Origin of the sequence: Bradyrhizobium sp. Tv2a-2, assembly GCF_000472425.1 — a bacterium.
Classification (GTDB): Bacteria; Pseudomonadota; Alphaproteobacteria; order Rhizobiales; family Xanthobacteraceae; genus Bradyrhizobium.
This window is the reverse complement of record NZ_AXAI01000015.1, coordinates 113,546-168,816: the sequence shown is the minus strand read 5'-3', so window position 1 is coordinate 168,816 and position 55,271 is coordinate 113,546. Positions and strand designations below refer to the sequence as shown.

Genomic DNA, 55,271 nt, shown 5'->3' with positions numbered 1-55,271 from the left:
CAACAAGCTTCAGCACAAGGCGCTGTTGTCGGAGATCGTGGCGACCACCCAGACCTCGTCCGGCGATGACGGGTCCGACAGCGGCCGCCACGCGCGCCGCAACAGCGGCGGCGGTGGTGGTGGCGGAGGCGGCGGCTATCGGCGTAGCGGCGGCGACCCCGGTGCTTTCATGGGCGGCATGATCGGCGGTATGATGGGCGGCATGTTCCGCCACTAGAGCAATTCCGGTTCTGATTGAATCAGAACCGAAGCTCTAGATTCTTGTTTTGACGCGTTTTCTTCACGCGAACCGGTCCCCACTTCGCTCGAAAACACTCTAATAGCTGCGCAATCGCCCCAAGATGCTATTTCCCCGTCGCCTTGCGCAGCGCGTCATTGATGCGGTCCTGCCAGCCAGGTCCGCTCGACCGGAAATGATCCAGCACGTCCTGGTCGATGCGTAACGTCACCTGCTCCTTCACGCCGGGAATGGCGTTTCTCTTTGGCGGCGCTTCCGCCACCTTCGTCGTCACCTTCTTGAACGCCGCCTCCGCTTCGCTGCGCGCGTCGTTCAGCGTCCTTGGCCGTCTCGGCTGATCGGGCATGGCTCAATTCCTTCACACAGGGCAGTTGAGAGATAGCGCGCCGCAGACGACAGCACGATGGGCAGGATGGTTTTGCCCACAGCCTCGCGTGTTGCTCGATATCGGCGCGGTCTCAACATTGATCGTTCCGGCGCCAGGTCGTGACAACGCGCGCCCGCAGAACATGAGGATGCAAATCAATTATGCGCTGCATTGCAAAAACTTAACGCGGCTAAATAACGCAAAACCTACGCATTTGTGTTGCTACACTGTCAATGAATGTGGTGTATAGGACTTACCACACTAGGAACGCAGAGGGGTCACGATGCCAGCTTTTGCTGAAATCCTGTCGACCGTGATGCCGCACCCCGATCCCCGGGGAAGTGATTTGCCGACCTGTCCTGTGTGTGCAGACTCCATGGTTGCTGCCGAAGCGTCCGCCTATCTGTCGGAACACCTCATCAGCTATCTCTGGACCTGCGACACCTGCGGATACGGTTTCGTAACCAAGCACGCGGCCAAGCGGATCCTGTGCAATTAGGTGTCGGGCGGGGCGCTCGTCCGCGCCCCCCGCGACCATTGTTGCAGCGTCAGTTGGTAAAATTCCAGAAAAGCTTCGGCTTACTCTTGCAGTCCTGATGCCCCTGCGTCAGCTGCGCGTCGCGATGCGTCTGCCGATCAGCTCGTGATCGGTGCGATGTCGCCGCGCGCCCAGCCCTGTCGCGTCGCGTCGTAGAGTTCCCCAAACCGGCCTTGCGCGATCGCCTCCCTGATGTCGCTCATCAGGCGCTGGTAGTAGGCGATGTTGATCTCGGACAGCAGCATCGCGCCCAGTGTCTCGCCGGAGCGGACGAGGTGATGCAGATAGGCGCGCGAGATGTCGCGCGTCGACGGCCAGATGCTTTCCTCGTCAAGCGGGCGCGGATCATCGGCGTGGCGCGCATTGCGCAAGTTGATAGCGCCGTATCGTGTGAAGACCATGCCGTGGCGGCCATTGCGCGTCGGCAGCACGCAGTCGAACATATCGATGCCGCGCTTGACCGCCTCCAGGAGGTCGTCGGGCGTGCCGACGCCCATGAGATAACGTGGCCGGTCCGACGGCAATAGCGGCGCGGTCTCCTCGATCATATGAAGCATCACGGCTTGCGGCTCGCCGACCGCAAGCCCGCCGATGGCATAGCCATGGAAGCCGATCTCGGAGAGCCCGCGCGCACTCGCCTGGCGCAGCTCCCCCACATCGCCACCCTGCACGATGCCGAACAGCATGTAGCCGTCGGGCGCCGTCTCGAAGGCGCGCTTGCTGCGCTCCGCCCAGCGCAGCGAGAGCTGCATCGCGCGCTCGATATCCGCGCGCTCGGCCGGCAGCCGCACACATTCGTCCAGTTGCATGGCGATGTCGGAGCCAAGCAGGCGCTGCACCTCGATCGAGCGCTCCGGCGACAGCTCGACCTTCACCCCGTCGATATGGGAGCGGAAGGTCACCGCCTGCTCGGTCAGCTTGCGCAGCTCGGAGAGCGACATCACCTGGAAGCCGCCGGAGTCGGTCAGCATCGGCCCGCCCCAGCCGGTGAAGCGCTGCAGGCCGCCGAGCGCTGCGATCCGCTCGGCGCCGGGCCGCAGCATCAGATGATAGGTGTTGCCGAGCACGATGTCGGCGCCGGCGTCGCGCACTTCCCGCCAGTACAGTCCCTTCATGGCACCGGCCGTGCCGACCGGCATGAAGGCCGGCGTGCGCACCACCCCGTGCGGCGTGGTCAGCTTTCCGGTGCGGGCGGCGCCGTCGGTGGCGATGAGTTCGAAATGGTTGGGAAGCGTCATGCGGGGCTTATCGCGTAACAGGCATGCCGGTTTCAACCTCCTCGGGGCCGGTATTCCTCGTCAAAAGCCGTTGACGGGCCTTCGAGCGCCCCCTATGTTCCCGCGCCATGATCGCCGCCACCAAAAGCACGACCAAAACGACCAAAGCCCGACCGGGCCTCGGAGGCGTGCGCGCGTAGCTGATCAAGACATCGCGACATCTCGAACCGAAGCCCCGCCCTCTCAGGTCTGGGGCTTTTTTGTTGCCTGAAGCATGATCCCAGGAAGATGGAGACAAAAGTGAAGAACGATCCCGTTGTAGCCATTGTCGGCGTGACCGGTGCCGTCGGCGCCGAGTTCATCGCCACCATGGACAAGCGCAATTTCCGCGTCAGCCGACTGAAGGCGCTCGCCAGCGCCCGCTCGGCCGGCAAGACGGTCGATTTCCGCGGCGAGCGGATCGTGATCGAGGAGCTCGATGAGCGCTCCTTCGAAGGCGTCGACATCGCGCTGTTCTCGGCCGGCGGCTCCATCTCCCGGAAGTTCGCACCCGTCGCCGTGCGCTCCGGTGCCGTCGTGGTCGACAACTCCTCGGCTTTCCGCATGGACCCGAACGTGCCGCTGGTGATCCCCGAGATCAACGCCAACCGCATCCGCGACCACAAGGGCATCATCGCCAACCCGAACTGCGCGGCGATCACCGCACTGGTGCCGCTGTGGCCGATCCACCAGCAGAACCGCATCAAGCGCGTCATCATCGCGACCTATCAGGCCGCGAGCGGCGCCGGTGCCGCCGCAATGGACGAGCTCGTGCAGTCGACCCGCGCGCATCTCAACGGCCAGGTCTTCCCGCCCAAAGTGATGCCGCACTCCTACGCCTTCAACCTCTTCAGCCACAACACCGCGATCGACCCTGACACCGGCTACAATGACGAGGAAACCAAGGTCATCAAGGAAACCCGCAAGATCTTCGAGGACGACAAGATTGGCGTCGGCGTGACCTGCGTGCGCGTGCCGGTGCTGCGCGCCCATTCCGAGGCCATCACCATCGAATGCGAGCGGCCGATCACGGAAGCCGAGGTGCGCAACATCCTCAGCGTCGCACCGGGCGTGCGGGTCGTCGACGACCGAGCCAACAACTATTTCCCGATGCCGCTCGATGCATCCGGGCAGGACGACGTGCTGGTTGGCCGCATCAGGCGAGACTTGAGCGACACGTCAGGCCACTCAATCTCGATGTTCGTCGCGGCCGATCAGCTGCTCAAGGGCGCGGCGCTCAACGCGGTGCAGATCGCGGAGCTGTTGCCGGAGCGCGTGATGGCGTAACAGCGGTCGCCGCAGCGAAGATCACCTCTCCCGCCGGGGAGAGGTGAGACGGAGCCCCGCGTCCGCTCACTCGCCTCGAAACAGCAGACACGCATCCCCATACGAATAAAACCGGTATCCGCTCGCAATTGCATGCGCATAGGCATTCTTCATCATCTCCAGGCCGGCAAAGGCCGAGACCAGCATGAACAGGGTCGAGCGTGGCAGATGGAAATTGGTGAGCAGGATATCGACCGCGCGGAAGCGGTAGCCGGGCGTGATGAAGATCGAGGTCTCCTCGGCAAAGGGCCGGATGGTGCCGCCCTCGGCGGCCGCACTTTCGAGCAGGCGCAGCGAGGTCGTGCCGATCGCGACAATGCGGCCACCCTTCGCACGCGCCGCATTCAGTGCTGATGCCGTCTCAGCGGTGATCTGGCCCCATTCCGCATGCATCTTGTGGCCGGCCGTGTCGTCGGCCTTCACCGGCAGGAAGGTCCCTGCCCCGACATGCAGCGTGATGCGGTGGATGGAAACGCCGCGCGCGCGCAAGCTCGCTTCCAGCGCGGGCGTGAAATGCAGGCCGGCGGTCGGCGCCGCCACGGCGCCCTCGGCCTGCGCGAACATGGTCTGGTAGTCCGCCATGTCGCGCTCATCGACCTCACGCTTGGAGGCGATATAGGGCGGCAGCGGCACCTGGCCGACATCGGCGATGGCCTGGTCGAGCACGGGGCCATGGAAAGCAAAGGACAGCGTCACCTCGCCCTCGTCGCCCTTGCGCTCGACCTGTGCATCGAGATTGCCGAGCAGGCAGACCCTGCCCTCGTTGCCGAAGCGGATGGTGTCGCCCTCGGCCAGCTTCTTCGCCGGCCTCACCAGCGCCTGCCAGCGCGAGCCGTCGAGACGCTTGATCAGCGTCGCCTCGATCCTCGGCTCGGTCGCGCGCCCGATCCGCCGGCCGGAGAGCTGCGCCGGGATCACCTTGGTGTCGTTGACGACGATCTGGTCACCGGGGCGAAGCCAGTCCGGCAGGTCGGCAACGACCTGATCGCGCAGTCCGCCACCGGACTGCACCACCAGGAGACGCGCGGAATCCCGCGGGCTCGCGGGACGCAGCGCGATGTTCTCAGGCGGCAGGTCGAAATCGAAAAGGTCGGTGCGCATGGTTCAATGCGCCTGCAGGCGCGCTGTCATTCCGGGGCGCCTCGAAGAGGCGAACCCGGAATCTCGAGATTCCGGGCTCGGTGCTTCGCACCGCCCCGGAATGACGGAGTCGACGTCAGGCGTTACTTCGCGTCGGCGGCCATGCGAGCTTTCACGATCTTGTCGGGATCCTTCACCGGCTCGCCGCGCTTGATCTTGTCGACATTCTCCATGCCCGCGGTGACCTTGCCCCAGACGGTGTACTGGCCATTGAGGAAGGAGGCATCGTCGAAGCAGATGAAGAACTGGCTGTCGGCGGAGTCAGGGCTGGCCGCACGTGCCATCGAGGCGGTGCCGCGCACATGCGGCTCCTTGTTGAACTCGGCCTTCAGCTTCTTGCCGCTTCCGCCGGTGCCGGTGCCGTGCGGGCAGCCGGTCTGCGCCATGAAGCCGTCGATCACGCGGTGAAACACGATGCCGTCGTAAAAGCCTTCGCGCACCAGCTCCTTGATGCGGGCGACGTGGCCGGGCGCAAGATCGGGACGCATCTCGATGGTCACGGGGCCCTGGGTGGTCTCAAGGATCAAAGTATTTTCTGTAGCAGCCATGCTCGCTTCTCTGTCGGTTGGGGTTTGGGACCAGTAGTGTGGAACCGGATCCAGAACGGGTGCCCGGCCGCAGCGCCCGCCATGCTCTCGGTAAATGGCATCGGCGTGCAGCGTTGCAACGCCTCCATGACGGCAACGCGGTACTCCACCCGGTCGTTGTCGGTCGCCTCGGCCGTCTCAAAGGTGATCCGAGGCTTGCCGAGAATCTGCCCCGCACGGTTGAAGCTTACGATCACTGTGATGTCCATCGGGTTCGCACGCGACAGCGGCGGCGCGCGCCAGCAGCTATAGATTCGTTCGATGGTCTCCTTGATCGTGTTGACCTGTCCGACCTCGGATCTGGCCGGCGCCGGCAACAAGACAAGCGGCAGCGCCGTAGCAATCACGACACGAAGTGTGCCGCCGCCGGCGCTCACTTGATATCGGACGCGACTTGCACCTTCACCATCTTGTCGGGATCGGTGACGGTGCCGGAGCCCGAGCCGGGCGGGGCCTTCTTCAGCTTGTCGACGACGTCCATGCCCTGCACGACCTCACCGATCACGGTGTACTGGCCGTCGAGGCTAGGTGCGTCGCCGAACATGATGAAGAATTGCGAATTCGCAGTGTCGACGCTGTCGCCGCGACGCGCCATGCCGACAATGCCGCGCTTGAAGTGGACGTTGGAGAACTCCTGCTTGAGGTTCGGGTATTTCGAGCCGCCGGTGCCGTTAAAGTTCTGCCCATCGCCGGTCTGCGCCATGAAGCCGTCCATGACGCGGTGGAACGGCACGTTGTTGTAGAAGCCCTCGCGTGCAAGCTGTTTCAGCCGCTCGGCATGCTGCGGCGCGAGGTCCTGACGCAGCTTGATCACGATGCGGCCCTTGGTGGTGTCGATGACAATCGCATTGGCCTTGTCGAGGCCTGCAGGCAGCGATTGCGCAAAAGCAGGCGCGGCCAGCATCAGCGCGAAAACTACGGCGAGGGCTCGGATCATCGAAAACTCCGGATCGGTTGGATGGAGGGTCGGCTCGCGCTCACCCTGCGCAGTCAGCCGGCGAATTTGGCTTTGAGTGCCGCGGCAATCTCTGCCGGCACAAAGGCCGAGACGTCGCCACCCATGCCGGCGATCTGCCGGACCAGGGTGGCCGTGATGGGGCGGACAGGTGCGGAGGCCGGGATGAAGACCGTATGCACGTCGGGCGCCATGGTTTCGTTCATTCCGGCGAGCTGCATTTCATAGTCGAGGTCGGTGCCGTCGCGCAGGCCGCGGATCATGATGGTGGCACCAGTCTGTTGCGCCGCGGTGACCGTGAGGTTGTCATAGGTCGTGCAGTCGAAGGCGCAGCCGGCCCTGGCTGCGACCGGGCCGAAGATGTCCCGGGTCATCTTGAGCCGCTCCTCGGTCGAAAACAGCGGCTTCTTGCCTGAATGCACGCCGACGGCTGCGATCAGCTTGTCGCAGAGGGTCACGGCATGCCGCACCACGTCCAAATGGCCGTTGGTGACGGGATCGAAGGAACCTGGGTAAATGGCAATGCGCGGCATGCGCCCCTCCTACCCCGGCCACGGCGACCGGGCAAGCGCTGCGGGTTCCCGGCTGCCCCGGAAATCGACGCCCAGGCGCCCTTGTCGGCCAATGAACCGGTCTGGCCGGCGTCCCGACCACCGGGAGAGCCCGTCTTTGTTTCGTGAGGGCCGTCAGAACGAAACAAAGCCGGCAACGGATGAAACCAATTTACGGCTTTGGCGAAGGCATCCCGAAACGACTCATGGTTAATGAACTGCCCAACGAAATGACAGGCCCACCCAGGGCTTGTGACAGGGGACCATCATGATCAAAGCTGTTTCTGCAGTCGCAGTGGCTGCCTGCATTGCTGCTGCCCTCACCGTTCTGCCCGGTTTTGCTCCACAGGTTGAAGCCAGTGTCCCGCAGGCGCTGGCCAAGAGCGACCGGCTCGATGTCCGCGCGATCGGCCGCAATTGCTCCGAGCAGGCCTGGCCGAACTTCGAGGCCTCTTGCCTGCGCACCGCCACCACCCGGAAGGAAGTCCGCCAGGCGCGGCTCGTGACCGCCGATCGGACGCCGTAGGCTAAAGCGTTTTCCAGCGAAGTGGACACCGGTTCGCGCGAAGAAAACGCGTCGAAACCAGAAATTAGAGCTTCGGTTCTGATTCGATCAAAACTGAAGAAGTTCCAGTCTGCCTCGCGTCACTCCCGGAGCGGGACTGCCCAGCCGCCCTCTGCTCCGGAGGCAAGAGCACCAGCGATCTCGCCATGCTCTTGCGGCCTCAACGTCTCGCCGATCACGCGGACCAGGTCGGCCTGCCGCTTGGCCCCGGTCTTGGCGAAGATCACCTTGAGATACTGACGCGCGCTGCCCTCGGTGATACCGAGCTGCGCGGCCGCCTGCTTGAGGCGCTGGCCCTGGAAGAGCAGCGATGCGAGCCGTGCCTGCGCGGGCGACAAGGTAAAGGTCGACTGCAACCGGCTCCGCTCCCAGCTCTCGGATCGCGCTGCGGCCGATTGCTGTGGCCGGCGATCCCGCGAGGCCCTGGCTTCGGCGACTGCGCGGCTGATCTGCAGCGCGCGCTCAAGATGCGGGACGAGTTCGTTCATGAGGACGCAATCGTCGCCCACGAACGAATGTCGCTGGGCGTTGCGGGTCAATCCGAGGCTATGCGTGACGCCGTCGCGCACGGGCAGCCCAGTCACCATGGTATATTCGATCCCGAGCGGCTGAAGGTACTCGCGATAGGTTCGCGATCCACACAGGCGCGTCCGCGACAAACCCATTCCGCAATGCGTCGGCTGCCGTAGCCCGCCGTCGAAGATCGCCCGGCGCGGGTCGTCAGCGAGCAGTTTGGCGTAGTGATTGACCGGGAGGGTGTCGCGCATGTGGAGTGGCAGGCCGATGTAATCAAGGACGCCATGCTGCCGGTCGATCTGTGAAACGAAGGCATGGTCTGCGCCAAACAAGGCTGCGGCGGCGACGAGAAAATCATCCCACGCCGATGGATCGAGTGCAGCGGCGTAAAGCCTGTCGATCAAGACCAACAATGAACGGCAGTCGTCAGGCTGCATTGGGTGCTGATCTCAGGCTTCAGGGGGGACCGCGGTTCGGGCGACATCGCTTGCTTGCGAAGCGGTGTCCTGCACCGCCTGCTTCTCATGACAGGCGAGTCGAAGTCCTGATGCGGGCACGGCCGGTTTCTGAAATTTCTCTGAAATCCGCCTTCAGTCGGCAGAAAACGGGGCGAAATCCCAGATTTTCGAGTGGCGTCTCGAATGGCCCGGTCGGCCCCCCTTTTACGGAAACGGGAAAACCACCTGCCCTGGCAATGACATCTTGGAGTTTTGCTGGTATCGGTCCGGGCAACTGCGCAGGCCAAAATGACGGGGAATAGTGCTTCGATTTGCCGGCTTTGAACTCGATCCGCAGCGTGCCGAACTGCGGAGCGGCGGCGAAGCCATCAGGCTGCGGCCCAAATCGTTCGATATGCTGCAGCTGTTTGCGACCAATGCCGGCCGCGTGCTCAGCAAGCAGGAGCTGATCGAGCAGGTTTGGCCAAACGTCTTTGTCAGCGACGACAGCCTGTTCCAGTGCATCCGCGAGATTCGGACCGCGCTCGGGGACGAACGCCGCGAATTGATCCGCCTGGTCTCCGGACGCGGGTACCTGCTCGATGTCGAGGTCATCCGAGAGCCGGACCTCGACCCGGCCGGCGGCCCGCCCGACGTCGCAGCCGCTCCGTTACCAACGCCAGCCGTGTCGGTCGGGCGTCGCCTTCCATTCGGGCCGCCTCGCCTTGCGGCTTTTGCAATCATCGTTGGGCTCGCCATGCTTGTCGGAGTTGCCGTCGTTGCGCCGATCATGGGGCCCGGCCGGCTATTCGCGCGAAAACCTCCCGCCATTGTCGTAATGCCCATCACTGTTGCGGGCGGCGATACCCGCCTCGCCGGCATGGCGGCAGGCGTCACCGAGCGTCTGACCAACGGTCTCGCTGGTATCGATGGACTCCGCGTGGTGGCGCCGCGCACGACGGCTGCTTCTTTCGCTCCGCAACGCCGCCCCACCGAGCCTGCCGATTTCTTGGTAAGCGGTGAGTTGCAGACGAGCGGAGGCTCATGGCAGGTGCAAGCGCGCATGGTCGATGCGGCCACCGGCGAAGTGCGATGGACGACATCGGTCGCCGTCAGCATCGAGGATGGTGATACAGCCCTGCAGCAGTCCCGGCTCGCCGCGGGCCTCGGCCACCCGCTCGCAGTTCGCCTCAATGCGCTGCTCAACGGCGGCGAAGCGGACGGCGGCACCAAGGTCGTCATCGAGCAGGCCAGCGCTATCATCAACCAGAACACGCGGGAGCGCTTTCGCGCCGCGCAGGCGATGCTGGAAAAGGCGCTTGCTACCGACACCGACAATGTAGACATCGAAGTCGCACTCGCCTCGCATCTCATGCGCGGCATTCAGACGGTGTGGTACGACCCGGCCGATGTCCCGGCCACTGAAAGCCGAGCACGCGAGATGCTCGAGCGCGCCCTTAAGCTAAAGCCGACCTACCTTCCCGCTCACGAAGCCTATTGCCGCTTTCTCAGCGCGACCAACGCCCTGTCCGAAAGCCTCGTGGCCTGCGCGCGGGCCTTGAGCTTCGATCCCTGGGACGGAACAGCACTGTTCAATCTCGGGATGACGCAGATCATGCAGGGGCGTTTCGAAGACGCGCTGGCAACATTCAAGCAGGCGGATGGCTGTGACACGCCCCAGGTCTCGCGCTGGACCTGGCTGCTCGGCGCGGGGGTCGCCTACGTGCTGATGGAACGCTGGGAGGAGGCCCTGCCCTGGCTGGAGCGCTCGCTTGCGATTACGCCAGGAACCGGCCGCACGCAGATGGTGCTGGCCGCCGTCTATCACAAGTTGGGCCGCGAAGCTGACTCGAAGGCCGCGATGGCGCAAGCGCTCGCGCTGAGGCCCGGCTCGAACGCCGCCAACTTCTCCTTGCCGACCAAGAACACCAGCCAGACGTTTCGTGCGGCGAACGACCGGATCATCGCCCTGGAGATCCAGCTCGGACTGCCGGAGCGTTAAGTCGCGTCAGGATCGCATGTGCGATGCGATCCTTCCATGCGACGGAGCAACAGGGTCCGGGTCGCGCCTCGCCCTACCCGCCGTTGCCGTTGCCGTTTCCATTGCCATTGCCGCCATCGGCCTCCTCGCCGATGTGCTCGACGGAAACGACATGCTCGTCCTCGGCGGTGTCGAACACGATCACCCCCTGCGTCGAGCGGCCGGCGATGCGGATGTCCTCGACCGGGCAGCGGATCAATTGGCCCTTGTCGGTGACCAGCATGATCTGGTCGGAATCCTCCACCGGGAACGAGGCGACGAGCTTGCCGTTGCGCTCATTGACCGACATGGCGACGATGCCTTTACCGCCGCGGCCGGTGGTGCGGTACTCGAAGGACGAGGAGCGCTTGCCGTAGCCGTTCTCGCTGATGGTCAGCACGAACTGCTCGGCCGCCGACATCTCGACATAGCGCTGCTCACCCAGCTCCATCGTACCGCTGGCATCCTCGGCATCGCTGCTGGCCTCCTCCTCGGCGCCGCCGCGGCGCACCGCATTGGCGCGGCGCAAGTAGGCAGCGCGCTCCTCGGAATCGACCTCCATATGACGGAGGATGGCGAGCGAAATCACCTTGTCGCTATCGGCGAGCGCAATGCCGCGCACGCCCATCGAGGTGCGGCCGGTGAACACGCGCACATCGGTGACGGCGAAGCGGATGCACTGGCCGGCGTCAGCGGTCAGCAGCACGTCGTCGCGCTCGGTGCAGATCTGCACGTCGACGATCTCCTCGCCTTCGTCGAGCTTCATGGCGATGATGCCGGAGCGGCGCACATCGACGAAATCGGACAGCTTGTTGCGGCGGACATTGCCGCCTGTCGTCGCAAACATCACGTCGAGCTGCGCCCATGAGGATTCATCCTCGGGCAGCGGCATGATGGTGGTGATGCGCTCGCCCTGCTCCAGCGGCAGGATGTTGATCAGCGCCTTGCCGCGCGCGTTGGGAGCTGCGACCGGCAGCCGCCAGACCTTCTCTTTGTAGACCTGGCCGCGCGAGGAGAAGAACAGAACCGGTGTGTGGGTGGACGCCACGAACAGGCGGCTGACGAAATCCTCTTCCCGCGTCTGCATGCCGGCGCGGCCCTTGCCGCCGCGGCGCTGCGCCCGATAGGCCGACAGCGGCACGCGCTTGGCATAGCCCGCATGCGAGACGGTGACGACCATGTCCTCGCGCTGGATCAGGTCCTCGTCCTCGACCTCGCCTTCCTGCTCGATGATCATGGTGCGCCGCGGCGTCGCGAACTCCGCCTTGACCTCGGCGAGTTCGGTCTTGACGATCGTCTGCACGCGTGCGCGCGAACGCAGGATGTCGAGATAATCGTTGATCTCGACCTTCAGCTTGTCCAGCTCGTCGGAGATTTCCTCGCGGCCGAGCGCGGTGAGCCGCTGCAGCCGCAGATCCAGGATGGCCTTGGCCTGCTCCATCGACAGGCGGATGGTGCCGTCGGCTGCAAGCTGGTGGCGCGGATCGGCGATCAGCGTGATCATGGCCTCGACATCGCGCGCCGGCCAGTCGCGCGACATCAAGGCGTCGCGCGCGGTGGTGGGATCCGGCGAGGTGCGGATCACCCGGATGATCTCATCGATGTTGGCGACCGCTACCGCAAGACCGACCAGGATATGGGCGCGGTCGCGAGCCTTGTTAAGGAGATACTTGGTTCGCCGCGTCACCACCTGTTCGCGGAAAGCGATGAAGACCGTCAGCAGGTCCTTCAGGTTCATCGTCTGCGGCCGGCCGCTATCGAGCGCCAGCATGTTGGCGGGGAAACTCGTCTGCAACGGCGTAAATCTGTAGAGCTGGTTCAGCACCACCTCGGGCACCGCATCGCGCTTCAGTTCAACGACGACGCGAAAACCGTCGCGGTCGGATTCGTCCCGCAGGTCGGCGATGCCCTCGATCTTCTTTTCGCGGACCAGCTCGGCGATCCGCTCGACCATGGTCGCCTTGTTGACCTGATAGGGGATCTCCGTGACGATGATCGCTTCGCGCTCCTTGCGGATGGTGTCGATCGTCACCTTGCCCCGCATCACGATCGAGCCGCGGCCGAGATGATAGGCTGATCGGATGCCCTGGCGGCCGAGAATGACGCCGCCGGTCGGAAAATCCGGCCCGGGAATGATGTTTATCACCTCGTCGATGGTGAGCGCCGGATTGTCGATCAGCGCGACGCAGGCATCGATCACTTCGCCCAGATTGTGCGGCGGGATGTTGGTGGCCATGCCGACCGCGATGCCGCCGGCGCCGTTGACAAGCAGGTTGGGGTATTTCGCCGGAAGGACCGACGGCTCCTTCTCCGAATTGTCGTAATTCGGCACGAAGTCGACCGTATCCTTCTCGATGTCGTCAAGAAGTGGAATCGCGGGCTTGGCGAGCCTTGCTTCGGTGTATCGATAGGCTGCCGGCGGATCACCATCGACCGAGCCGAAATTGCCCTGGCCGTCGATCAGCGGCACGCGCATGGAAAAATCCTGCGCCATGCGGACCATCGCGTCGTAGATCGATTGGTCGCCATGCGGGTGATATTTACCGATGACGTCACCGACCACGCGCGCGGACTTCACGTATTTCTTGTCCGGCGTATGACCCTGCTCATACATCGAGTACAGGATGCGCCGATGCACCGGCTTCAACCCGTCGCGCGCGTCAGGCAGCGCACGCGCCACGATCACACTCATGGCGTAATCGAGGTACGATTTCTTCATCTCATCGAGAATCGAGACGGGGCGAATGTCGGAAGGTCCCGACGGCTCGCCGGGCTTCTGGTCGTCGTTGTCAGACAAGGGGAAATCCGGTCAGTTTTCTTGAAGAATCATATAGCGCATGGGGGCGGTTTTCACCACCCCCATGGCATCCGGAAGAAGCCTTTTTCCCTTCGTTTTTCCAGAGACTTACGCCCGCTTCTGGAGACCTGAAAATGGGCCGGCGCGCGCCTGAAGCGCGGCGCGCAGGCGCTAGAACGGAATGTCGTCGTCCATGTCGTTGTTGCGGGCGCCGGTCGGCACTGCACGGCGCGGCGCAGGTCCCGATGATGGACCGATCGCACCGAAATCGCCGCCGCCATTGTCGTCACCGGCAAAGCTACCGCCACCACCGCGCCCGTCCAGCATGGTGAGGTTGGAGTTGAAGCCCTGCAGCACCACTTCAGTAGTGTATTTCTCGGCGCCGCTCTGGTCGGTCCATTTGCGCGTCTGCAGCTGGCCCTCGACATAGACCTTGGCGCCTTTCTTCAGATATTGCTCGGCGACCTTCGCGAGACCTTCGTTGAAGATCACCACGCGATGCCACTCGGTCTTTTCCTTGCGCTCACCGGTGGCGCGATCGCGCCAGGTCTCCGACGTGGCCACGCTCAGATTGGCGATCGGCCGGCCGTCCTGGGTCCGCCGGATCTCCGGATCCTTGCCAAGATTTCCGACCAGAATTACCTTGTTTACGCTTCCCGCCATCGCCACTCTCCACGCTGAAAATTGAGGCCCCAGCCGGTCATCGGCGGCCTGTCTTTGGCGCTGACCCTATACGCTCGCCACGCGCGAGCGCCGCGCCATTCCGCAATTATCCCCATATATAGCAACTCCGGGGCATGCGTTCCAGTTTTGTTCCAGGCATTGCCGCAATAAGACGAGCCTGCTCGCCTGATATCCGGACCTGGTGCATGTCTGCCGGGAAAGACATGAAAAAACATTCATTTAGCGGAGACGCAGTTCGCCGCCGGGTGTGGCATTTCAGAGACTCCGTTGGCGCCTGAATCGGCTATAGTCCGGCGCATAATTAGAACGCATGGGCGATCGCGGCTGACTTGAAGGCGCTGCTGGGGACCAACGGTAGCGCAAGAAAAGCCTGGGGACTGAGGAATGAAGAAGTTCTTGCTGGGAATGGTAGGGCTGGCCGGGCTAGGTGCTGCCGCGCCGGCGTTCGGTGCGGATCTGCCCGCGCAGACCTACACCAAGGCCCCTGCGATGATTGCTGCGGTCTATGATTGGACCGGGTTCTATGTCGGCCTCAACGGCGGCGGCGGCTTCAGCCACAATTGCTGGACCAACACCGCGACAGCCGCCGGCGCCGCCCCGAGTGTGTCCGAAGGTTGTCACGATGCGAGCGGCGGCCTGGTCGGTGGTCAGATCGGCTACCGCTGGCAGATGGCCAACTGGGTGTTCGGCGTCGAGGGTCAGGGCGACTGGGCCGATTTCAAGGGCTCCAACACCAGCACGGCTGTGCTCGCTGCCCCGCTGCTCGGCATCACCAACCAGACCAAGGTCGATGCGATCGGCTTGATCACCGGCCAGGTCGGCTACGCCTGGAACAACGTGCTCTGGTACTTGAAGGGCGGCGTCGCCGTCGCGCATAACCGGTACACCGGCATTGCAGCGGGCCTGGTTCTCGACTCCGCGGACGAGACGCGCTGGGGCGGTGCGATCGGCACTGGCGTGGAGGTCGGCTTTGCTCCGAACTGGACGGTCGGCGTCGAGTACGATCATCTGTTCATGGGGACGCGTTCGATCAACCTCATCGCGCCTGACGGCGTGCTCACCCGCACCGACAGCGTCAAGCAGGATCTCGACATCGCAACCGTCCGCGTGAACTACCGCTGGGGCGGTCCTGTGGTCGGGAAGTACTGATCCGCGCCAACAGCGAAAAATAGCTGACGAAGGCCGGCCTCGTGCCGGCCTTTTTCGTTGCATGCCGCGCGGCCGACGGCTGAGCGATTTGGGCCTGGTTGTGGCTTCCCGGCAACGCCGTCTTTACGCCTGATTCAGTTGTCCCTGCGATGAATTGCTCCGATCAGCTGCCCAGAAGCGGTGGCGACGGGGAATAATTGGCTTAGGGGAACAAGAAATGAAGAAGGCCTTGTTTTTGGGGATTAGCCTGATGGCGATGGGGACGGCCCCTGCCCTGGCGGCGGATCTGCCGGCGCGCACCTACACCAAAGCACCTGCCTATATGCCGCCTCCGATCTACAACTGGGCGGGCTTCTATATCGGTCTCAATGGCGGCGGCGGGTCCAGCCATAATTGCTGGGACCTCACCAGCGTTGCTGGCGTTCCGGTTGCGGTCGGCTCCGTGCGCGAAGGTTGCCATGACGCGACCGGTGGCATGGTGGGTGGCCAGATCGGCTATCGCTGGCAGGCTTCCAGCTGGGTGTTCGGCCTTGAAGCCCAGGGCGACTGGGCGAACTTCAAGGGCTCCAATCTGAGCTCGCCGGTTGCGTTCGGTTCGGCCTTGACCAACCAGACCAAGATCGACGCGATCGGCCTTTTCACCGGCCAGGTCGGTTACGCCTGGAACAATGTGCTGTGGTACGCAAAGGGCGGCGCCGCACTTACACACGACAAGTATAATGGGATTGCGACTGCGACCGGAACGACGCTGGACCAGGCGAGCGAAACCCGCTGGGGCGGCGCGGTCGGGACCGGTGTGGAAGTCGGGTTCGCGCCTGGCTGGTCGGTTGCCGTCGAATACGATCACCTGTTCATGGGTAGCGGCAACAACACCTTCACCTCGCTGGCCGCTCCCGTGGGTGTCGTGACCCGCGTCGACAGCATCAAGCAGGACGTGGACATGGGCACGGTGCGGATCAACTACACGTTCGGCGGGCCGGTGGTCGCGCGGTACTGATCTCTCTTACGAGAACCACATTGAGCAACAAAGGCCGGCCCCGCGCCGGCCATGTCGCTGCCTCGCATTCATCCAGATGTCACGCGCAAGTTGCACGCTTTGGACTCAGTTGTGGCATTTGGGTGACGGCATTTCGCAACTCTTTTCGCTATAGATTTCAAACGTAATGATTCAGCTGCTGGTTGCCATCAGCAGCGCTTGAAACAATAGGTTGGATAGAAATGAAAAAGGCCTTGTTGGTCGGGGTTAGCCTCGCCGCGCTGGGAAGCGCGCCCGCTCTTGCCGCCGATCTTGCTGCACGTCCTGTCTACACCAAGGCGCCGGTTGTCGCGCCGATCTACAATTGGGCAGGTTTCTATATCGGCTTCAACGCCGGTGGCGGCTGGAGCCACAATTGCTGGGACATCAACGCCGCCGGCGGCGTCGCGGTGCCCACCACGGCGGAAGGTTGCCATGATGCGACCGGCGCCCTGGTTGGCGGCCAGATCGGCTACCGCTGGCAGGTGACCAATTGGGTGTTCGGCCTCGAAGCGCAGGGTGACTGGGCGAACCTGAAGGGATCGAATACCAGCTCGCCCGCAGCCCTTTTCCCCCTGGTCAATCAGACCAAGATCGATGCGATTGGCCTGTTCACCGGTCAGGTCGGCTATGCCTGGAATAATGTGCTCTGGTACGCGAAGGGCGGCGCTGCTGTCACCCATAGCAAGTACGACGGCATTCTGACCGGCTTCACGTTCGATCAGGCTAGCGAAACCCGCTGGGGCGGCGCGGTCGGAACCGGCGTCGAGATTGGCTTTGCACCGGGCTGGTCGGTTGGCGTCGAATACGACCACCTTTTCATGGGCAGCCGCAACGTGAACTTTACGACCACGCCCCTGTTTCTCAGCTTTCAAGACCGCACCGACCACATCAAGCAGGACGTCGACATGGCGACGGTGCGCGTGAACTACACCTTTGGCGGCCCGGTGGTTGCGAGGTACTGATCTCGCGAGCAATCGCTTTCGATGAAAAGGCCGGCCTTGTGCCGGCCTTTTTGTTTGTGCGGCCTCATTTCTCGCGGCTTGCTGCTGCCCGCTGCCGCCAAAGCGAAGGAAACCCGGTGGAAACCGTTGATCACTTGCGCGCGGCACTGGAAATTGCTTAGCGTTCTTCCTACGTTCCGGAGCATGATCCGGAAAAGTGTGCAGCGGTTTTCTGAAAGGATCATGCTGAATCAAAGATCTAGGGCGCGATGACGGTTCAAACAAATCTCATCGCGCTTTGGCATCACCCGAATTGGCGTCCGATCTCGGCTCAAGCAGCGCGAGGCGCGCCCTGTTAGATGCGCGCGTCCCGTGCGCCTGGAATTGCCGATGGATGAAATTCTGAAAGCGCGACGCCAATCGTCCCCGAGCTCGCTCCGCGCCATTACCATTCGCGGCGCGCGCGAGCACAATCTGAAGAACATCGACGTCGAGATCCCGCGCGACAAGCTCGTCGTGTTCACCGGTCTCTCCGGCTCCGGCAAATCCTCGCTCGCCTTCGACACCATCTACGCCGAGGGCCAGCGCCGCTACGTCGAGTCGCTCTCGGCCTATGCGCGGCAATTCCTGGAGATGATGCAGAAGCCCGACGTCGACCAGATCGACGGCCTGTCGCCTGCGATCTCGATCGAGCAGAAGACCACCTCGAAGAACCCGCGCTCCACCGTCGGCACCGTCACCGAGATCTACGACTACATGCGCCTGCTGTGGGCGCGCGTCGGCGTGCCCTATTCGCCTGCAACGGGGCTTCCGATCGAGAGCCAGACCGTATCGCAGATGGTTGACCGCGTGCTGGCATTGCCGGAGGGCACCCGCCTCTATCTGCTCGCTCCCGTCGTGCGCGGACGCAAGGGCGAATACAAGAAGGAGCTCGCCGACTATCTCAAGAAGGGCTTCCAGCGCGTCAAGATCGACGGCACCTTCCATGAGCTTAGCGAGGCACCGTCCCTCGACAAGAAATTCCCGCACGACATCGACGTCGTGGTCGACCGTATCGTGGTGCGCCCCGACATTGGCCAGCGGCTTGCGGAAAGTTTCGAGACCGCGCTGAAACTCGCCGAGGGCCTGGCCGTGATCGAATATGCCGACGCACCCGCCGCGGCGGCACTCGAAGAAAAGAAGAAGACCGCCAAAATCCACGACAAGAGCGGACCCGAGCGCATCCTGTTCTCGGAGAAGTTCGCCTGCCCCGTCTCCGGCTTCACCATCCCCGAGATCGAGCCGCGGCTGTTCTCCTTCAACAATCCCTATGGCGCCTGCCCGGCCTGCGGCGGCCTTGGCGTCGAGCAGCATGTCGATGAGGATCTCGTCATCCCCGACAAGGAGGCCACTTTGCGCAAGGGCGCGATCGCGCCCTGGGCCAAGTCGTCCTCACCCTATTACGTGCAGACGCTGACCGCGCTCGGCAAGCACTACAAGTTCACCTTGGACACCAAGTGGAAGGACCTGGCGAAGAAAACGCAGAACGCGCTGCTGCACGGCTCCGGCGAAGACGAGATCAAGTTCTCCTATGAAGACGGCGTGCGCTCCTACGACACCAAGAAGCCGTTCGAGGGCGTCATCACCAACATCAACCGCCGCTATCGCGAGACCGAGAGCGAGTGGGCGCGCGAGGAGCTGGCAAAATATTTCGCCGACGTGCCCTGCGAGGCCTGCCACGGCTATCGCCTCAAGCCGGAGGCGCTGTGCGTCAAGGTCGGCACCAAGCATATCGGCGAGATCTCGGAGCTGTCGGTCAAGCGCGCCTCCGAATGGTTCGAGACCGTGCCGGCGTCGCTGAACGCGCAGCAGAACGAGATCGCCGTCCGCATCCTCAAAGAGATCCGCGAGCGGCTGACCTTCCTGATCGATGTCGGACTCAATTACCTGACGCTGGCGCGCTCCTCGGGCACGCTGTCGGGCGGCGAGAGCCAGCGCATTCGGCTGGCGTCGCAGATCGGCTCGGGGCTCACCGGCGTGCTGTATGTATTGGACGAGCCCTCGATCGGCCTGCACCAGCGCGACAATGCCCGCCTGCTCGAGACCTTGAAGCGGCTGCGCGACCTCGGCAACACCGTGATCGTGGTCGAGCATGACGAGGACGCCATCCGCCTCGCCGACTACGTGCTCGACATCGGCCCCGGCGCCGGCATGCATGGCGGACATATCGTGGCGCAAGGCACGCCCGCCGAGATCATGCGCAATCCGAAATCGCTGACCGGCAAATATCTCACCGGCGAGAATTTCGTCGCCGTCCCCGAGCGCCGGCCGCCGAACCATCGCCGCACCATCAAGGTGGTGAACGCGCGCGGCAATAATCTGAAGAACGTCACGGCGGAAATTCCGCTGGGACTGTTTACCTGCGTCACCGGCGTCTCCGGTGGCGGCAAGTCGACGCTTCTGATCGACACGCTCTACCGCGCCATCGCCCGCAAGCTCAACAACGCCAGCGAAGGCGCCGCGCCGCATGACCGTATCGAGGGCCTCGAGCATATCGACAAGATCATCGACATCGACCAGTCGCCGATCGGCCGCACCCCGCGCTCCAACCCCGCGACCTATACCGGCGCCTTCACGCCGATCCGCGAGTGGTTCGCTGGCTTGCCCGAAGCGAAGGCGCGCGGCTACGAGCCGGGCCGCTTCTCCTTCAACGTCAAGGGCGGCCGCTGCGAGGCCTGCCAGGGCGACGGCGTCATCAAGATCGAGATGCACTTTTTGCCCGACGTCTACGTCACCTGCGATGTCTGCAAAGGAAAACGCTACAACCGCGAGACGCTGGAGGTCCTGTTCAAGGGCAAGTCGATTGCGGATGTGCTCGACATGACGGTCGAGGAAGCCGCCGAGTTCTTCAAGGCGGTGCCACGCGTGCACGACACTTTCCAGACCTTGCACCGCGTCGGCCTCGACTACATCCATGTGGGACAGCAGGCCACCACGCTCTCCGGCGGCGAAGCCCAGCGCGTCAAGTTGGCAAAAGAGCTGTCAAAACGCGCCACCGGCCGTACCCTGTATATCCTGGACGAGCCGACCACCGGCCTGCACTTCCATGACGTCAAAAAGCTGCTGGAAGTGCTGCACGAGCTGGTCGCCCAGGGCAACACCGTGGTGGTGATCGAGCACAATCTCGAGGTCATCAAAACCGCCGACTGGGTCATCGACCTCGGCCCCGAAGGCGGCGACGGCGGCGGCGAAATCGTCGCCTGGGGCCCACCGGAGGACATCGCCAAAGCGCCGCGGAGCTACACTGGGAAATTCCTGGCCCCGGTGCTGGCGAAGTCGAACAAGCCGCGGAAGAGCGGCGGGGCGAGCGAGGCGGCGGAGTGAGACACGATCCGCCGCCTTAACCGCTAAAAGGGGCGAGCGATGGCTGACAAGTCGCTTCTGTTACCTCGGCGAGCCCGACCAAGCAGAAATCAATCTCGCTGTAGATTATCCATTCTCCAACCCATAGCTCGAAATCTCCGCAAATTCCGAGCAAGACCTGCCACGTTGTCTGAATCTCCCCGTCGAAGTGGAGATTGCTGAAATCGAGCTTCATGCCGCTATTGGTGCGTGAGGCGGATTGGCCGGTAGGATGGGTAGAGCGCAGCGAAGCCCATCGCATCGCCGCACGAAGATGGTGGGTTTCGCTGCGCTCTACCCACCTACGATTCCGTCACGCCGCCCTTCCTATCCCCACCACCGCCCCCTTCCCCCGCACCTCCGCCTCCTCGAACTCCGCTGCCGCAATCGCCCGATCGAGCGCGGCGCGCAGCTCCTTCGCTGTCTCCAGCGTCAGCTCGACACCCGCGCGTGCCCCCGGCTCAAGCCCCGTGTTGATGAAATCCAGCGTGATAACGTCGCCCTCGAGCGCGTGGCGGGCGTGGTCGTAGGCGACCACGCTGTGGGTGAGCGGAAACCAGTCGTCGCCGCGCTTGGCCATGCCGGAGGCAGGGGCGATCTCGATGATGGATGTGCACATGAATTGCCTCCTTACTTCGAGAGATGTTTGCCGAAGAAGGCGAAAACCTTGCCCCAGGCATCCATGCACTGCTCGACCCGGTAGATCGGGCGGTGCCAGTAGAAGAAGCCGTGGCCGGCGCCGTCGTAGCGATGGAATTCGTGAACCTTGCCGTGCTTCTTCAGCTCGGCCTCGTGCTGGTTGACCTGCTCGGGGCTCGGGGCGCGGTCGTCATTGCCGAAGATGCCGATCAGGGGACATGAGAGGTTCTTGGTCATGTCGATCGGCGCAGTCGGCGTCTTCTCGTTGAGCTCCTCCTTGCCCATCACCACGCGGCCGCCCCAGAGCTCGGCGCAGGCATCGACGTCCTTCCTCTGGCAGGCATAGATGAAGGCGTGGCGGCCGCCGGAGCAGGAGCCGAACAGGCCGACCTTGCCGTTGTGGTTCGGCTGCGCACGCATCCATTTCACGGCCGCCTCGGTGTCGCCGACCATCTGGGAGTCGGCAATGCCGCCCTCGGCGCGCACTTTCGCCGCGACGTCGTCCGGATTGCCCTGTCCCGCGCGCTCATAGAGATTGGCGCAGATCGCCATGTAGCCGTGATGGGCGAAACGCCGCGTGGTCTCGATATAGAACTCGCTCCAGCCCGGCAGATGATGGATGAGGACGACGCCCGGAAACGGACCTGCGCCCTCGGGCTTGGCCGTGTAAGCCGTGATGGGCGTTCCCTTGTCACCCCTGATGGTGACGTTCTCACAGGTCATGCCTCGGTAAAATGACATCCTCTTGCTCCTTCACTGACGCTTTCGGTAGTCCCAAATAGTCATCGGCGCGCGGCGCCTTGCCATCCTGACAAACGCGGACAACAGGGAGCATAGTGCATTCCGCGCCCCTTCGCACAAAAGGCGCAATGTGCTTTTGCCATATGTGCCCTGCGTTCGCCCGCCGTACATGCCCGCTTCCTTGCCCTATTCCCTCCTCATCTTCGATCTCGACGGCACGCTGGCCGACAGCTTTCCGTGGTTCCGACGCCACGTGAACGCCGTCGCCGACCGCTTTGCCTTTCGCCGCATCGCCGATGAGGATCTCGAGAGCCTGCGCCATGCGAACTCCCGTGAAATCCTGGCACGGCTGGAGGTGCCGACCTGGAAGCTTCCGGCGATCGCGCGGCACATGCGGCGGCTCAAGGGACAGCACATCCAGGATATCCCCCTTTTTCCCGGCGCCGACGCAATGTTGCGCGCGCTTTCGGATGCGGGTTATCGCCTTGCACTGGTGAGCTCCGACAGCGAGGCCAACGCCCGCCGTCAGCTCGGCGAGCTGGCCGCGCTGTTCTCCCACTTCGATTGCGGCGCCTCGATCTTCGGCAAGGCGGCAAAATTCCGCCGCGTCCTCAGGCGCGCCGGCCTCAAACCCGAAGCGGTGATCTCGATCGGCGACGAGGTCCGCGACATCGAGGCCGCCCGCGCTGCCGGCATCTCCTGCGGCGCCGTGCGCTGGGGCTTTGCCTCAGGCGAAGCGCTTCGCGCGCTGACGCCGGACCTGATGTTTGAACGGATGGAGGATATTGCGCGGGAGCTCGGAGTATCCGAGCCGGCGAAGGCGCAAGCGTAGGCGACCGTTCCTTGCCGGTAATGGACTTTTCGCTGCACGACGGGCAAATCGGCTCGATACAGCGATCTTCATCGCGCCTGAATTGTCCAGGACCGGCAGGAAAAATATTCATGTTTCTCTTTTTCGGAATCCATGCTAGCTGTTGATGGTCCCGGCCCGAAGAGAGGGGCGTATCGCGAACGTCACATACGTTGGGCCGGCGATGCGGTGGACGCGGATGTGCCGAAGACGAACGGCACGGAGGCGGACGGCGAAATCGTGTGGTCCTGACGCCCCGACGCTGGCGTCAAGTTGGCGACGATGCTTACGCATCACGCTGACGACGGTGGCAAACGAGCATTGGTTCACCGAGGAGATCACGTATAAGCCGTAAAACCACTGCGCGGGGAAGGCCGGTTGTCACCGCCTGTACCTGTGGTTTTCGCGCTCGCGCAAATTTTTCTTTGCGCGGGAGCCCCGGGTGCATGCGGCCACCCGGCCTTCCCTGCGCCCTCGATTTTCCGAGGGGTGAGACGAAACCAAGGCCCGGGCGCGAATTGCACCGCGGGGTTGCGGAGTCATGCCTCTCATCCGTCATTGCGAGGAGCAACGCGACAAAGCAATCCAGAGCCGCGCGCGTGGCTCTGGATTGCTTCGCTCACGCTCGCAATGGCAGGTAAAGATGTTTGAAATTTGAATCAGCCCCCTCAACGCCGCCGTTCCGGAACGCCGGGACGACGATGGGACTCGGCGCTCGCACTCACCTCGCCAGCGCCGCCTCGACAAACGCGTCGGGGTCCTCGAAGAACTCGCGCATCGCCCTGTAGTGATCGGTCTGCTTCAGCGTGGTCGGCTCGAAGCCATGCTTCGTCAGGCGCAGCAGGATCGCACCCGGATAGGCCATCAGCATCGGCGAGTGCGTCGCCATGATGACCTGGCAATGGCCGATATCGTCCATCCGCCGCAGCAGCTTGAGGAACTCGATCTGCCGCGACGGCGACAGTGCCGACTCCGGCTCGTCGAAGATGAAGATCCCTTGCCGCTGGCAGCGTTCGTTGAAGAAGCGGAGAAACCCTTCGCCGTGGGAGTGCGAGAGAAAATCCGGCGGTGGTCCTCCGAATGGATCGTCGAGCGCGGCCTTATCAAGGTAGCGCGCGACCGAGAAGAAACTCTCCGCGCGGAAGAACCAGCCATTGGTGATCTTCGGCAACCAGCTCGCGCGTAACGCCTTCGATAATCCGCCGCCCATGACCTCGATCGCTTGGGTATGGTCGACCGGCATATAGCCCTTGCCGCCGCCGGCTTCATCATAGCCGGCAAGTGCTGCGATCCCTTCGAGCAGCGTCGACTTCCCCGTCCCGTTCTCACCGACGATGATCGTGATGGCACGCTCGAAGTGCAGCTCGAAATCACCGGCGAGAAAGGGAAGACAGAACGGATAGGCATCCGGGTCAGGAATGCGCGCGGGATCGAGCCAGATCCGCTTGAGATACGGCGCCGGCATCCTGATCTCGCGCCTTTTCGGCATCCAGGCCATGGGCTTGCAATCCTGATCAGCGAGGCAGCTTGTTCACTCGGCGAGCGTCGCTTCGACAAAGCCGGTTGGGTCCTGGCAAAACTCACGCATCGACTTGAAGTGGTCGGTGTCCTGCACGCGCACCGGCTCAAGTCCGTATTTCGACAGCCGCAGCAATGTCGCGTTTGGATAGGCCATCAGGATCGGCGAATGCGTGGCCATGATCAACTGGCAATAGCCGGACTCTTCCATGCGCCGCATCAGCTTGAGGAATTCCATCTGCCGGGACGGCGACAAGGCGGATTCCGGCTCGTCGAAAATGTAGATGCCCTGGCGCTGGCAGCGCTCATTGAAGAAACGCAAGAAGCCCTCGCCGTGGGAATGCGAGAGAAAATCGGCGCTGTTCGATCCGACCGCATCGAGATATCTCGCGACCGAGAAAAACGTTTCGGCGCGGAAGAACCATCCCTTGGTGATCTTCGGCAGCCAGCTTGCGCGAAGCGCCTGCGCCAGGTCACCGCCCGTCACCTCAATCGCATCGGAATGGTCGACCGGCCTGTACCCCTTTCCGCCGCCCGCGCCGTCGTAGCCGGCGAGCGCCCCGATGCCCTCCAGCAGCGTCGATTTCCCCGTGCCGTTCTCGCCGACAATGATGGTGATGGCACGCTCGAAGCGAAGCTCGAAATCATCGTGAAGAAAGGGAAGGCAGAACGGATAGGCATCGGGATCCGGGACCGAGGCGGGATCGAGCCAGAGCCGCTTCAGATAGGGCGCGGGCAAATCAATGTCGCGCTTCTTCCTCGAACGCATGAACCTTCGGCCCCACTACCTGAGTGCAGACATGCTCCGCTTAGGTTGTGGCACATCTTATGGAACGCAACAAGAACATTCGTGCTGAGGCGAGACTCGCGTATGGAGCTGGATTCAGGCCAGAACCTCCAGCACCAGCTCCATCGTCATCAGCACCGGATTGTCGCCACGGACGAGGCTGCCCTCGGCAAGGCCGCCGGTGTAATCGACCAGCGCAATATCCAGCTCCGCTTGCGGCGCGCCTCCGGCGCCGGGCCCAACGTGGCCTGCGGTGATCGTCAGCTCGGTCGCAAAGGGGTCGACGATGCGGCCATCCGTGAAGCGCGCACCGATGGTCGAGCCCACCCCGCCGCGAATTTTCGCGTGCGTGATCCCGCGGTCGCGGCAGAAGGCCTCCAGGCCGTGCGCAAAATCCTGGTTGGGGCGCAGGCGCAGCGCGAAGGCACGGGAGGTCGTCTCGGCGCCCCTCGCCTCGCTCTTGACCGGCCCGAACAGCTTGAAATTGGTCTCGGGGTCGGGCTCGGCCTTGAACGTGGCGCCATCGATGCCGAACGCCGCCACCTCGAACGGCTCGGCGACCATGGTCTCCTCGGGCAGGATATGGCCGCCATTGACCCGGCAATGGGCTTCGAGCCACAGCCCGTGACAATGGAAGAACGGCGCGCCGTCGCGCTCGCCGAGCGTCATGGTCGCCTGCTTGAGCCAGGCGCTGCCTTCAGGCCGAAACGTCTCGCTGTAGAACGCCGCGTTCTCGCCAGTGTTCGACAGCGCCGGCATCACATAGGCGAACGGGCCCAGCGCGCCGCCCTTGATGTTGAGCACCCCGCCGTCAAAACCTTGAGCCGCAAAGCCGCGGCGCGCGGCTTCCAGAAGCGGGATGCCGGCTTCGAGCGTGAAGGAGAAGCCGCGACCGCGCGCTTCCACCCATTGGATGCGTTCGGATGTCGGCGGCCCCGGCTGTTTGATCTCGCGCATGCATTGCCTGCGTCAGCTCGCCTTGGTGATGTCGAGCAGTCCGCGCGCCTCGAGCTCGTCACGCACCATGCGCTTGGGAATCTTGCCATAGCCGGATTTCGGCAGCGCCTCCCAGAAGAAGAAGCGCTTTGGCATCTTGTAGCGCGGCACCTTCGGGCCCAGGAACGCCGCCATCTCCGCCTCGCTCAATGCTGCGGAGCCCTCGCGCGCCACGCAGACGGCGACGCCAACCTCGCCCCAGACCGGATCGGGGATACCGAGCACGGCGACCTCGCAGACTGCAGGGTGCGTGAGAATCTTCTCCTCGATTTCGCGCGGATAGATGTTGGAGCCGCCGGAGATGTACATGTCCGAGGCACGGCCGGTGATATAGACGAACCCCTCCTCGTCCATATGGCCGAGATCGCCGGTGCGGAACCAGCCGTCTCGAAACGCCTTCGCATTGGCTTCAGGGTTATTGTAGTAGCCGGCAAACACCGCCGGGCCGATGACACATATCTCGCCGGTCTCGAACGGTTTCAACTCGCGGCCCTGATCGTCCTGGATCGAGACCTGCATGCCGGTGCGCTCATAGCCGCAGCTGCCGATGCGGGCATCCGGGCCATCCTCCTCGACGTGCAGCGCGGTCGGCAGCACCGTGATGTTGCCGGTGACCTCGCCGAGGCCAAAATACTGCACCAGCACCTTGCCGAGCTTTTTCAGCGCGGCCTTCTGGTCCTCGCGATACATCGGCGCGCCGGCATAGATCACATAGCGCAGCGAGGAATGGTCGAACTGGCCGACGGCGGGATGCTCGACCATCATCTTCAAAATGGTCGGCACGGTAAAGAGGTTGCTGACGCGATGCCTCTCGATCAGGCGGAAGGCTTCGGCGATGTCGAAGCGCTCGGTCGGCAGCAGAATGGTCGGCACGCCGCGCGCGGTTTGCATCAGCTGATGCACGCCGGCGCCATGCGACAGCGGCGCGACCACGAGCGACGCGTCGTGCTCGGTGGTGCCGGGGGTGAGATCGGCAAGATGGTTGGTGACCACAAAGCTCATCTGGCCGTGGGTCAAAACCGCGGCCTTGGAGCGGCCGGTGGTGCCGGAGGTGAAGAAGAACCAGCAGGGATCGTCATGCTCGACCGCCGCGTTCGACACCGAGCCGCCTGCGTGCGCCGCGATCGCTTCGCGCAGGCTGCGCTCACCGAACGTGCCGTCGCCGCCGATCCGCCAGACGAATTCGGGACCGGAAACGGCCGCCGCATGCTCCGGGAATTCACCGTGGCACAGAAACGCCTTCGCCCCCGATGCGCTGGCGAGATAGGCGACTTCATCCGGCATCAAGCGGAAGTTGGTCGGCACCCAGACCGCTCCAAGGCGGAAGGCGGCAAACATCGACCAGAACATCTCCTCGCAATTCTTGGAATGCACGAGGATGCGGTCGCCCTTGGCAACGCCGCGCGCGGCAAGCGCTGCTGCAAGCGCAGAGACCTCGGAATCGATTTCGCGCCAGGTCCAGGATTTATCGGCCCAGATGAAGCCGGGCCGGGCCGGCAGCCGTCGCGCATTCTGGGTCAGCATATGCGCGAGGTTCATCACCCGGCGCGACATCCGCAATTGTCGGCCCGCAGGAGGCGTCGTTGAGAGGCTCCCGCTCATTTGCGCCCCATCCACGCGCCGGCCGCGATCAGCACAAGGCCCAGCACGCCGGAGACGACGCCATGCTTGAGATGCACCCGCGCTACGCCCGCCTCATGGCCCGGGAAGAAGCCCGGCAGCTGGTCCGCTGGAACCATGACATAGACGGCAGCGACGATCAGGAGCACGACACCAAGCAGGGTCAGCACAAGCTTCATGGAGGTTTCCTCTTGCACTGAGCGCTTGGATGCACCCGCGTTGAAAAACGACGGCGGTCCGGCCCTGTTTATCGCGAGTTGGCGAGCCCGAGCAAGGGAGGTGCTCAGGCTAAACATCCTTGGTGCAACCGCAGCAAAGCAAGGCTCGACACCGGGGCACTCGGATACGAAAAATATCGCTGCAGAGCGCGCGATGTTTCTCGACTATGAGCAGGCCGCAACCATTTCGAGAATCATAATGCCGTCACGCCGCACGCTTGTTTTCACCGCCCGACAGATAAATGGACAATCGACGACTCCGCGGCACGGTCGACGGCAAGCCGTGGTCGGTCCACGAGTTGCTGACGCAGGTCCTGAAGGATGCGCAAGATGCCAAAAATACCAAGAAGAAGGGCGAGCCCTGATCGCGACAAGACCTGCCGGTCCGGATAGAACCGGCAGGACGCTCAACAGCCAGCTTGCGTCATTGCCCGCGCTTCAGCATGTCCTGCTCGCTCAGCTCCCAGTCCTGCCACAGCTGCAGGGTTGAAAGCAGAACAACCAGTGCGCCGAAGCCGGAGTGATAGAAGCGGAGCAGCCCGTGGCTGTGGTAGCCAAAGAGATAGGGCGACAGGATCAGCCAGAGCCCCACAATGACGCTCGCGACCTGCTCCCAGCGCTGCAGCGAGACATATTCGAGCTGGGCGAGGCCGAACACGATAATGCCGATCGTCACGGTGTTGAGGACAATCAGGCTTCGTCCGGCATCGGACAGCTCTCCTTGCTGGATGGGAAACCAGGGCGACAAGGCGATCAGGACGCCGAGCAGCATGCCGCACCAGTCTTCCCACTTGCGATGAATTTTAAGGAAACCAAGGTCCGACACAGTAAACCTCCCTTCAAAAGAGGCATACGTCAGCGGCCGGACAGCATGACATGTCGATTATCGGGCGACCGATCCGGCCGCATCTTTCAAGGCGTGTGCCTTTGTACTTGGACTTGGGAACCGCCGCGGCACTTGCAAGCCCTGCCGCAGCCATTTTGTGTTGCGCACCGCAACAGGTCACTGGAGATCGGGACGATATGAGCGACACGGTCGTTAACGATGCAGCGCGACACCGCTTCGGGCTCGAGGTCAGCAGGCATCTAGCCGCGACTTATTACAAGCTCGAGCGCGCACGACCGCAATTGCCGGAGAACGGTAGACCTATGCATCTGCCTGATATCTCCCAGCGCCATTCCCGCTTGGTCGCGACGTTGCAAGGCCGGGTTCATCGGCCTAGATCGCTTATAGCATTGCTCGTGAAGAAGCCCGGAGATCATGGCCACCGTCCGCGACAACAAGGCCCAAAGCCGTTTCGAGCTCGATGTCGAGGGCGGAATTGCCTTCGCCAAATACCGCATGACTCCGTCGGCGGTGATCATCACGCACACCGAGACGCCGCGCGCCCTGCGCGGGCGCGGCATCGCCTCGGAACTCGTGAAGGGAGCGCTGGAGCTGATCCGCGCCGATCGCCACAAGGTCATCGCCGGATGCGGCTTCGTGGTGGACTATTTGCAGAAGCACCCGGAATACGGGGATCTGATCGCATAAACCGATCCGGATACGAAAAGACCCGCGCCTCAGGTGCGCGGGCCTCGCCGTTTCGCAAACTGATCCTAGTGCTTGATCTCCGGCGGCAACTTGCCGCCATGGGCCGCAAGCTGGGCCATCATCTGCTTGTGCAGCCAGACATTCATGCTGGCGGAGTCATTGGTGTCGCCGGTGTAGCCAAGCTCCTTGGCCAGTTCCTTGCGCGCGGCGAGGCTGGAGTCGATATCGAGCGCCTTCATCATGTCGACGATAGAGGTGCGCCATTCGAGTTTCTCATGATGAGCGGCGACAGCCTTGTCCATGATTGCGGCAACATCGACGCTTTGCGGCGGGGCAATCGGCGCTGCAGCAGGGGCAGCCGTCCGCGCAGCCGGGGCAGAACTCGCAGGTGCGCCGCCGCCGCTGGTGCCACCACCCGTCGGCGCGGCCGGCGTAGCGGCAGATGCGTGACTGCCGAAGACCGCGCCCATGATCCTTCCAAAAATGCTCATCGTGTGCTCCCTGTGGGAAAAGACTACTTGAACGGCTCATTGACGGTTCGCAACCAGCTCTCGACTCGCTCCACCATGACGCGTCCAGACGGCTTCGCGAACTTCGCTTGGGGGAATCTATCTCCCCTGATCTCTTCTGCCAATTGTGCACTCAATCGGCGGATTCGAGCTTACCCGAGGCAAAATGACGGCGGAATGACGCGGCGACATTGCGTTGCGGCAAAGAAAAAATTTTCACCGAGCCTTGAGCTACAACTTGCGCGTTTGGGAGTATTGTTTTCGTTCGAGTTCGCGACTGGCCGGCTCCGGTTCGCGTCTGGCCAGAATCGCGATCGTTCCAACGGCGGCCGCGAACGTCGTTCGCTGCGACCCGCATTGAGACCGCCGTGGCAAGGGAGCTGACGATCATGGCCACGTTATACCAGGGCAATGTCTCTTCACCGGCCGGCGCTGCACAGGACAGGGCGACCGGCCCCATCGTTAAGTCCATGAGCCTGTCCGACCTGCACCAGGCGTTGCGGGAAGGCTGGGAGGATTTCAAGGCGGTGCCGAGCCACGCCATTTTCCTCTGCATGATCTATCCGGTGCTGGGCCTGGTGTTGGCACGCGCGGTGCTCGGCTACTCGGTGCTGCCGCTGATGTTCCCGCTGGCAGCAGGTTTCGCCCTGCTCGGTCCGTTCGCTGCTGTGCCGCTGTACGAATTGAGCCGGCGCCGCGAGCTCGGCGAAGAAGCTTCCGCCTGGGACGCCTTCGATGTGGTGCGCTCGCCCTCCTTCGGGGCGATGCTTGGGCTCGGGACGCTGCTGCTCGCCTGGTTCGTGACCTGGGTTGCGACCGCGCAGGCAATCTATATTGCAACCTTCGGCTACGAGGGCGTCACCGGGGTGTCCGATTTCGTCAGGCGCGTGCTGACCACACCACAAGGCTGGTCGCTGATCGTCATCGGCTGCGGCGTCGGGTTCCTGTTCGCGCTGGTGGCGCTCTGCATCAGCGTCGTGGCGTTCCCCCTCATGCTGGACCGTCATGCCAGTGCGGGCGAAGGCATGGTCACCTCGCTGCGCGTCACCGCCAAGAACCCGGTCGCGGTCGCGGGCTGGGGCCTGATGGTCGCGCTGCTCTTGCTGGCCGGCTCGATCCCCTGCTTCCTCGGCCTTGCGGTCGTGATCCCGCTGCTTGGACATGCGACCTGGCATCTCTATCGCAAGGCGGTCGAGATCGATCCGAATGCGCGTCCGCTGCCGCCGCCGACACATCAGCGCAAGCCCGCTGCGGATTTCCCGGCCAACCTGTTCCCGTGGAAGCGCCGCGACAATCAGTGATGAATCCGGAGCGGCCGCCGGTCCCTGCACGACCGGCGGCTGCTCCGGCAGCCCGTTCATATTCATCGCTGTTGCTCATCCTTCGAGCAGCGTAAGCATGCATAAAAGCCTTGTTTTGGCCGCGGTTCACTCCAACATTCCACCGCACCGGTAATATTTGTGCGAATCTGAATCGGGAGCGGATTTCCTGATGACCCCTCGTCGGTCCCTGACAATCCTGACCATGGCCGCAGCGCTGGTCCTGCCCGGAAGTGCGGCGCTGGCGGCTACTTGTGGCAACGGCAGCTTCGACGCCTGGTTGTCCGACTTCAAGACCGACGCCGCGAGCAAGGGAATTTCCCAGGCCGCCATCAATACCGGCCTCAGCGGCGTCACGCTCGATCAGTCGGTGGTGTCGCGCGACCGCTCCCAGAAAGTGTTCAGCCAGAGTTTTGAGGAGTTTTCCGGCCGCATGGTTCCGCCGCGGCTCACCCGCGGCTCCAACATGATGAAACAATACGGCTCGGTGCTGTCGCGGATCGAGGAGCAGTATGGCGTGCCCGGCGAAGTGCTGGTGGCGATCTGGGGACTCGAGACCGATTTCGGCGTCAACACCGGCAAGTTCCCAACTATCCGCTCGCTGGCGACGCTGGCCTATGATTGCCGGCGCGGGGATGAGTTTCGCTCCGAATTGATGGACGCGCTGCGAATCGTCGAGCGCGGGGATCTTGCGCCGAACGAGATGCGTGGCGCCTGGGCCGGGGAAATCGGCCAGACGCAGTTCATGCCCTCATCGTGGATCAAATTCGCTGTCGATTTCGATCGCAATGGAAAACGCGATCTTCTGCACAACGCGCCTGATGTGTTGGCTTCAACCGCGAATTATCTCGTCGGACATGGCTGGCAGCGCGGCAAGGATTGGGAGCCCGGGAGCCCGAATTTCGCGGCACTGCAACAGTGGAACAAGAGCGACGTCTATGCGCGGACGATCGCCTATTTCGCCACCCAGCTTGCGCATGCGCCATAGCGACAACCCTGAGGGCCGTTGGGCCGATCGCTACGCAACCGGCCCCGTTTCGGCAAAGCTTACTTTGCCATCGTATCGTGCATGGCCTTGCTGAGATGTTCGCTACAGGCACCCCACTTGTTGTTGAGCATGGAGTCCTGAGCGGCGGCCATTTCCTTCACGGCGGCCCACTTGCCGTCGCCGTCGGCCATGGTTTCGATCGCGGACTCGGTCTTCCCAAGGTTCGCCCCGCTGCACCCCATACCCATCTTCGCAGCCTGGGCTGGAACCATTGCAAGGGCGATTGCAGCCATGGCGGCTGCCCCCAGTAACTTTTTGACCATTGTTTCTTTCCTATTTTTTTAAAACAGAGCCGGCGGCATTGCCGGAATCTGCAAAATGATTTTGCAGGGCTGTGAAAAACTCAGGGAATGAATTTCCCGCGATAAAAATGTGATCAGCGTGCGCCGCAGAGCCTTATGCAAACAACAATTGCTTTGCATCAGATCTCAGTCGAGAACGCCCCGCACCGTCAACGCGAAGGCCAATTGCTCGGCCCGTCGCCCTGGTGCACCCGCAAAAGCGGCTGCACTTCGCCGGAGCACGCACTTGGGTACAGCTTGCCCCGATCCCTGTGCGAGCGCCGGTCGACCAAGCGAATGGTACTGCGCTGTCGGGGGCCCCCTGCGTTTAGCTGCCCTTTGCCTGATCCGGCCGGTTCTCTGCGATCTTCTTAAGCAATGATCTAGACCGCTAAACCTTTGGGTCAAACAATAGTGATCCAATGTTCACTTCTATATTATCGAGTTATGCGATTCGCACAGGCCCTGTCTGAGGATAGCCCAAAGGGAGGCCGAATTGGTTACTCGCGCATCCTGGACGAGTATCCAAATACAGGCGATCGCGAGATATTGTGCAGGTGCGGTAATTTGGTGAATTTACGTGGTTTTTTCACTAGTTCCGCTTTAGTAGGAATGGCGATTGTGCACCGCGCCAAAAACTTAACCGAGATTTACCAGCGGCATGCGTTTTTGGATTAGCTGCACCGCAACATAAGCGCTACTACACAAGGAACTCTCATCTATATTCATTTCAACGATGAAGCCTTCCTCCAAGGGCTGAATCGAACTGCAAGGAGACTACCATGTTGCTCTCGCTCATCCGTATGATCCAGGCGTTCCGGGAGTATCAGCGTAACGTTGCCGAACTCTCGTCGCTCAGCGACCGTGAGCTCGCCGATATCGGTTTGGACCGCTCGGACATTCCGCGCGTCGCCGCCGGCAACTACAACGGCTGACAGGTTCTCGCCGTCTAAATAGGACACGGATAACGCCCGCTTCGTGCGGGCGTTGTCGTATCTGGGTATCTCGCTTCCGATCCGCTTTTCCGTTGATGCGTTCGGAATGAAAACGCGCTAACGCTGCGCGCCATGACTGGGACCCTCCCCAACTTCCAAACCGTCCATATCATTGGCGCGGGCCTCGCCGGCTCCGAGGCCGCTTGGCAGGTCGCCGAGCGCGGTGTTCGCGTGATTCTGCATGAAATGCGCCCGACCCGCACGACCGAGGCGCACCGCACCGACGGTCTTGCCGAACTCGTCTGCTCCAACTCGTTCCGCTCCGATGACGCCGCCAACAATGCCGTAGGTCTGCTCCACGCCGAGATGCGCAAGCTCGGTTCGCTGATCATGCGCGCAGCCGACGCCAACCAGGTTCCGGCGGGCGGGGCGCTCGCCGTCGACCGCGAGGGCTTTTCCGCCGCCGTGACCAAGGCGCTACAGGAGCATCCGCGAATCGAGATTTCCCGTGGCGAGGTCGCCGACCTGCCGCCTGCCGACTGGGCCAATGTCATTGTCGCGACCGGCCCCCTCACCTCGGCTGCACTCTCAGATGCCGTTCGCAAGTTGACGGACGAGGATGCGCTGGCTTTCTTCGATGCCATTGCCCCGATCGTGCACAAGGACACGATCGACATGTCGGTGGCCTGGTTCCAGTCGCGCTATGACAAGGCCGGCCCCGGCGGCAGCGGCGCCGACTACATCAACTGCCCGATGACGGAAGAGCAATATGGTGTCTTCGTCGATGCGCTGCTTGCGGGTGAAAAGACCGAATTCCACGAGTGGGAGGCCAATACGCCCTATTTCGACGGCTGCCTGCCGATCGAGGTGATGGCGAGCCGCGGCCGCGAAACGCTGCGCTACGGGCCGATGAAGCCGATCGGTCTCACCAACCCACACAATCCGACCGTAAAGCCCTACGCGATCGTACAGCTGCGCCAGGACAACAAGCTCGGCACCCTCTACAACATGGTCGGATTCCAGACCAAGCTGAAATATGGCGCCCAACAGCGCATCTTCCGCACCATCCCCGGGCTCGAAAACGCCGAGTTCGCCCGCCTTGGCGGACTGCATCGCAACACCTTCCTGAACTCGCCAAAGCTGCTCGACGGCCAGTTGCGGTTGCGTGCCCAGAAGCGGCTGCGCTTCGCCGGCCAGATGACGGGCTGTGAAGGCTATGTCGAATCTGCAAGCATCGGCCTGATCGCTGGCCTTTATGCCGCGGCCGATGCGCGCGGACAAACGCTGGCTGCGCCGCCGGCGACCACGGCGCTGGGCGCGCTGCTCGGCCATATCACGGGCGGCCATATCGAGACCATAGAGCCGGGCTCGCGCTCGTTCCAGCCGATGAACATCAATTTTGGACTCTTCCCGCCACTCGCGACGGCGCCGACCAAGAAGCCGGACGGCACGCGGCTGCGCGGCAACGAGAAGACTGTTGCGAAAAAGCAGGCGATCAGCGCCCGGGCGCTGGCCGATCTCGATCGCTGGATCGCCGGCCATCTGCAAATCCCTGTGGCCGCCTAAGCCATGAGCCTGCCAAAGGACGACGCTGCAGTGCTGTCGACGCGCTGGATCGAGGGCGTGCTGCTCAAGCGCGATGTGTTTTCGACGGTCGAACGCGGCCGCTTCCGCAGCGACGCGGGCGAATGCGATGCCGTGCTGCGCCGGCTCGACCAGGTGCCCTGGTGGTCCTTCCTGCTTGCGCGGCACTTGTTCGCGCGCGAGCGCAAGGCGCTGACCCGCGCCAGGGGTCTTGATGTCGGGCCGGAACTGCTATGGGCTGGCCGTCGTGCGCTGGTGCGCGGCTTCATCGACGGCGTCGCGCTGCATCTTGCAAAACCCTATGGCGATATCGATTACTTCAAATCCGCCAAGGCCGCCCTGCATCGGCTGCACCGTGCCGGCATCTGCCACAACGATCTGGCGAAGGAGCAGAACTGGCTGAGGGGGCGCGACGGACGCGCCTATGTCACCGACTTCCAGCTTGCCGCCTGCTTCCGTACTCGCGGCCAGCTGTTTCGCATCGCGGCCTATGAGGACCTGCGCCATCTGCTCAAGCACAAGCGCAGCTACGCGCCTCATGCACTGACGCCGCGGGAGAAGCAGATCCTCGCCCGCAAATCGGTGTTCGCCAATCTCTGGCTTGCGACCGGCAAGAAGCTCTATCGCGCGATCACCCGCGGGCTCTTCAATTTCACTGACCGCGAAGGGGGCGGCCGCCGGCTGGTCAATGACGCGCCTGTTCTCGCCGAGCTGATCCGCAAGAATCCTGAAGTGCGCGATACCGCAATTGTCGCTTTCGCGGACCGGCGCACGGGCGTTGGCCTGTATGCCTTCGTCGAAGCAGACCGCACCACGCTGGAAGCAAAGCTGCGCAACGAGCTTGCCGCTGCGAAGGGCCCCAAACCGCCCGAACATATTCAGGTCGTACATGCCTTGCCGCGCGACGCCAGCGGCAGGCCTCGCACCGAGATCCTGCAGCTCGTCGCGATGAACCAGCTCGACCTAATCGAGCCGATGATGGCAAGCGACACCGACCGCGCCTTCCTGAAGGACATTCTGGAGCAGCGCAAAAACCTGCGCGACCGCTTCAATTTCGAGACACGCGATCTCAAGCTGCCATTCAGCTGAACGCTGAATCTGCTCGCGTTCAGGCCGTGCCGCCGAGATAAAGCCGCTTCACGATGTCGTTGGCCTTCAGCTCGTCAACCGAGCCGGCAGCAACGGCAATCTCGCCATGGACGATGATGTAGCCACGGTCAGCAATGCGGATCGCCTGGTTGAAATTCTGCTCCGCCATCAGGACCGTCAGCCCGAAACTTTGCTTGAGCTCGCCGATCTTGGCAATCGTCTGCGACACCAGGAGCGGCGACAGCCCGACCGAGGGCTCGTCGACCAGGAGAAGTCGCGGCGAGGACATCAGCGCACGCGCGATGGCCAGCATCTGCTGCTGGCCGCCCGACATGGTGCCGGCAAGCTGGGTCCTGCGCTCCTTCAGCACCGGAAAGGTGTCGAAGGCCTGCGTCAGATTGCGATGGATGGCACGGCGCGCGACCTTACGGAAGGCGCCGAGCATCAGGTTTTCCTCGACCGTGAGCTTGGGAAACAGCCGCCGTCCCTCCGGCACCAGTGCCACGCCGAGATCGACGATGTCCTCGGGCGAGAGTTTCGTCAGGTCGTGCGCCTTGCCCTCGATGGTCAGCGACAGGCGGCCGCGCGACGGGCGCACCAGCCCCATGATGCACTTCATCAGGGTGCTCTTGCCGTTGCCATTGGTGCCGAGCAACGCAACGGTCTGGCCGCCCTCGACATGCACGTTGACCCCGCGCAGCGCCTTCACGGCGCCGTAGCCCGCGTCCAGCCCTTCGATCGAGAGGCTAAGTGCCAAGATAAGCCTCCTGGACACGTGCATTCGCCATCACCTCCGACGGCGCGCCGATCGCAATAATGCGGCCGGCATCGAGGCACATCACGCGCTGCGAGAACCGCATCACCGCCTGCATGATATGCTCGATCATGATGATGGCGATGTCCTCGCCGCCGAGGCTCATGAGGAGATCCAGCACCTCGTCGACCTCGGACGTCGAGAGCCCGGCCATCGCCTCATCCGAAATCAAAAGCTTCGGGCCTGTCGCGAGCGCGCGTGCCAGCTCCATTTTGCGCAATTCAACCTGGGTCAGGACCGCGGTCGGGACGGTTGCCCTTGTGGTAAGCCCGATCCGGCTCAGGATCGACATCGCAGCATCCCGGCGATGCGCCTCCGTCTCCAGGAGCTCGCGATTGCCTGCGAAATCGAGCGCCACCATCAGGTTTTCCAGCACAGTCATGCTGCGGAACGGCCGTGGAATCTGGAAGCTGCGAGCGATGCCACGGTGCGACCTCCGGTTCGGCGGCAACAACGTGATGTCGGCGCCTGCAAACACCACGTTGCCCTTGTTCGGCCGCAGCGCGCCGGAAATGCAATTGACCAGGGTGGTCTTGCCTGAACCATTCGGCCCGATCAGGCCAAAGCGCTCACCCTTGGCGATGTCGACATTGATGTTGTCGAGCGCGATAAAGCCACCAAAGTTCTTGGTCAGCGCTTCGATGCGCAGCAGTGGTTCCCGGGGAGCGGCCGGCGTCGTCATGCGCGACCTCCTGATCGGAACGACTTGCCGAAGAGGCCGATGATCCCTTTCGGCGCGGCCACCACGAACACCACCAGCATGACCCCGAGCACGAGCACATTGATTTCGGAGGAGATCGTCACCGTCAGAAATTGCTGCGTCGTACCGAGCAGGACCGCGCCCAAAATCGGTCCGATCCAATGCGAGGTGCCGCCAATCAGCGACATCGCCAGCACCGAAACCGAGTAGTTCAGATTGAACGCCGAGTCCGGATTGGCATACTGCACATACATCGCAGCCGGCGCTCCACCCGCGGAAATCAGCGCGCCCGAGATCACGCAGGCGAGAAGCTTCAGCCGCAGGGTCGGCACACCGGTACATTCGGCAGCGAGTTCATCGTCGCGCAGCGCATGCAGCCCGCGGCCGATGCGGGAGTTCTGGATGAAGCGCGTGATTGCAACGGCCAGCACGACCAGGAGCGCCTGCACGAAGAACAGCATCTTTACATAGCTGTCGAACGGCGCCGTCACCGGCGGCCGCTGCAGCTGAATGCCGGCCGCGCCGCCGACAAAGCGCCAGTTGGTGACGGTGGTCTCGATGACGATCGCGAGCGCGATTGTCGCTATGGAAAAGAAGATGCCGCGCATCCGCAGGGTCAACAGGCCGACGCCGAGACCAAGCAGGCTCCCGACCACCGCGGCGGCAGCAATCTGCACGCCCAGCGGGGCCTTGTACGCCTGGACCAGGAGCACGGCCGTATAGACTCCGACACCGAAGAAGGCGTTGGTGCCGAAATTGACGTATCCGGCATAGCCGCCGAGGATGGTCCAGGCGACCGAAAGCACCACGAATTGCAGGATCACATAGCCGGCAAAGAACGGATACTCGTTGCGCAAAAGTTGCGTCATCGCGAAGACGACGGCCAGGAACAGGAGCGCCCCCGTCCAAAATACGATGGAGCTACGTTGCATGGATCACCTGCCAAGCAGGCCTTGCGGCCGCACGGCCAGAACGCCGAGCAACAGCGCAAATGAAATCGCCGGCGCCCAGGACGCCCCGAACATGGTCAGCACGATGGACTCGGCAACGCCGAGAATGATGGAGGCGATCAGCGTGCCGGAGATACTGCCGAGCCCGGCCATGACGACCACGCAGAAGGTGCGCCCGATATAAACGCGATCGAGCGTCGGCTCGACGGGAGCGACGATGATCAGGAGCGCACCGGCGATACCCAGCACCGCCGTCGCAATACCGAACGCGACTTGCTTGATCCTGACCGGGTTGGCCCCCATCAGCCGCAGCCCCTCCTCGTCCTGTGCTACGGCACGGATGGCGCGGCCCATGAACGTCTTCGACAGGTACGCCGCCAGCAGCACGGTCAGGCCGATTGCGACTGCAAACGCGACGAGCTGCCGGATCGGTATGCGAAGATCGCCGAAGCGCCAGGCCTTGCCGATATAGGATGCGGTAACCGAGCGCTGATCGACCCCGAATTGCAGGATGATCAGCACCTCGATGATGAAGGCGACGCCGAAAAAAAACGCGATGCCGCGCACTGCGGCGTCGCTGCCGCGCTTCTCGAAGGTCTCGTGATAGAGGCGGTAGGTGACAAGCCCGAGCAGGAAGAACAGGGGCGTGAGCAGGAGTCCCGCGAGCAGTGGATCGATGTCGTAGCTGTCGTTGAGCAGATAGACGCCATACGATGCCAGCACCAGGAAGGCCGGATGAGCCACATGCGGCACGTCGAGCAGGCCGAACGAAATCGACAGCCCGATGCTGACGGCTGCATAGAAGCAGCCCAGCAGCACGCCGAGCACGACCGCGTCGCGCAGCAAATCGATCGAGAACACTTAGACCACCCTCCTCGGCCTCTCGCGAAGCCCGTCCGCTCGGGCTCGATAGCTACTTATTTATTGCGAGCGTCCTCGAAGGGGGTGATCAGGTCACCGGTTTTCAGCCGATCCGGGAACAGGATCACCTGTTTGCCGGCAGATCGGAACTGATCCATGTTCTTGTCCTTGACGCCCCGGAACTGGGCTTCCAGCGTTGCGCTCTCCTTCCATTCGCCGTCTTCGGCAAAGGTAATTGGCCCGACGATGGTCTTGTGCGTGTTCTCGCGCAGATATTTGGCGAGCGTCTTCTGGTCGAGCGACTTGGTGGCGTTGACGGCCTCCTCGATCATCTGGCCCATGGCATAGCCATAAGGGGCAAGATAGTAGCCGAGCGGGTCGACCTTCGCTTGAACCGCGCGCTTGCTGTACTTCTCGAAGAAGGCCTTGGTCCCATCGAAATACATGCTCGGTTCGGGCAGCCAGGTGTTGAAGTTGACCACGCCATTGAGCAGCGAACCCATGTTCTCCATGACGGCGCCAAACTGCAGCCCGACCATCGCACCGCCGAGAATCTTGACGTTGTCGCCGACCCCGATCTCGTTGACGGCGCGCAGGATACCGGCCGAGTCAGGCGGATAGGACGCGACGAAGACGATATCGGGCTTGGCCGCGTTGACCGCCCGAATGATGCTGGAAAACTCGGCCGTGCTCGGCGGATAGGCCTGGTCGAAGACGACCTGCAGATTGAGCTTCTTGGCCACGTCGCGCGCGGTCGTGGCAATGTTCTGCGCGAATTCCTGGTCGGCCGAGAGGATCGCAACCGTCTTGCCGCCGGCCTTCTGACCAAGCGTCAGGAAGCCCGTCGCCCAGCTGTCGGCCGGACCCCACGGCGCATTGTTGAACCACATGTCGTGGTGAACCTTGCTGTTCACCTGAAAAGAGAAATTCCCCATCAGCAGCATGCCGCGCTGCTTGACGAGCGGCATGATGGGCGCGGTCGGAACCGTTGCGTAGGGCGCAAACAGCAGATCGACCTTGTCGACGTCGAGGAGCTTTGCGTACAGCGCCGGCGTTTCGGAGGCGCTCGACTTGTCGTCATAGACGACGAGCTCAACCTTGCGGCCCAACAGACCGCCCTTGGCATTGATATCGTCGCGCCAGATCTCGATGCCGAGCAGCGAGGCCTTGCCGCCGCCGGCAAGTCCGCCGGTCTGCGGCATCGACATACCGATCTTGATCGGCGGCTCCTCTGCGCTCGCAACCGACATCAACCCAAGCGCAATTCCGGCCACAGCCCAGCCGATCACCCTTCTGCGATTCATTATTCCCCCAACTCCATAGTGTTTTTGATGTTTGGTTTCGACCTTTGACGGCGTCTCTGCCTCAGCTTGCCGCGGCTTTCTCCTTCAGGATGGCCGACGGATCGGAACCGACGCGCCCGCTGGTCTTGTCCGCCTCGCCTTCGCGCGACAGGCGCAAATCGAAGCGAATGCTCGGCACGCCCGGGATGGGACAGCTCGGATCGTCAGGAACGATGTCGACCGCAAGGTCGTCGGAGGAGCCGAACACGACGTCATCGGAAAGATGCGGGTCGTCGCGCAGATACAGCGCCGTGACCAGCTCACGATAGCCCGGCGCGCCGACCAGGAAATGGATGTGGGCCGGGCGCATGCCGTGCCGCCCCTGCGCGCGCACCATGCTCCCGACCGGGCCATTCATGGGAATCGAGTACCCACGCGGCTTCACTGTGCGGATTGTGAACAGGCCATTCGCGTCCGTGGTGAACACGCCCCGATAATCGGTCGTTGTCGCATCTTCCTGAATGTCATAGAGGCCGTCGGCGCTGGTCTGCCAGACCGACACGGTTGCGCCCGCGAGCGGCTTGCCGTGAACGTCCGTGATCTTGCCGTAGAGCACGCATTCGGTGCCGGGCTTCACGTGCCTTGCAATCTGGCTGCCGGGCGCAAGCGTCGGCGACGCCTCGCGGTAGAACGGGCCGAGCAGGCTCGTATGCGTCCCCTCCTCGATCGCGGTCTTGTCGTGCAGCCCGTTGACCAGGGCCGAAAGGCCAAGCGTGTCCGACAGCAGAATGAACTCCTGCCGGGCCGGGGTGCACGTCTTCCCGACCAGGGTCATGAATTCGATGCCCTTGATCCATTCCCCGGGGGTCAGGTTCACCTCACGGGCAAAATCATGCAGATGCCTGACCGCGGCCGCCATGACCTCCTTCATGCGCCGATCGGACGTCGTCGCCATCTGATCGAGCACGGCGCCCGTAATGGTCTCAGGCGTCAACTCCTGCATCGCGAAGTCCTCCCGTGGCGAGCCGGCTTTAAGCGGCCTTTTCGCCAGCCTACCGCTCAACGGTTGGAAACGTCCAGAGCGCCAAAAGGCTCATAAGCATTTGATTGGGGGCCGTGTTGCCGGGACTGCAGCCGGGCAGTTGCGCGTGTGAGTTGTCCCCCGTCGCGTCTGCCTGTTCACAGTGCAAAACCGAGAGGCAGACTGTGGATCACCGCTCCGGCCGCAGAGGGGGCTACCCGTTGAACTGCCTCGATCGCGACGCCCGCCACAATGTCCAGAGCGTCGAGAGCCGCGACGGCGGTTGCGATGCGAAGGGATCATGATCGGCGCGGCACAGCCGTTTCAGATCGCGCCGCACCACGGCGAGCGGCAGAAACACCCGCCTCACCTCCCTCGGCGCGTCTGCAAGCAGGTCATAGGCCGTGTCGAGGTGTCGGCGCGCCTCCGCAAGCAGCTGGTCGGCCGCAGCGCGCAGGCGCGGCGTGAGCTTGCCGGCGAAGACCTCTTCGAGATCGCTGCCATGCTGCGCCAGCACCTGCTGCGGCAGGAATAGCTGGCGGCGCGAGGCGTCGTAGGCCAGGGTCGCGATCACCCGGACAAAGCCCTGCGCGAGACCGGCGTGGCGCGCCAGATGATCGACCTCAGGCGATGGCGGGCCACCGGCGATCCGTGCTGCCAGCGCAAACAGCGCCGATGCGGTGTCGTTCAGGTAGCCTTCCAGGGCGGCCATGGTCGGCATCGGGTCGTTGTAGAGATCGAACTGGTGCTCATCGATCAGGCGCGACAGCGTCTCGACAGGTAGTTCGCCGACCTGGATCAGCTTCATCAGTTCGGCGGCGACCGGATTGGCCTCGGCGCTGCCATGGGCGCGCCCCGCCAGCATGTCGCTCCACCATTGGAGACGAATTTCGCCGGGCAAGGCCTGCGTCACCTGTTCGCGCACCCGCGTGACCTCGACATTGAAGGCGTAGAGTGCGAGCAGCGCGCGACGTACTTCGGCGGCCACGAAGATCGTTGCGGCATAGCGGGCAAAATCGTGGGTGCGAACGAGATCGGCGCAGAACGCCGCCGCTCCCCTGTCGTCGGAGGCCCTATCGGTCATGGCACCGCGATCAGCGCCGCCGCAACACGGCGCCGCTCGCCCAGCATGATGTTGTAGGTACGGATTGCCGGCCCGGTCTGCATCGTATCCAGCACCACCCGCACCGCGCGCAGCGCGTTGCGCAAATCCTGCGGCGGCAACCACACCCCGGATCCGGTGCCGATGATCAGGGTGTCGATGGAATTGGCCGCGTCAAACACCCGCGCGAGCGAATATTTGTCGATCTGCTCGGGTTTTGTGATCTCCCACGCCCACACCGCATTCGGCAGACACAACAGCGAGCCCCGATGCGACATCCCGGCAAAGGCGAAGCCGCCATTGCCGTAGGCGTCGATGGCCGCCGAGCGCGGAAGATGGGGAGCGTCGAAACTGTCAGCCATGATGGGATCCGAAGAACGAGCTTCCCGCCTCGGGGTCAAGTCCGGAGGCGCCATTTTCGGTCCATGCCGGCCTTATTTCTTCGCCGGCGCGCTCGCCTTTTTCGCGGGCGCGTCCTGCGCCTCGGCACGCTGGGTGCCGACACCGAGATAGATCAGGATCGGAGCCGCGATGAAGATCGAGGTGTAGGTACCGACCAGCACGACGCCGAACATCATCACTGCCGTGAAGCTGTGGATCGCGGGGCCGCCGAACAACAGGAGCGCGAGCAAGGCCAGCGTGACTGTCAAATGGGTGATGATCGAGCGCGACAGCGTCGAGTTGATCGATTCGTTCAACAGCTGTGGCATCGGCATTTTCTTGTAGCGCCGCAGCATTTCCCTGATGCGGTCGTAGATCACGACCGTATCGTTGAGCGAATAGCCGAGAATGGTCAGCAGCGCCGCGATGCTGGTGAGGTCGAAATCGACCTGCGAGATCGACATGAAGCCGATGGTCAGCACGATGTCGTGGACGTTGGCGATCATGGCGCCGAGCGCGAACTGCCACTCAAAGCGGAACCAGAGATAGACCAGGATCGAGATGATCGCGAGCATCAGGCCGAGCATGCCGTAAGCCAGAAGTTCGCCGGAGACGCGAGGACCAACCACCTCGACGCGGCGGTAGTCGACGGTGTCGCCAAGCGCGCCGCGCACCTTGTTCACCGCCTCCTGCTGCGCGGCGTCGCCGCCGGGCTGCTCCGCGACACGGATCAAGACCTCGTCCGGCCCGCCGAACTGCTGCAGCTGGATTTCACCGAGACCGAGCGTGCTTAGGCTCCCACGCATGCCGGCAATGTCGGCGGTGCCCGATTTGGCGCGGACCTCGAGCAGCGTGCCGCCCTTGAAGTCGATGCCGAAATTCAGCCCATGGGTGAAGAACAGCGTGATCGCGATGATCGACAACATCGCCGAGATCGGAAAACTGATGCGGCGGAACTGGGTGAAATCGAAATGCGTGTCGTCGGGAACAATGCGCAAGGGCGGCAGGATGCCGAGCGCGCTGACGACGGCCAGCACGGCAATGAGAACGCCGAGAGAGATCAGAACGATGTGAGTCACAGCCGCGTTTCCTAGATCGGCACGGTTTGTGGCCGCTTCCAGCGCACCCACCAGGCGACGATCAGCCGGGTCAGGGTAAAGGCGGTGAAAACAGTGGTGAGAATGCCGATGCCGAGCGTGACGGCGAAGCCGCGCACCGGGCCGGTGCCGATATAGAACAGCACCGCGGCGGCGATGAAGGTGGTGATGTTGGAGTCCAGGATCGTGGCCAGCGCCCGCTTGAAGCCGGCGTCGATCGCCGAGATGGCGTTGCGCCCGCCGCGCAGTTCCTCGCGGATGCGCTCATAGATCAGCACGTTGGAGTCGACCGCGATGCCGACCGTGAGTACGATGCCGGCGATGCCCGGCAGGGTGAGTGTCGCATTGAGCAGCGACAGCAGGCCGAAGATCATGGCGACGTTGATCATGACGGCGATGTTGGCGAACAGGCCGAACAGCCGGTAGGTCAGCAGCATGAACACGATGACCATGATCGCGCCGACATAGGCCGCGAGCTCTCCCTTCGCGATCGAGTCCGCGCCGAGGCCGGGACCGACGGTTCGCTCCTCGATCACCGTCAGCGGCGCCGGCAGCGCACCGGCGCGGAGCAGGATTGCCAGGTCGTTGGCGGACTGAACGGTGAAATTGCCCGAGATCTGCCCCTGCCCGCCGGTGATCGGCTCGCGGATCACGGGCGCCGAGATGACCTCGTTGTCGAGAATAATGGCGAAGGGCTGACCGACATTCTCGGTGGTCGCCAGCGCAAACTTGCGCGAACCGGACGAATTGAACTTGAAGCTGACGACCGGCTCGCCGGTGCGCGGATCAAACGCAGTCTGCGCATCCGTTAGATCGCCGCCGGTCACCAGCACCTGCTTCTTGACCACATAGGGCACCTTCGGGGAGGACGCACTCATCAGGAGTTCGGAGTCAGGCGGCAGGTTGCCCTGCTGCGCCTGGTCCGGCGACACGCTGGTGTCGACCATGCGGAATTCCATTTTGGCCGTCTTGCCAAGCAGGTCCTTCAGCCGGGTCGGGTCCTGCAGGCCCGGCACCTGCACCAGGATGCGGTCGGTGCCCTGGCGCTGGATCACCGGCTCGACGGTGCCGAGCTGGTTGACGCGGCGCTCCACGATCTGGATCGACTGCTCGATGGTCTGGCGGATGCGCTCGTTGATTGCAGCCGGCGGCACCGTCAGCCGGATCAGCCCGCCGCCGGCGTCGATCATGTCCAGCGAGCGCTGGCCGCTGGATCCGAGCAAGCCGCCGAGCGGTTGCGACAGGTCGCGCAGCTTGGACAGCGCCGTCTGCAGATCGGTATCCTTGACCCGCACCTCGACCGCATCGCCCTTGCTGGCCAGGCCGGTATAGCCGATCTTGGCATCGCGCAGAGTCCGCCGCACATCGTCGCGGATCTGGTCGAGCTTTTCCTTCTTTATATAGTTGGAATCGACCTCGAGCAGCAGATAGGAACCGCCCTGCAGATCGAGCCCGAGCACCAGGCGCCGCTGCGCCCAGAGCGGCCAGTTCTTGACGGTGGCCTCAGGAAAGAAGTTCGGCACGGCGCACAGGCACACCACGAGCGCCGTCAGGATGATGCCGAGCGCCTTCCACCGCGTGAAATACAACATCGGGGGTTCTCTTTAAGAAGCGGAATCCGGGACGCGCGATCAGCTCGCGGACGCCTCGTCCTTGGCCTCGCCCTTTGCCGGTTCGCCCTTGGCGCGTACGCCGGAGATCATCTGGCGCATCTGCCGGACGCGAACGCCATCGGAGATTTCAAATTCGATCTGGTCGTCGTCGACGACCTTGGTCACCTTGCCGACCAGCCCGCCGGAGGTGACGACGGTGTCGCCCCGGCGGATGTTCTTGACCAGCTCATTGTGGTCCTTAACCTTCTTCTGCTGCGGGCGCAGGATCAGGAAGTACATGATCACGAAGATCAGCGCGAAGGGCAAAAGCGACATCAACATGCTGTTGGTGTCGCCGCCGGCCGCGGCCTGGGCATAGGCGGGGGTAATCAGCATCGGGAGTTCCTAATCCTTTATGGGACGGCAACGGGCCGGCAAGGCCTATCAGCAGGCGCCGGTCCCGGGAAATTCGCGCGGACTATAGCGGCCGCGGTCCCAATTGCAACGCCGCCCACCCCTGATTTGGGGCCGCTTGCGGGCCTTGAAAAGGCTCGATAAAGCCTCCGCGGTCAGGAAAATAACGAATGTCAAAAATGACCCGCAAAACCGCTACTGTGACCGCCCGCAAGGCGGTTGCGAAAAAGTCCGCCAAACCTGCGGCAAAGCGCGCCCCCGCCCGAGACGCCGACGACCATTCCGCCAGGATCGCTGCAGCGCTGGAGGCCATTGGCGCCCACCTCGCGGCCAACACGCCCAGGCCGCCGAAGCCATACTCCTTTGCCGAAGCCGACGCCTTTGTCTGGCACCCCGACGGGCGCTTGAGCACCGTCCCGCGCGTCAGCCGCGTCGAACTGACGCTGCTCAAGGGCATCGACCGGATGCGCGACATCCTGATCGAGAATACGGAGCGGTTCGCCAACGGGCTGCCGGCGAACAACGCGCTCCTGTGGGGCGCCCGCGGCATGGGCAAATCCTCGCTGGTGAAGGCCGCGCATGCCAGCATCAATCTCGACCGCAAGCCGGCCGACCGGCTGAAGCTGATCGAGATCCACCGCGAGGACATCGAGAGCCTGCCCTCCTTGATGGAGCTTCTGCGCGCCTCCCAATTCCACTTCATCGTGTTCTGCGACGACCTCTCCTTCGACGGCAACGATGCGTCCTACAAGTCGCTGAAGGCCGTTCTGGAGGGCGGCATCGAGGGCCGGCCCGACAACGTCATCCTCTACGCCACCTCCAACCGCCGCCACCTGCTTGCGCGCGAGATGATCGAGAATGAGCGCTCGACGGCGATCAACCCTGGCGAAGCGGTCGAGGAGAAGGTGTCGCTGTCCGACCGCTTCGGCCTATGGCTCGGCTTCCACCGCTGCAGCCAGGACGAATATCTCGCCATGGTGCGGGGCTATTGCGGTCATTTCGGTATCAAGCTCGCCGACGAGGAGCTGGAACGCGAGGCCCTGGAATGGGCAACCACCCGCGGCTCACGTTCGGGCCGCGTGGCCTGGCAGTTCATCCAGGAACTCGCCGGTCGACTGGGCGTGAAGCTTAGCGAGACGTGAGCAAGTCTCACGCCCCGTTGAGGAATTGCAGCGGGTCAACCGGGGACGATCCCTTGCGGATCTCGAAGTGGAGCTGCGGCGACGCCACTTCCCCCGATTGACCCGACTTGGCAATGACCTGGCCGCGCTTGATGGTGTCTCCGCGCTTCACCAGCAGCTCACTCGCATGGGCATACGCGGTGACATAGCCGTTGGCGTGCCGCACCAGGACAAGGTTGCCGTATCCCTTGAGCTCGTTGCCGGCATAGGCGACCACGCCGTCTTCGGCGGCCTTGACCGGCGTCCCTTCGGGCACCGCGAGGTTGATGCCATCATTGGACTTGCCGTTGGTCTTGGCGCCGTAGCTTGCGATCACCTTGCCGCGCACCGGCCAGCGGAAGGTCGGCAGCGCGCCGGTGGCCTCGCTCGCCTTGATCGCGGGTTCCGGCGCACCGTCCTCGGCTGCGGGACTTGCCTGGGCGAGCCGCGCGCTCTGCTGTGGCGCAGCCGCCGCCGCGAGCTTGGGCGCGACCACGGGTGCTGCGGCTACCAGCTGCGGCGCCGCGACAGACGCCGCGGCCACAGCAGTTGCGGCAACCTTGCCCGGTACGTTGAGGCGACTGCCAAGCTTCAGCTTGGCGCCGGTATCGAGATTGTTGGCGTGGGCGAGTTCGCCAACCGACACATGGTAGCGACGAGCGATGCTGTGCAGCGTATCGCCATGGTTCACCACATGGATGGTAGCGGCGGCCATGGGGGCAGCAGCAACCGCGACCGGCTTGGTCGCCGGGCGCGCGGGTGTTGCCGGAGCCAAAGCGGCGACTGGCGCGGCCGGTACTGGAGCCGCGGCGGTTGTTGCGGGCGTGGCTGGCTGTGGGACCAAGAGCGACTGTCCCGGCGACAAGGTCCGCGGTCCCTTGTAGCCATTGGCCGCCATGATCGCAGCCGGCGTGACGTGATAGCGGTGCGCCACTATCTCCAGCGTGTCGCTGGTGCCGACGATGATCTTGATATGGGCCGGGCGTGGAGCAGCAGCGACGGAGCGCGGCGGCACGCTGCCGGTCGTTTCGAGATGCGGCTGGGCCGGCGGCGCGTAATTATTGACAGGCGGGGTGTAGGAGGCCATCCCCCGCCCGCCCCCGGACACGCCGGCATTGGCGCTCGGATAGGACTGCGGCGCGGCGACAACGGGTGGCGCGCCAGAGGCCGAGGAGGCGTAGGGATGCGGGCGGGCATATTGCGGCAGCTCCTGTCGCTCGACCTGCGGCGCGGGCGCCGCTGATGGCACGGAGCCGGTGGCTTCGGGCTGATAGTTAAAGGGATTGCCTAACGTGGTCTGGGAAAATCGGCTCGACGTGTCGGCGCTGCAGCCGGCAAAAGCGAACGAGACCAGCGCCAACACCGCGGCGTGCGGCACGCGGCGCGAGCAAAGCAACTCGGCGACTAGGGACATGGTTACTCACTCGTACGCAACAAAATACCGATTTGAGTAAACACCGCCCCAGTAAATAACCGCTTAACCCTTCCAATAAGACGTTGGCGTCACAACCGATCCGGATTTCGACCGGACCATCAGAGCTGCTGGGCGATGCCGGGCAGCGCCGGCACGAAGCGCACATCGACCAGTTCCTTGCGGTCGAAACCGGTCGCGGTCCTGACTACGCGGACCAGCGTCTGCACGCCATGGTGGGGCCCGACCGGGGCAATCAAGATGCCGGCGGGCTCCAGCCGCTGCACCAGCTCCTCCGGCAATTCCGTCATCGCCGCAGTGACGATGATGCGGTCGAACCGGCCGAGCTGCTCTGGCACCGCAAAGCCGTCACCCAGCATCACCTCGACATTGTGGTAGCCACGCGCCTCCAGCAGCCGCCGCGCAGAGTCGGCAAGGGTGCGGAAGCGCTCGATAGTGACAACATGGGCGGCCAGGCGCGACAGCACCGCGGCCTGGTAGCCGGAGCCGGTGCCGATCTCGAGCACGCGGTGGGCTTTGGTCAGCTTGAGCTGCTCGGTCATATAGGCGACCACAAAGGGCTGGCTGATCGTCTGACCGCAAGCGATGCCGAGCGCGCTGTCGCGATAGGCGTCGGCCCGATCGCGCTCCTGGACAAATGCTTCGCGCGGCACCTCTTCCATGGCGCGCAGCACCGCCTGCTCGCTGATGCCGCGCCGCCGCAGCGTCAGCTGGAACATCATTTTTTCCGGAGGAGTGGTCGCTTTCGCCGACATATTAGGTCTCGCTTTCCGCAACCTTTCGAAGGATCCTGACAACCGCAGATGAAGCTCGATGCAATAAAAATCGATGATTGCACAGGCGTTTGCCCTCGAATCAGTGTTCCGCTGCCGGAACCATTTGGACAGCTTGGCGTTGAAGACCGTTGCGATCAATCAGCTTGCACCACCAATGCGTTGCACCGTCGATCGGTATTTGCGAACGTTCCCCGAAAGTGCTTCTCTAAAGGACCGCTCCGAGAGATCTTTTGGCGGAGCCGTGATGGGCAACGGACCAATGCCAGGGAATCAATAGCATGACAGCGACGCGGCCGCCGCGCGGCTCGGTGCTCCTCGTCGAGGACGAGGTTATGATCAGGATGATGGTCGCCGACATGCTGGAGGAGCTCGGCTACACCGTCGCAGCAGAGGCCGGCGAAATCAACGAGGCGATCCGGCTCGCGCAGACCATCTACTATGACCTCGCCATCCTCGACGTGAACGTCAATGGCAAGGTGATCTCGCCCGTCGCCGACTTGATCAAGGCACGCAACCGCCCCTTCATCTTCGCGACTGGTTACGGCTCCTCGGGGCTTCCCGAAGAATATCGTGATCGTCCGGCGCTGCAGAAGCCATTTCAGGTCGAAACGCTGGGCAAGGCCATTGACAGTGCGTTGCGCGGCACGCAGGCATGACGCAAGCCCAACAATTCCCGCTTGCCACAAGAGCTAGCAACAAGAGCTAGCAACAAGGCCTGCGTAAGCCTGCCTCTGTATTTTATTAATGCCTCACGTCTTGACTGACGGAAGGGCCGCCAGCAACTTGACCTCAATCAAGCTGCTGGCGTCGCCGCGGCCTTCAACCTTCCTTCAACACGTTGCCCAGTGCTTCGGAAAACGCCTCGTCGGTGCGGTCGAGCCGCAGCGGCGTCACCGAGACGTAGCGGGCGGCGAGTGCTGCGAGATCGGTCCCCTCCTCCGGCGCATCCAGCATCGCGGCGCGCTCGAAGCCGATCCAGAAATAGGGATTGCCGCGCCCGTCGCGACGCTGGTCAACCTTCAGAAAGCCGAGATTGCGCTTGCCCTGGCGGGTGACGCGGATGCCCTTCACCTCCTCCGGCACGCAGGCTGGGAAGTTGATGTTGATCACCGTGTTCTTCGGCACGCCCGCCGCGATCACCTTGCGCAGGATGTCGGGGGCGAATGTCGTCGCGGTGTTCCATAGCGGCTTGTCGCGTGTCTCCACGGAAAATTCCTGCGACAGCGCGAAGGACGGCAGGCCGAGAATGGTCCCTTCGAGAGCGCCCGCGATGGTGCCGGAATAGACCACGTCTTCCGCGACGTTGCGGCCCCTGTTGACGCCCGACAGCACGAGGTCGGGCAGCTTGGGCAGCAGGACGTGGCGCGCGCCCATGATGACGCAATCGGTCGGCGTGCCGCGCACCGCGAAATGGCGCGGCGTCACCTCGCGCAGCCGCAGGGGATCGTTCAGCGACAGCGAATGCGACACGCCCGACTGGTCGAGCTCCGGCGCCACCACCCAGACGTCACCGGAGAGCGCGCGCGCAATCTCCTCAATGACCTTCAGCCCAGGCGCATGAATGCCGTCATCATTGGTGCAGAGGATGCGCATGCCGCAATAAGCCCTTGTTCAAACGATTCTGGTCGCCCTATGTGGCCGTCTTATCCGCTCACTGGCTCCGAGGCAAACCCGGAAAAACAAAGGGAAAATAGCGGCTTTTAGCCCGAGAATTGGGTAGACTGGCTTATTGCGAAGCCGGCTTCGGCCGGACTATTTTGCACTGCATTTGATCGAGTGGATTGGCGAGGGGTTCGGGATGACCCGCTGTTTTGCCGCTGCCGCGATTGCCGTTTTCCTGGTCTTTTTCAGTTCAAATCCGATCCGCGCGCAGGCGAATAAGGATTCCGACCTGCAATGCTTTCCCTGGCAGGAGATGCGCAACGGCCGCTGCGTTGCGAAGCCGGTCGCAACGCCACCACCGCCGGCCCCTGCCGCTGCTCCTGCCCCTGCCCCTCCGCCTCCCCCGCAGCTCTCGACCGACCCCTGCCTGCGCAACCTCTCCAGCCAGTGCAAATGCGCGGCCTCGACCCATCTTGATGCGACGAGCGGGACCTGCGTTGCCGACGCGCCGGTAGCGCCGGTAGCGCCACCGGTCGCGCCCGCCACGCCCAAGCCCGTCGTCGCCATTGTCTGCACCGGCGGCACGGTCACCGACGGCGCCTGTATCTGCCCGTCCGGCTTCAATCTGATGTCGATCGACGGCAGCCCAGCCAACGGCGGCACCTGCGTCAAGGCTCACGCCGACAATTGCCTCGGTGGCGAATTGACCGTGAGCGGAATCTGCCTCTGCACCGGCCAGGTGGTGATGTCCGGCGAGACCTACGGGCTTGAATATGTGAATGGCAAATGCGTGCCTAAACGCTGCCCGGAGCAGACCGTGCTGAAGAGCGGCAAATGCCTCGCGATCTCGACGACCGCGGCTGCGCCCGAACCGGAAACGACAACGCCGCCAGTGCAGCCGAGGCGGGCCGAGGACGAGGACGCGCACCGGCACCGTTGCGGCCATGGCATGGTCATTACCCATTCCGGCTGCGCGCCGGCGCGACGGCGCTATCCGGTCGGGATCGGCGCCATCCCACCCGACCTGCAGCGCTACTATCGCAACCACCAGACACCGGGATTTTCCAGCGCGACACCCAGGAATTGATCCTATCGCCTGACCCGCCATTGCGGCACAAACCGCGCAAGCTGGCCCTGCATGCGCAATTGCAGCGGCGGTGATGGCGTTTGCGATCGCTCCGACGCTGCTGTCTGCACACGCGGCGCGCCTGCTTGATCATCGCGAGGCGATGGCATCGGCTGCGGCACGGCGCTCGGCGCCGGCTGCTGGATCAACTCCAGCACGCTCTCCACCAGCGGCAGGGATTTCGCGGCAGGCTCGGGAAAGCGCCGCCGCGCGATCATCACCGCCTTGTCGAAATCTTCCTTGTTGACCCAGGCATGAGCGCGTGTGAGTGCGTGCGCGCCTTCGTCCCAAACCCGCGAGCATTCGATGTCGAAGGTGCCTTGGAGGCGCTGATCGACCGCCTGTATCCCAAAACCGGTGACGGCCCATTGCCTGCCGACCCAATAGATGTCGCGATGGAGGGCCATCGAGCCGCTTTCAGAAACAACTTGCACAAGAACGGAAACGGAAAATAACGGGCAGATCGGTGTTCGCAACAAAGAACGCGTGGAGGTCTTGCAGATAATCGCGGCAGAATTATTTCTTCGCCGCCTGCCGACCGAGACCTTGTCGAACGAGGTGCCAAGGAGGCGGCCCGACACCTGATTGCTCGCCTGCTTCCTCGATGAGTTGCGTTGAAGGGGGCCTAGACTATCGCTTAACTTCGATCCAAACGTTGAGCCCGCCACTCCGCTGGCGGGCTCTTGTTGAACGCTGTCGTGGTCGGCTCTCAGCGATGACCGTGCCCACCCGAATGTCCACCGTCATGATGGCCTCCACCGGGTCTTCCTGGACCGTGCCCTCCAGGCCTTCCGTGCCCCGGCCTGACGATCACGTGTGCTGGTCCGCCGCGGTGCCAGCCGTGCCATCCGGCCCCACCGCCCCAACCGAAGCCGCGGCGCCAAGCGTAGCCGCACCAGTAAAACCCGGGGCCGCGCCAGCCGCTGTCGTACCAACAATAGTTTCTTCCGCCAGAGATGAACTGCGCCTGCTCAACATTCATGGACGCAGCTCCTTGCATGGAGTGATCCACAGGCATCGCATCGGCGCTTCCAACCGCAAAAGCGAGCGCGAGCGACGCTGCTGCGGCGGCATTGATAGATCGCATTAACTGTCTCCGTTACACTGCTAAACGGCCTTTGGCGGCCTTAGCGGTAACATTTGACAGCCGCTGCAGGTTCCCATCAACACAATGACGAGAGATCGAACCGCCACGTCGCGTCGCGCGAATGTGTTTGTTGACGTCATCTATTTGCAAGACGAACGGCGTTCACGCGACGAGACGCTCTTACTGGACGTCCTTCGAGATCACCTTGAGGCCGCCCATGTAGGACTGCAGCACGTCCGGCACGGCGATCGCGCCACCTTCCTGCTGGTAGGTCTCCATGACCGCAATCAACGCGCGGCCGACCGCCGTGCCCGAGCCGTTCAGTGTGTGCACAAAGCGCGGCTTGCCGTCGGGGCCGCGATAGCGCGCATCCATGCGGCGGGCCTGGAAGTCGCCGCAGACCGAGCAGCTGGAGATTTCGCGGAAGGCACCGCCGTCGCCCTGCCCCGGCATCCAGACCTCGATGTCGTAAGTCTTCCGCGATGAGAAGCCCATATCGCCGGTGCACAGCGTTATCACCCGGTAGTGCAAATCGAGCTGGCGCAGCACTTCTTCCGCGCAGGCGAGCATGCGCTCATGCTCGTCCTTGCTGGTCTCGGGCGTGGTGATCGAGACCAGCTCGACCTTGGTGAACTGGTGCTGGCGGATCATGCCGCGAGTATCCCGGCCTGCAGCGCCCGCTTCCGCGCGGAAGCAAGGCGTGAGCGCGGTCAGCCGCATCGGCAGCTCTTTTTCGTCCACGATAGATTCCCGCACGAGATTGGTGAGCGAGACTTCGGCGGTCGGGATCAGGCCAAGACGCTCGGTTTTCAGGCGCTCGTCGGGGTTTGCCAGCAGCTCGCCCTTGATGGCCCAGAACTGGTCGTCCTCGAATTTCGGCAGCTGCCCGGTGCCGAACATCACCTCGTTGCGGACCAGCAGCGGCGGATTGATCTCGGTGTAACCGTGCTCGTTGGTGTGGAGATCCAGCATGAACTGGCCGATGGCACGCTCGAGCCGCGCCAGGCCCTTCCTCAAGACGACAAAGCGCGCGCCTGACAGCTTTGCGGCGCTCTCGAAATCCATGAAGCCGAGCGACGTGCCGAGATCGTCATGCGGCTTGGGCGCGAACGCGTAATTGCGGCGGTTGCCGAAAACGTGACGCTGTATATTTCCGTGCTCGTCGACGCCGTCGGGCACCTCGGCAAGTGGAAGGTTCGGAATAGCGGCAAGCGCCTCGCGCAGCTCTTCGTCGGCGGCCTTGGCGGTGGCCTCGAGCTCCGGCAAGTTCGTCTTGAGGCGAGCGACCTCTTCCATCAACGCAGCCGCGCGCGCCTCGTCCTTGGCCTTCTTGGCCTCGCCAATTTCCTTGGACGCCGCGTTGCGCCGGGCCAACGTCTGCTCAGAGGACAGGATTGCCGCCCGGCGCTTCTCGTCGATGGCTAGCAGCGACGGCGACAACGGCGCCAGTCCGCGCCGCTTCAGCGCCGCATCGAAGCTGTCCGGGTTCTCGCGAATCCATTTGATGTCGTGCATGACGTCACTCGCAAATTGCAGGCTGGGTGCCGAACGGTTATGGCGCCGCCGCCCTACCACATCTGTCATCGCCCGCGAAGGCGAGGCGACCCAGTATTCCAGAGGCGGTGGTTGAATCGAGATAGAGTGCGGGTACTGGATACCCCGCCTTGGCGGGGTATGACAGGGTGATTTAGACGGCCCTATTCCGCCGGATTCGTCGCCGACGGGTTGGCGGAGCTGGC

At 63.3% G+C, this 55,271-nt stretch carries 57 protein-coding genes (2 of these 57 running past the window's edge); 20 read left to right on the top strand and 37 right to left on the bottom strand.

Annotated features, from left to right (window positions below; all coding sequences use genetic code 11):
• Positions 1–217, top strand: partial view of a caspase family protein gene (locus tag A3AI_RS0128575; RefSeq protein ID WP_024518872.1) — the 3' portion only. 1,235 nt of this gene lie to the left of the window's left edge; only the last 217 of its 1,452 coding nucleotides appear in the window; the start codon falls outside the window, past its left edge; it ends in the stop codon at positions 215–217.
• A gap of 127 nt (positions 218–344) precedes the next feature.
• Here A3AI_RS0128575 and A3AI_RS0128570 read toward each other — a convergent pair whose 3' ends face one another.
• The gene (locus A3AI_RS0128570; protein ID WP_024518871.1) at positions 345–584 is read right to left on the bottom strand and encodes a BrnA antitoxin family protein; all 240 of its coding nucleotides are present in this window, start codon (positions 582–584) and stop codon (positions 345–347) included.
• A gap of 304 nt (positions 585–888) precedes the next feature.
• Between A3AI_RS0128570 and A3AI_RS0128565 the strand changes: the two genes are divergently transcribed.
• Entirely contained in the window at positions 889–1,104 is a 216-nt protein-coding gene (locus tag A3AI_RS0128565) for a hypothetical protein (RefSeq protein ID WP_024518870.1), read from the top strand.
• 137 nt (positions 1,105–1,241) lie between these two features.
• Here A3AI_RS0128565 and tgt read toward each other — a convergent pair whose 3' ends face one another.
• The gene (gene tgt / locus A3AI_RS0128560) at positions 1,242–2,381 is read right to left on the bottom strand and encodes a tRNA guanosine(34) transglycosylase Tgt (RefSeq protein WP_024518869.1); all 1,140 of its coding nucleotides are present in this window, start codon (positions 2,379–2,381) and stop codon (positions 1,242–1,244) included.
• A 267-nt stretch (positions 2,382–2,648) separates the two neighbouring features.
• On the opposite strand from tgt, the gene A3AI_RS0128555 reads away from it, so the two are divergent.
• Positions 2,649–3,686: an aspartate-semialdehyde dehydrogenase gene (locus A3AI_RS0128555; protein WP_036049857.1), complete on the top strand. Its 1,038-nt coding sequence runs from the start codon at positions 2,649–2,651 to the stop codon at positions 3,684–3,686.
• Positions 3,687–3,752: 66 nt separating this feature from the next.
• On the opposite strand, the gene queA is transcribed toward A3AI_RS0128555, so the two are convergent.
• From queA to coaD, 5 genes are all read right to left on the bottom strand, one after another.
• Positions 3,753–4,826, bottom strand: a complete 1,074-nt coding sequence (gene queA, locus A3AI_RS0128550) for a tRNA preQ1(34) S-adenosylmethionine ribosyltransferase-isomerase QueA (protein WP_024518867.1) — start codon at positions 4,824–4,826, stop codon at positions 3,753–3,755.
• 122 nt (positions 4,827–4,948) lie between these two features.
• The gene (locus A3AI_RS0128545) at positions 4,949–5,413 is read right to left on the bottom strand and encodes a peptidylprolyl isomerase (RefSeq protein WP_024518866.1); all 465 of its coding nucleotides are present in this window, start codon (positions 5,411–5,413) and stop codon (positions 4,949–4,951) included.
• Entirely contained in the window at positions 5,389–5,829 is a 441-nt protein-coding gene (locus A3AI_RS0128540) for a UCP034077 family protein (protein WP_024518865.1), read from the bottom strand. Before A3AI_RS0128540 ends, A3AI_RS0128545 begins: the two co-directional genes overlap by 25 nt.
• Positions 5,826–6,389: a peptidylprolyl isomerase gene (locus tag A3AI_RS0128535; RefSeq protein ID WP_024518864.1), complete on the bottom strand. Its 564-nt coding sequence runs from the start codon at positions 6,387–6,389 to the stop codon at positions 5,826–5,828. The genes A3AI_RS0128540 and A3AI_RS0128535 overlap by 4 nt, the downstream gene beginning before the upstream one ends.
• A gap of 53 nt (positions 6,390–6,442) precedes the next feature.
• Complete coding sequence (gene coaD, locus A3AI_RS0128530; RefSeq protein ID WP_024518863.1) at positions 6,443–6,940, bottom strand: pantetheine-phosphate adenylyltransferase; 498 nt, start codon at positions 6,938–6,940, stop codon at positions 6,443–6,445.
• 286 nt (positions 6,941–7,226) lie between these two features.
• On the opposite strand from coaD, the gene A3AI_RS0128525 reads away from it, so the two are divergent.
• On the top strand, positions 7,227–7,484 hold the full coding sequence (locus tag A3AI_RS0128525; protein WP_024518862.1) for a hypothetical protein: 258 nt from the start codon (positions 7,227–7,229) through the stop codon (positions 7,482–7,484).
• 119 nt (positions 7,485–7,603) lie between these two features.
• Here the strand turns inward: A3AI_RS0128525 and A3AI_RS45470 are convergent, their stop codons facing one another.
• Entirely contained in the window at positions 7,604–8,476 is an 873-nt protein-coding gene (locus A3AI_RS45470; protein ID WP_051382519.1) for a helix-turn-helix transcriptional regulator, read from the bottom strand.
• 322 nt (positions 8,477–8,798) lie between these two features.
• Between A3AI_RS45470 and A3AI_RS0128515 the strand changes: the two genes are divergently transcribed.
• Positions 8,799–10,478: a winged helix-turn-helix domain-containing protein gene (locus tag A3AI_RS0128515; RefSeq protein ID WP_156927981.1), complete on the top strand. Its 1,680-nt coding sequence runs from the start codon at positions 8,799–8,801 to the stop codon at positions 10,476–10,478.
• Between the two features lie 73 nt (positions 10,479–10,551).
• Here the strand turns inward: A3AI_RS0128515 and gyrA are convergent, their stop codons facing one another.
• On the bottom strand, positions 10,552–13,293 hold the full coding sequence (gene gyrA / locus A3AI_RS0128510) for a DNA gyrase subunit A (protein WP_024518859.1): 2,742 nt from the start codon (positions 13,291–13,293) through the stop codon (positions 10,552–10,554).
• A gap of 171 nt (positions 13,294–13,464) precedes the next feature.
• Complete coding sequence (locus A3AI_RS0128505) at positions 13,465–13,956, bottom strand: single-stranded DNA-binding protein (protein ID WP_024518858.1); 492 nt, start codon at positions 13,954–13,956, stop codon at positions 13,465–13,467.
• A gap of 405 nt (positions 13,957–14,361) precedes the next feature.
• On the opposite strand from A3AI_RS0128505, the gene A3AI_RS0128500 reads away from it, so the two are divergent.
• The 4 genes from A3AI_RS0128500 to uvrA all read left to right on the top strand — a co-directional run bounded on the left by A3AI_RS0128500 (position 14,362) and on the right by uvrA (position 20,448).
• Positions 14,362–15,126 carry an outer membrane protein gene (locus A3AI_RS0128500; RefSeq protein WP_024518857.1) on the top strand — a complete coding sequence of 255 codons (765 nt, stop codon included), beginning with the start codon at positions 14,362–14,364 and terminating at the stop codon, positions 15,124–15,126.
• 217 nt (positions 15,127–15,343) lie between these two features.
• A complete protein-coding gene (locus A3AI_RS0128495; protein WP_024518856.1) occupies positions 15,344–16,123 on the top strand; it encodes an outer membrane protein in 780 nt (259 codons plus the stop codon).
• A 221-nt stretch (positions 16,124–16,344) separates the two neighbouring features.
• Positions 16,345–17,106 carry an outer membrane protein gene (locus A3AI_RS0128490; RefSeq protein WP_024518855.1) on the top strand — a complete coding sequence of 254 codons (762 nt, stop codon included), beginning with the start codon at positions 16,345–16,347 and terminating at the stop codon, positions 17,104–17,106.
• 369 nt (positions 17,107–17,475) lie between these two features.
• Entirely contained in the window at positions 17,476–20,448 is a 2,973-nt protein-coding gene (gene uvrA / locus A3AI_RS0128485; protein WP_024518854.1) for an excinuclease ABC subunit UvrA, read from the top strand.
• Positions 20,449–20,779: 331 nt separating this feature from the next.
• Here the strand turns inward: uvrA and A3AI_RS0128475 are convergent, their stop codons facing one another.
• Positions 20,780–21,085 carry a DUF6295 family protein gene (locus A3AI_RS0128475; RefSeq protein ID WP_024518852.1) on the bottom strand — a complete coding sequence of 102 codons (306 nt, stop codon included), beginning with the start codon at positions 21,083–21,085 and terminating at the stop codon, positions 20,780–20,782.
• 11 nt (positions 21,086–21,096) lie between these two features.
• Positions 21,097–21,846, bottom strand: a complete 750-nt coding sequence (locus A3AI_RS0128470) for a dienelactone hydrolase family protein (RefSeq protein ID WP_036049853.1) — start codon at positions 21,844–21,846, stop codon at positions 21,097–21,099.
• Between the two features lie 181 nt (positions 21,847–22,027).
• Here A3AI_RS0128470 and A3AI_RS0128465 point away from each other — a divergent pair, with 181 nt between their 5' ends.
• Positions 22,028–22,678 (top strand): HAD-IA family hydrolase, encoded by a 651-nt coding sequence (locus A3AI_RS0128465; RefSeq protein ID WP_024518850.1) that lies wholly within the window; start codon positions 22,028–22,030, stop codon positions 22,676–22,678.
• Between the two features lie 739 nt (positions 22,679–23,417).
• On the opposite strand, the gene A3AI_RS0128460 is transcribed toward A3AI_RS0128465, so the two are convergent.
• The 5 genes from A3AI_RS0128460 to A3AI_RS0128440 all read right to left on the bottom strand — a co-directional run bounded on the left by A3AI_RS0128460 (position 23,418) and on the right by A3AI_RS0128440 (position 27,796).
• Positions 23,418–24,185, bottom strand: coding sequence for an AAA family ATPase (locus tag A3AI_RS0128460; protein ID WP_024518849.1), 768 nt, complete (start codon positions 24,183–24,185; stop codon positions 23,418–23,420).
• A 42-nt stretch (positions 24,186–24,227) separates the two neighbouring features.
• Positions 24,228–24,983, bottom strand: a complete 756-nt coding sequence (locus tag A3AI_RS0128455) for an AAA family ATPase (RefSeq protein WP_024518848.1) — start codon at positions 24,981–24,983, stop codon at positions 24,228–24,230.
• Between the two features lie 114 nt (positions 24,984–25,097).
• Complete coding sequence (locus A3AI_RS0128450) at positions 25,098–25,958, bottom strand: PCC domain-containing protein (protein ID WP_024518847.1); 861 nt, start codon at positions 25,956–25,958, stop codon at positions 25,098–25,100.
• 12 nt (positions 25,959–25,970) lie between these two features.
• Positions 25,971–27,599, bottom strand: a complete 1,629-nt coding sequence (locus tag A3AI_RS0128445; RefSeq protein WP_024518846.1) for an acyl-CoA synthetase — start codon at positions 27,597–27,599, stop codon at positions 25,971–25,973.
• Complete coding sequence (locus tag A3AI_RS0128440; protein ID WP_024518845.1) at positions 27,596–27,796, bottom strand: hypothetical protein; 201 nt, start codon at positions 27,794–27,796, stop codon at positions 27,596–27,598. The genes A3AI_RS0128445 and A3AI_RS0128440 overlap by 4 nt, the downstream gene beginning before the upstream one ends.
• Before the next feature lie 281 nt (positions 27,797–28,077).
• Here A3AI_RS0128440 and A3AI_RS50015 point away from each other — a divergent pair, with 281 nt between their 5' ends.
• Positions 28,078–28,200 (top strand): hypothetical protein, encoded by a 123-nt coding sequence (locus A3AI_RS50015; protein ID WP_283807276.1) that lies wholly within the window; start codon positions 28,078–28,080, stop codon positions 28,198–28,200.
• Positions 28,201–28,259: 59 nt separating this feature from the next.
• On the opposite strand, the gene A3AI_RS0128430 is transcribed toward A3AI_RS50015, so the two are convergent.
• Entirely contained in the window at positions 28,260–28,661 is a 402-nt protein-coding gene (locus tag A3AI_RS0128430) for an SPW repeat domain-containing protein (RefSeq protein ID WP_024518844.1), read from the bottom strand.
• A 435-nt stretch (positions 28,662–29,096) separates the two neighbouring features.
• Here A3AI_RS0128430 and A3AI_RS0128425 point away from each other — a divergent pair, with 435 nt between their 5' ends.
• Positions 29,097–29,369, top strand: a complete 273-nt coding sequence (locus tag A3AI_RS0128425; protein ID WP_036049848.1) for a GNAT family N-acetyltransferase — start codon at positions 29,097–29,099, stop codon at positions 29,367–29,369.
• Between the two features lie 65 nt (positions 29,370–29,434).
• Here A3AI_RS0128425 and A3AI_RS0128420 read toward each other — a convergent pair whose 3' ends face one another.
• Positions 29,435–29,860 carry a DUF3597 domain-containing protein gene (locus tag A3AI_RS0128420; RefSeq protein ID WP_024518842.1) on the bottom strand — a complete coding sequence of 142 codons (426 nt, stop codon included), beginning with the start codon at positions 29,858–29,860 and terminating at the stop codon, positions 29,435–29,437.
• Between the two features lie 407 nt (positions 29,861–30,267).
• Here A3AI_RS0128420 and A3AI_RS0128415 point away from each other — a divergent pair, with 407 nt between their 5' ends.
• The gene (locus A3AI_RS0128415) at positions 30,268–31,179 is read left to right on the top strand and encodes a DUF2189 domain-containing protein (RefSeq protein ID WP_024518841.1); all 912 of its coding nucleotides are present in this window, start codon (positions 30,268–30,270) and stop codon (positions 31,177–31,179) included.
• Between the two features lie 190 nt (positions 31,180–31,369).
• The gene (locus A3AI_RS0128410) at positions 31,370–32,185 is read left to right on the top strand and encodes a lytic murein transglycosylase (protein ID WP_024518840.1); all 816 of its coding nucleotides are present in this window, start codon (positions 31,370–31,372) and stop codon (positions 32,183–32,185) included.
• A 59-nt stretch (positions 32,186–32,244) separates the two neighbouring features.
• On the opposite strand, the gene A3AI_RS0128405 is transcribed toward A3AI_RS0128410, so the two are convergent.
• Positions 32,245–32,508, bottom strand: coding sequence for a hypothetical protein (locus A3AI_RS0128405; RefSeq protein ID WP_024518839.1), 264 nt, complete (start codon positions 32,506–32,508; stop codon positions 32,245–32,247).
• Positions 32,509–33,308: 800 nt separating this feature from the next.
• On the opposite strand from A3AI_RS0128405, the gene A3AI_RS46460 reads away from it, so the two are divergent.
• The 3 genes from A3AI_RS46460 to A3AI_RS0128390 all read left to right on the top strand — a co-directional run bounded on the left by A3AI_RS46460 (position 33,309) and on the right by A3AI_RS0128390 (position 36,134).
• Positions 33,309–33,461 carry a DUF1127 domain-containing protein gene (locus A3AI_RS46460; protein WP_084801040.1) on the top strand — a complete coding sequence of 51 codons (153 nt, stop codon included), beginning with the start codon at positions 33,309–33,311 and terminating at the stop codon, positions 33,459–33,461.
• A gap of 132 nt (positions 33,462–33,593) precedes the next feature.
• Entirely contained in the window at positions 33,594–35,027 is a 1,434-nt protein-coding gene (gene trmFO, locus A3AI_RS0128395; RefSeq protein WP_024518838.1) for a methylenetetrahydrofolate--tRNA-(uracil(54)-C(5))-methyltransferase (FADH(2)-oxidizing) TrmFO, read from the top strand.
• Between the two features lie 3 nt (positions 35,028–35,030).
• Complete coding sequence (locus A3AI_RS0128390; RefSeq protein ID WP_024518837.1) at positions 35,031–36,134, top strand: serine/threonine protein kinase; 1,104 nt, start codon at positions 35,031–35,033, stop codon at positions 36,132–36,134.
• 19 nt (positions 36,135–36,153) lie between these two features.
• Here the strand turns inward: A3AI_RS0128390 and A3AI_RS0128385 are convergent, their stop codons facing one another.
• The 11 genes from A3AI_RS0128385 to yajC all read right to left on the bottom strand — a co-directional run bounded on the left by A3AI_RS0128385 (position 36,154) and on the right by yajC (position 46,331).
• The gene (locus tag A3AI_RS0128385; protein WP_024518836.1) at positions 36,154–36,891 is read right to left on the bottom strand and encodes an ABC transporter ATP-binding protein; all 738 of its coding nucleotides are present in this window, start codon (positions 36,889–36,891) and stop codon (positions 36,154–36,156) included.
• Positions 36,881–37,630, bottom strand: a complete 750-nt coding sequence (locus A3AI_RS0128380; RefSeq protein ID WP_036049846.1) for an ABC transporter ATP-binding protein — start codon at positions 37,628–37,630, stop codon at positions 36,881–36,883. Before A3AI_RS0128380 ends, A3AI_RS0128385 begins: the two co-directional genes overlap by 11 nt.
• Positions 37,627–38,580 carry a branched-chain amino acid ABC transporter permease gene (locus tag A3AI_RS0128375; protein WP_024518834.1) on the bottom strand — a complete coding sequence of 318 codons (954 nt, stop codon included), beginning with the start codon at positions 38,578–38,580 and terminating at the stop codon, positions 37,627–37,629. The genes A3AI_RS0128380 and A3AI_RS0128375 overlap by 4 nt, the downstream gene beginning before the upstream one ends.
• A 3-nt stretch (positions 38,581–38,583) precedes the next feature.
• Complete coding sequence (locus A3AI_RS0128370; protein WP_024518833.1) at positions 38,584–39,459, bottom strand: branched-chain amino acid ABC transporter permease; 876 nt, start codon at positions 39,457–39,459, stop codon at positions 38,584–38,586.
• A gap of 56 nt (positions 39,460–39,515) precedes the next feature.
• Positions 39,516–40,763, bottom strand: coding sequence for an amino acid ABC transporter substrate-binding protein (locus A3AI_RS0128365; protein ID WP_036049844.1), 1,248 nt, complete (start codon positions 40,761–40,763; stop codon positions 39,516–39,518).
• 61 nt (positions 40,764–40,824) lie between these two features.
• Positions 40,825–41,745 (bottom strand): dioxygenase family protein, encoded by a 921-nt coding sequence (locus A3AI_RS0128360; protein WP_024518831.1) that lies wholly within the window; start codon positions 41,743–41,745, stop codon positions 40,825–40,827.
• Positions 41,746–41,977: 232 nt separating this feature from the next.
• On the bottom strand, positions 41,978–42,847 hold the full coding sequence (locus A3AI_RS0128355) for a phytoene/squalene synthase family protein (protein WP_024518830.1): 870 nt from the start codon (positions 42,845–42,847) through the stop codon (positions 41,978–41,980).
• Positions 42,844–43,227: an Mth938-like domain-containing protein gene (locus A3AI_RS0128350; protein ID WP_084801039.1), complete on the bottom strand. Its 384-nt coding sequence runs from the start codon at positions 43,225–43,227 to the stop codon at positions 42,844–42,846. Before A3AI_RS0128350 ends, A3AI_RS0128355 begins: the two co-directional genes overlap by 4 nt.
• Before the next feature lie 72 nt (positions 43,228–43,299).
• Entirely contained in the window at positions 43,300–44,325 is a 1,026-nt protein-coding gene (gene secF / locus A3AI_RS0128345; RefSeq protein WP_024518828.1) for a protein translocase subunit SecF, read from the bottom strand.
• 11 nt (positions 44,326–44,336) lie between these two features.
• Positions 44,337–45,935 carry a protein translocase subunit SecD gene (gene secD, locus A3AI_RS0128340; protein WP_024518827.1) on the bottom strand — a complete coding sequence of 533 codons (1,599 nt, stop codon included), beginning with the start codon at positions 45,933–45,935 and terminating at the stop codon, positions 44,337–44,339.
• 39 nt (positions 45,936–45,974) lie between these two features.
• Positions 45,975–46,331 (bottom strand): preprotein translocase subunit YajC, encoded by a 357-nt coding sequence (gene yajC, locus A3AI_RS0128335; RefSeq protein WP_024518826.1) that lies wholly within the window; start codon positions 46,329–46,331, stop codon positions 45,975–45,977.
• Positions 46,332–46,528: 197 nt separating this feature from the next.
• Here yajC and A3AI_RS0128330 point away from each other — a divergent pair, with 197 nt between their 5' ends.
• Positions 46,529–47,491, top strand: a complete 963-nt coding sequence (locus tag A3AI_RS0128330) for an ATP-binding protein (protein ID WP_051382526.1) — start codon at positions 46,529–46,531, stop codon at positions 47,489–47,491.
• Between the two features lie 7 nt (positions 47,492–47,498).
• Here A3AI_RS0128330 and A3AI_RS0128325 read toward each other — a convergent pair whose 3' ends face one another.
• Positions 47,499–48,923, bottom strand: coding sequence for a LysM peptidoglycan-binding domain-containing M23 family metallopeptidase (locus A3AI_RS0128325; protein WP_024518824.1), 1,425 nt, complete (start codon positions 48,921–48,923; stop codon positions 47,499–47,501).
• A gap of 119 nt (positions 48,924–49,042) precedes the next feature.
• Positions 49,043–49,696, bottom strand: a complete 654-nt coding sequence (locus tag A3AI_RS0128320; protein WP_024518823.1) for a protein-L-isoaspartate(D-aspartate) O-methyltransferase — start codon at positions 49,694–49,696, stop codon at positions 49,043–49,045.
• A 299-nt stretch (positions 49,697–49,995) separates the two neighbouring features.
• Here A3AI_RS0128320 and A3AI_RS0128315 point away from each other — a divergent pair, with 299 nt between their 5' ends.
• Complete coding sequence (locus A3AI_RS0128315; protein ID WP_024518822.1) at positions 49,996–50,373, top strand: response regulator; 378 nt, start codon at positions 49,996–49,998, stop codon at positions 50,371–50,373.
• A gap of 163 nt (positions 50,374–50,536) precedes the next feature.
• On the opposite strand, the gene surE is transcribed toward A3AI_RS0128315, so the two are convergent.
• Positions 50,537–51,310 carry a 5'/3'-nucleotidase SurE gene (surE, locus tag A3AI_RS0128310; protein ID WP_024518821.1) on the bottom strand — a complete coding sequence of 258 codons (774 nt, stop codon included), beginning with the start codon at positions 51,308–51,310 and terminating at the stop codon, positions 50,537–50,539.
• A 205-nt stretch (positions 51,311–51,515) separates the two neighbouring features.
• On the opposite strand from surE, the gene A3AI_RS0128305 reads away from it, so the two are divergent.
• Entirely contained in the window at positions 51,516–52,406 is an 891-nt protein-coding gene (locus A3AI_RS0128305) for a hypothetical protein (RefSeq protein WP_156927978.1), read from the top strand.
• Positions 52,407–52,408: 2 nt separating this feature from the next.
• Here the strand turns inward: A3AI_RS0128305 and A3AI_RS0128300 are convergent, their stop codons facing one another.
• The 3 genes from A3AI_RS0128300 to tatC form a co-directional block, all read right to left on the bottom strand.
• Complete coding sequence (locus tag A3AI_RS0128300; RefSeq protein ID WP_024518819.1) at positions 52,409–52,852, bottom strand: hypothetical protein; 444 nt, start codon at positions 52,850–52,852, stop codon at positions 52,409–52,411.
• An 860-nt stretch (positions 52,853–53,712) separates the two neighbouring features.
• Complete coding sequence (gene serS, locus A3AI_RS0128295; protein ID WP_024518818.1) at positions 53,713–55,047, bottom strand: serine--tRNA ligase; 1,335 nt, start codon at positions 55,045–55,047, stop codon at positions 53,713–53,715.
• A gap of 182 nt (positions 55,048–55,229) precedes the next feature.
• On the bottom strand, positions 55,230–55,271 hold the 3' portion of the coding sequence (gene tatC, locus A3AI_RS0128290; protein ID WP_024518817.1) for a twin-arginine translocase subunit TatC. Its footprint extends 765 nt past the window's final position; only the last 42 of its 807 coding nucleotides appear in the window; the start codon falls outside the window, past its right edge; the stop codon is at positions 55,230–55,232.

What these genes read in the sequence shown, in the direction of transcription:
- A3AI_RS0128455 (WP_024518848.1), bottom strand. Translation starts at nt 24,983, where the DNA reads ATGCGTTCGAGGAAGAAGCGCGACATTGATTTGCCCGCGCCCTATCTG.
- A3AI_RS0128490 (WP_024518855.1), top strand. Translation starts at nt 16,345, where the DNA reads ATGAAAAAGGCCTTGTTGGTCGGGGTTAGCCTCGCCGCGCTGGGAAGC.
- A3AI_RS0128450 (WP_024518847.1), bottom strand. Translation starts at nt 25,958, where the DNA reads ATGCGCGAGATCAAACAGCCGGGGCCGCCGACATCCGAACGCATCCAA.
- A3AI_RS45470 (WP_051382519.1), bottom strand. Translation starts at nt 8,476, where the DNA reads ATGCAGCCTGACGACTGCCGTTCATTGTTGGTCTTGATCGACAGGCTT.
- A3AI_RS0128365 (WP_036049844.1), bottom strand. Translation starts at nt 40,763, where the DNA reads ATGAATCGCAGAAGGGTGATCGGCTGGGCTGTGGCCGGAATTGCGCTT.
- A3AI_RS0128315 (WP_024518822.1), top strand. Translation starts at nt 49,996, where the DNA reads ATGACAGCGACGCGGCCGCCGCGCGGCTCGGTGCTCCTCGTCGAGGAC.
- A3AI_RS0128505 (WP_024518858.1), bottom strand. Translation starts at nt 13,956, where the DNA reads ATGGCGGGAAGCGTAAACAAGGTAATTCTGGTCGGAAATCTTGGCAAG.
- A3AI_RS0128445 (WP_024518846.1), bottom strand. Translation starts at nt 27,599, where the DNA reads ATGAGCGGGAGCCTCTCAACGACGCCTCCTGCGGGCCGACAATTGCGG.
- A3AI_RS50015 (WP_283807276.1), top strand. Translation starts at nt 28,078, where the DNA reads ATGGACAATCGACGACTCCGCGGCACGGTCGACGGCAAGCCGTGGTCG.
- A3AI_RS0128420 (WP_024518842.1), bottom strand. Translation starts at nt 29,860, where the DNA reads ATGAGCATTTTTGGAAGGATCATGGGCGCGGTCTTCGGCAGTCACGCA.
- secD (WP_024518827.1), bottom strand. Translation starts at nt 45,935, where the DNA reads ATGTTGTATTTCACGCGGTGGAAGGCGCTCGGCATCATCCTGACGGCG.
- A3AI_RS0128565 (WP_024518870.1), top strand. Translation starts at nt 889, where the DNA reads ATGCCAGCTTTTGCTGAAATCCTGTCGACCGTGATGCCGCACCCCGAT.
- A3AI_RS0128380 (WP_036049846.1), bottom strand. Translation starts at nt 37,630, where the DNA reads ATGACGACGCCGGCCGCTCCCCGGGAACCACTGCTGCGCATCGAAGCG.
- surE (WP_024518821.1), bottom strand. Translation starts at nt 51,310, where the DNA reads ATGCGCATCCTCTGCACCAATGATGACGGCATTCATGCGCCTGGGCTG.
- coaD (WP_024518863.1), bottom strand. Translation starts at nt 6,940, where the DNA reads ATGCCGCGCATTGCCATTTACCCAGGTTCCTTCGATCCCGTCACCAAC.
- queA (WP_024518867.1), bottom strand. Translation starts at nt 4,826, where the DNA reads ATGCGCACCGACCTTTTCGATTTCGACCTGCCGCCTGAGAACATCGCG.
- A3AI_RS0128410 (WP_024518840.1), top strand. Translation starts at nt 31,370, where the DNA reads ATGACCCCTCGTCGGTCCCTGACAATCCTGACCATGGCCGCAGCGCTG.
- A3AI_RS0128475 (WP_024518852.1), bottom strand. Translation starts at nt 21,085, where the DNA reads ATGTGCACATCCATCATCGAGATCGCCCCTGCCTCCGGCATGGCCAAG.
- A3AI_RS0128470 (WP_036049853.1), bottom strand. Translation starts at nt 21,846, where the DNA reads ATGTCATTTTACCGAGGCATGACCTGTGAGAACGTCACCATCAGGGGT.
- tgt (WP_024518869.1), bottom strand. Translation starts at nt 2,381, where the DNA reads ATGACGCTTCCCAACCATTTCGAACTCATCGCCACCGACGGCGCCGCC.
- A3AI_RS0128440 (WP_024518845.1), bottom strand. Translation starts at nt 27,796, where the DNA reads ATGAAGCTTGTGCTGACCCTGCTTGGTGTCGTGCTCCTGATCGTCGCT.
- A3AI_RS0128325 (WP_024518824.1), bottom strand. Translation starts at nt 48,923, where the DNA reads ATGTCCCTAGTCGCCGAGTTGCTTTGCTCGCGCCGCGTGCCGCACGCC.
- A3AI_RS0128360 (WP_024518831.1), bottom strand. Translation starts at nt 41,745, where the DNA reads ATGCAGGAGTTGACGCCTGAGACCATTACGGGCGCCGTGCTCGATCAG.
- A3AI_RS0128300 (WP_024518819.1), bottom strand. Translation starts at nt 52,852, where the DNA reads ATGGCCCTCCATCGCGACATCTATTGGGTCGGCAGGCAATGGGCCGTC.
- A3AI_RS0128375 (WP_024518834.1), bottom strand. Translation starts at nt 38,580, where the DNA reads ATGCAACGTAGCTCCATCGTATTTTGGACGGGGGCGCTCCTGTTCCTG.
- A3AI_RS0128525 (WP_024518862.1), top strand. Translation starts at nt 7,227, where the DNA reads ATGATCAAAGCTGTTTCTGCAGTCGCAGTGGCTGCCTGCATTGCTGCT.
- A3AI_RS0128405 (WP_024518839.1), bottom strand. Translation starts at nt 32,508, where the DNA reads ATGGTCAAAAAGTTACTGGGGGCAGCCGCCATGGCTGCAATCGCCCTT.
- A3AI_RS0128355 (WP_024518830.1), bottom strand. Translation starts at nt 42,847, where the DNA reads ATGACCGATAGGGCCTCCGACGACAGGGGAGCGGCGGCGTTCTGCGCC.
- A3AI_RS0128330 (WP_051382526.1), top strand. Translation starts at nt 46,529, where the DNA reads ATGACCCGCAAAACCGCTACTGTGACCGCCCGCAAGGCGGTTGCGAAA.
- A3AI_RS0128350 (WP_084801039.1), bottom strand. Translation starts at nt 43,227, where the DNA reads ATGGCTGACAGTTTCGACGCTCCCCATCTTCCGCGCTCGGCGGCCATC.
- A3AI_RS0128425 (WP_036049848.1), top strand. Translation starts at nt 29,097, where the DNA reads ATGGCCACCGTCCGCGACAACAAGGCCCAAAGCCGTTTCGAGCTCGAT.
- A3AI_RS0128460 (WP_024518849.1), bottom strand. Translation starts at nt 24,185, where the DNA reads ATGCCGAAAAGGCGCGAGATCAGGATGCCGGCGCCGTATCTCAAGCGG.
- yajC (WP_024518826.1), bottom strand. Translation starts at nt 46,331, where the DNA reads ATGCTGATTACCCCCGCCTATGCCCAGGCCGCGGCCGGCGGCGACACC.
- uvrA (WP_024518854.1), top strand. Translation starts at nt 17,476, where the DNA reads ATGGATGAAATTCTGAAAGCGCGACGCCAATCGTCCCCGAGCTCGCTC.
- A3AI_RS0128570 (WP_024518871.1), bottom strand. Translation starts at nt 584, where the DNA reads ATGCCCGATCAGCCGAGACGGCCAAGGACGCTGAACGACGCGCGCAGC.
- A3AI_RS0128415 (WP_024518841.1), top strand. Translation starts at nt 30,268, where the DNA reads ATGGCCACGTTATACCAGGGCAATGTCTCTTCACCGGCCGGCGCTGCA.
- A3AI_RS0128495 (WP_024518856.1), top strand. Translation starts at nt 15,344, where the DNA reads ATGAAGAAGGCCTTGTTTTTGGGGATTAGCCTGATGGCGATGGGGACG.
- A3AI_RS0128320 (WP_024518823.1), bottom strand. Translation starts at nt 49,696, where the DNA reads ATGTCGGCGAAAGCGACCACTCCTCCGGAAAAAATGATGTTCCAGCTG.
- serS (WP_024518818.1), bottom strand. Translation starts at nt 55,047, where the DNA reads ATGCACGACATCAAATGGATTCGCGAGAACCCGGACAGCTTCGATGCG.
- A3AI_RS0128390 (WP_024518837.1), top strand. Translation starts at nt 35,031, where the DNA reads ATGAGCCTGCCAAAGGACGACGCTGCAGTGCTGTCGACGCGCTGGATC.
- A3AI_RS0128500 (WP_024518857.1), top strand. Translation starts at nt 14,362, where the DNA reads ATGAAGAAGTTCTTGCTGGGAATGGTAGGGCTGGCCGGGCTAGGTGCT.
- A3AI_RS0128535 (WP_024518864.1), bottom strand. Translation starts at nt 6,389, where the DNA reads ATGATCCGAGCCCTCGCCGTAGTTTTCGCGCTGATGCTGGCCGCGCCT.
- A3AI_RS0128305 (WP_156927978.1), top strand. Translation starts at nt 51,516, where the DNA reads ATGACCCGCTGTTTTGCCGCTGCCGCGATTGCCGTTTTCCTGGTCTTT.
- A3AI_RS46460 (WP_084801040.1), top strand. Translation starts at nt 33,309, where the DNA reads ATGTTGCTCTCGCTCATCCGTATGATCCAGGCGTTCCGGGAGTATCAG.
- A3AI_RS0128555 (WP_036049857.1), top strand. Translation starts at nt 2,649, where the DNA reads ATGGAGACAAAAGTGAAGAACGATCCCGTTGTAGCCATTGTCGGCGTG.
- trmFO (WP_024518838.1), top strand. Translation starts at nt 33,594, where the DNA reads ATGACTGGGACCCTCCCCAACTTCCAAACCGTCCATATCATTGGCGCG.
- A3AI_RS0128545 (WP_024518866.1), bottom strand. Translation starts at nt 5,413, where the DNA reads ATGGCTGCTACAGAAAATACTTTGATCCTTGAGACCACCCAGGGCCCC.